General features: G+C 72.1%; 45 protein-coding genes and 1 pseudogene (1 of these 46 cut by a window edge). 22 read left to right on the plus strand and 24 right to left on the minus strand.

What is annotated here, in order from left to right:
- Window positions 1-433: the 5' portion of a TetR/AcrR family transcriptional regulator gene (locus IF17_RS0131865; RefSeq protein WP_030573561.1), read on the minus strand. It extends 224 nt beyond the left edge of the window; only the first 433 of its 657 coding nucleotides appear in the window; its start codon is at window positions 431-433; the stop codon falls past the left edge of the window.
- A gap of 145 nt (window positions 434-578) precedes the next feature.
- Here IF17_RS0131865 and IF17_RS0131870 point away from each other — a divergent pair, with 145 nt between their 5' ends.
- Complete coding sequence (locus IF17_RS0131870) at window positions 579-1,214, plus strand: SRPBCC family protein (RefSeq protein WP_030573564.1); 636 nt, start codon at window positions 579-581, stop codon at window positions 1,212-1,214.
- A 1-nt stretch (window position 1,215) separates the two neighbouring features.
- Here IF17_RS0131870 and IF17_RS0131875 read toward each other — a convergent pair whose 3' ends face one another.
- From IF17_RS0131875 to IF17_RS0131885, 3 genes are all read right to left on the minus strand, one after another.
- A complete protein-coding gene (locus tag IF17_RS0131875) occupies window positions 1,216-2,265 on the minus strand; it encodes a Zn-dependent alcohol dehydrogenase (RefSeq protein WP_030573567.1) in 1,050 nt (349 codons plus the stop codon).
- Window positions 2,262-3,389 carry an acyl-CoA dehydrogenase family protein gene (locus tag IF17_RS0131880; RefSeq protein ID WP_030573570.1) on the minus strand — a complete coding sequence of 376 codons (1,128 nt, stop codon included), beginning with the start codon at window positions 3,387-3,389 and terminating at the stop codon, window positions 2,262-2,264. The genes IF17_RS0131875 and IF17_RS0131880 overlap by 4 nt, the downstream gene beginning before the upstream one ends.
- A 153-nt stretch (window positions 3,390-3,542) precedes the next feature.
- Window positions 3,543-4,481 carry an SDR family NAD(P)-dependent oxidoreductase gene (locus IF17_RS0131885; RefSeq protein WP_030573573.1) on the minus strand — a complete coding sequence of 313 codons (939 nt, stop codon included), beginning with the start codon at window positions 4,479-4,481 and terminating at the stop codon, window positions 3,543-3,545.
- An 84-nt stretch (window positions 4,482-4,565) separates the two neighbouring features.
- Between IF17_RS0131885 and IF17_RS0131890 the strand changes: the two genes are divergently transcribed.
- Window positions 4,566-5,492 carry a cyclase family protein gene (locus IF17_RS0131890; protein ID WP_030573576.1) on the plus strand — a complete coding sequence of 309 codons (927 nt, stop codon included), beginning with the start codon at window positions 4,566-4,568 and terminating at the stop codon, window positions 5,490-5,492.
- 30 nt (window positions 5,493-5,522) lie between these two features.
- On the opposite strand, the gene IF17_RS0131895 is transcribed toward IF17_RS0131890, so the two are convergent.
- The 4 genes from IF17_RS0131895 to IF17_RS0131910 form a co-directional block, all read right to left on the minus strand.
- Window positions 5,523-6,032: an ATP-binding protein gene (locus IF17_RS0131895; protein WP_030573579.1), complete on the minus strand. Its 510-nt coding sequence runs from the start codon at window positions 6,030-6,032 to the stop codon at window positions 5,523-5,525.
- Window positions 6,033-6,470: 438 nt separating this feature from the next.
- Entirely contained in the window at window positions 6,471-7,478 is a 1,008-nt protein-coding gene (locus IF17_RS0131900) for an acyl-CoA dehydrogenase family protein (protein WP_030573582.1), read from the minus strand.
- Window positions 7,479-7,484: 6 nt separating this feature from the next.
- Window positions 7,485-8,642, minus strand: coding sequence for an acyl-CoA dehydrogenase (locus IF17_RS0131905; RefSeq protein WP_030573586.1), 1,158 nt, complete (start codon window positions 8,640-8,642; stop codon window positions 7,485-7,487).
- A 14-nt stretch (window positions 8,643-8,656) separates the two neighbouring features.
- Window positions 8,657-9,883, minus strand: a complete 1,227-nt coding sequence (locus IF17_RS0131910; RefSeq protein WP_051884179.1) for an amidohydrolase family protein — start codon at window positions 9,881-9,883, stop codon at window positions 8,657-8,659.
- A 169-nt stretch (window positions 9,884-10,052) separates the two neighbouring features.
- Here IF17_RS0131910 and IF17_RS0131915 point away from each other — a divergent pair, with 169 nt between their 5' ends.
- Complete coding sequence (locus IF17_RS0131915) at window positions 10,053-11,630, plus strand: class I adenylate-forming enzyme family protein (protein ID WP_030573595.1); 1,578 nt, start codon at window positions 10,053-10,055, stop codon at window positions 11,628-11,630.
- Between the two features lie 63 nt (window positions 11,631-11,693).
- Here the strand turns inward: IF17_RS0131915 and IF17_RS0131920 are convergent, their stop codons facing one another.
- Both IF17_RS0131920 and IF17_RS0131925 read right to left on the minus strand, forming a co-directional pair.
- Window positions 11,694-12,221 (minus strand): EF-hand domain-containing protein, encoded by a 528-nt coding sequence (locus IF17_RS0131920; RefSeq protein ID WP_030573598.1) that lies wholly within the window; start codon window positions 12,219-12,221, stop codon window positions 11,694-11,696.
- 116 nt (window positions 12,222-12,337) lie between these two features.
- Window positions 12,338-12,712, minus strand: a complete 375-nt coding sequence (locus IF17_RS0131925; RefSeq protein WP_018510768.1) for an STAS domain-containing protein — start codon at window positions 12,710-12,712, stop codon at window positions 12,338-12,340.
- A gap of 329 nt (window positions 12,713-13,041) precedes the next feature.
- On the opposite strand from IF17_RS0131925, the gene IF17_RS0131930 reads away from it, so the two are divergent.
- From IF17_RS0131930 to IF17_RS0131940, 3 genes are all read left to right on the plus strand, one after another.
- Entirely contained in the window at window positions 13,042-13,635 is a 594-nt protein-coding gene (locus IF17_RS0131930) for an RNA polymerase sigma factor (protein WP_030573600.1), read from the plus strand.
- Window positions 13,632-15,131 carry a zf-HC2 domain-containing protein gene (locus IF17_RS0131935; protein ID WP_030573602.1) on the plus strand — a complete coding sequence of 500 codons (1,500 nt, stop codon included), beginning with the start codon at window positions 13,632-13,634 and terminating at the stop codon, window positions 15,129-15,131. The genes IF17_RS0131930 and IF17_RS0131935 overlap by 4 nt, the downstream gene beginning before the upstream one ends.
- A gap of 95 nt (window positions 15,132-15,226) precedes the next feature.
- Complete coding sequence (locus IF17_RS0131940) at window positions 15,227-15,931, plus strand: GPR1/FUN34/YaaH family transporter (RefSeq protein ID WP_030573604.1); 705 nt, start codon at window positions 15,227-15,229, stop codon at window positions 15,929-15,931.
- A gap of 8 nt (window positions 15,932-15,939) precedes the next feature.
- Here the strand turns inward: IF17_RS0131940 and purU are convergent, their stop codons facing one another.
- A complete protein-coding gene (gene purU / locus IF17_RS0131945) occupies window positions 15,940-16,839 on the minus strand; it encodes a formyltetrahydrofolate deformylase (protein ID WP_030573606.1) in 900 nt (299 codons plus the stop codon).
- Between the two features lie 63 nt (window positions 16,840-16,902).
- Window positions 16,903-17,349, minus strand: a complete 447-nt coding sequence (locus IF17_RS0131950; RefSeq protein WP_030573609.1) for an SCO4402 family protein — start codon at window positions 17,347-17,349, stop codon at window positions 16,903-16,905.
- 174 nt (window positions 17,350-17,523) lie between these two features.
- Here IF17_RS0131950 and IF17_RS0131955 point away from each other — a divergent pair, with 174 nt between their 5' ends.
- Window positions 17,524-18,804: an ABC transporter substrate-binding protein gene (locus IF17_RS0131955; RefSeq protein WP_030573611.1), complete on the plus strand. Its 1,281-nt coding sequence runs from the start codon at window positions 17,524-17,526 to the stop codon at window positions 18,802-18,804.
- Window positions 18,805-18,839: 35 nt separating this feature from the next.
- On the opposite strand, the gene IF17_RS0131960 is transcribed toward IF17_RS0131955, so the two are convergent.
- Both IF17_RS0131960 and IF17_RS0131965 read right to left on the minus strand, forming a co-directional pair.
- Window positions 18,840-20,390 carry a hypothetical protein gene (locus IF17_RS0131960; protein ID WP_030573612.1) on the minus strand — a complete coding sequence of 517 codons (1,551 nt, stop codon included), beginning with the start codon at window positions 20,388-20,390 and terminating at the stop codon, window positions 18,840-18,842.
- A 151-nt stretch (window positions 20,391-20,541) separates the two neighbouring features.
- Window positions 20,542-21,924, minus strand: a complete 1,383-nt coding sequence (locus tag IF17_RS0131965) for an NsdA family TPR-like regulatory protein (protein ID WP_030573615.1) — start codon at window positions 21,922-21,924, stop codon at window positions 20,542-20,544.
- Window positions 21,925-22,196: 272 nt separating this feature from the next.
- Here IF17_RS0131965 and IF17_RS0131970 point away from each other — a divergent pair, with 272 nt between their 5' ends.
- The 3 genes from IF17_RS0131970 to IF17_RS0131980 all read left to right on the plus strand — a co-directional run bounded on the left by IF17_RS0131970 (window position 22,197) and on the right by IF17_RS0131980 (window position 25,410).
- Entirely contained in the window at window positions 22,197-22,874 is a 678-nt protein-coding gene (locus IF17_RS0131970; RefSeq protein WP_030573618.1) for a bifunctional DNA primase/polymerase, read from the plus strand.
- 71 nt (window positions 22,875-22,945) lie between these two features.
- Window positions 22,946-23,776, plus strand: coding sequence for an ABC transporter ATP-binding protein (locus tag IF17_RS0131975; RefSeq protein ID WP_030573621.1), 831 nt, complete (start codon window positions 22,946-22,948; stop codon window positions 23,774-23,776).
- Window positions 23,773-25,410, plus strand: a complete 1,638-nt coding sequence (locus tag IF17_RS0131980; RefSeq protein ID WP_030573636.1) for a hypothetical protein — start codon at window positions 23,773-23,775, stop codon at window positions 25,408-25,410. The genes IF17_RS0131975 and IF17_RS0131980 overlap by 4 nt, the downstream gene beginning before the upstream one ends.
- A gap of 18 nt (window positions 25,411-25,428) precedes the next feature.
- Here the strand turns inward: IF17_RS0131980 and IF17_RS0131985 are convergent, their stop codons facing one another.
- Window positions 25,429-26,352, minus strand: a complete 924-nt coding sequence (locus IF17_RS0131985; RefSeq protein ID WP_030573640.1) for an alpha/beta fold hydrolase — start codon at window positions 26,350-26,352, stop codon at window positions 25,429-25,431.
- Between the two features lie 610 nt (window positions 26,353-26,962).
- Window positions 26,963-27,655, minus strand: a complete 693-nt coding sequence (locus IF17_RS0131990; RefSeq protein ID WP_030573643.1) for an iron-dependent transcriptional repressor DtxR — start codon at window positions 27,653-27,655, stop codon at window positions 26,963-26,965.
- Between the two features lie 209 nt (window positions 27,656-27,864).
- Between IF17_RS0131990 and IF17_RS0131995 the strand changes: the two genes are divergently transcribed.
- Window positions 27,865-28,620 carry an SIS domain-containing protein gene (locus IF17_RS0131995; RefSeq protein ID WP_030573646.1) on the plus strand — a complete coding sequence of 252 codons (756 nt, stop codon included), beginning with the start codon at window positions 27,865-27,867 and terminating at the stop codon, window positions 28,618-28,620.
- An 8-nt stretch (window positions 28,621-28,628) separates the two neighbouring features.
- On the opposite strand, the gene IF17_RS0132000 is transcribed toward IF17_RS0131995, so the two are convergent.
- Entirely contained in the window at window positions 28,629-29,795 is a 1,167-nt protein-coding gene (locus IF17_RS0132000; RefSeq protein WP_030573650.1) for a sensor histidine kinase, read from the minus strand.
- Window positions 29,792-30,478, minus strand: a complete 687-nt coding sequence (locus tag IF17_RS0132005) for a response regulator transcription factor (RefSeq protein WP_030573652.1) — start codon at window positions 30,476-30,478, stop codon at window positions 29,792-29,794. The genes IF17_RS0132000 and IF17_RS0132005 overlap by 4 nt, the downstream gene beginning before the upstream one ends.
- A 117-nt stretch (window positions 30,479-30,595) precedes the next feature.
- On the opposite strand from IF17_RS0132005, the gene IF17_RS0132010 reads away from it, so the two are divergent.
- The 4 genes from IF17_RS0132010 to IF17_RS0132025 are packed head-to-tail and all read left to right on the plus strand — an operon-like array spanning window position 30,596 to window position 34,108.
- On the plus strand, window positions 30,596-31,096 hold the full coding sequence (locus IF17_RS0132010; RefSeq protein ID WP_030573654.1) for a hypothetical protein: 501 nt from the start codon (window positions 30,596-30,598) through the stop codon (window positions 31,094-31,096).
- The gene (locus IF17_RS0132015) at window positions 31,093-32,160 is read left to right on the plus strand and encodes an efflux RND transporter periplasmic adaptor subunit (protein ID WP_030573657.1); all 1,068 of its coding nucleotides are present in this window, start codon (window positions 31,093-31,095) and stop codon (window positions 32,158-32,160) included. Before IF17_RS0132010 ends, IF17_RS0132015 begins: the two co-directional genes overlap by 4 nt.
- Window positions 32,157-32,900, plus strand: a complete 744-nt coding sequence (locus IF17_RS0132020) for an ABC transporter ATP-binding protein (RefSeq protein ID WP_051884180.1) — start codon at window positions 32,157-32,159, stop codon at window positions 32,898-32,900. Before IF17_RS0132015 ends, IF17_RS0132020 begins: the two co-directional genes overlap by 4 nt.
- Window positions 32,897-34,108, plus strand: a complete 1,212-nt coding sequence (locus tag IF17_RS0132025) for an ABC transporter permease (protein ID WP_030573669.1) — start codon at window positions 32,897-32,899, stop codon at window positions 34,106-34,108. Before IF17_RS0132020 ends, IF17_RS0132025 begins: the two co-directional genes overlap by 4 nt.
- A 36-nt stretch (window positions 34,109-34,144) precedes the next feature.
- Here the strand turns inward: IF17_RS0132025 and IF17_RS1000000138160 are convergent.
- Window positions 34,145-35,482: pseudogene (locus IF17_RS1000000138160) on the minus strand (PAS domain-containing protein); the annotation flags it as partial.
- 405 nt (window positions 35,483-35,887) lie between these two features.
- Window positions 35,888-36,514 (minus strand): pyridoxamine 5'-phosphate oxidase, encoded by a 627-nt coding sequence (gene pdxH, locus IF17_RS0132035; protein ID WP_030573674.1) that lies wholly within the window; start codon window positions 36,512-36,514, stop codon window positions 35,888-35,890.
- 299 nt (window positions 36,515-36,813) lie between these two features.
- On the opposite strand from pdxH, the gene IF17_RS0132040 reads away from it, so the two are divergent.
- Together IF17_RS0132040 and IF17_RS0132045 are read left to right on the plus strand one after the other, a co-directional pair.
- The gene (locus IF17_RS0132040) at window positions 36,814-37,923 is read left to right on the plus strand and encodes a citrate synthase 2 (RefSeq protein WP_018510790.1); all 1,110 of its coding nucleotides are present in this window, start codon (window positions 36,814-36,816) and stop codon (window positions 37,921-37,923) included.
- 111 nt (window positions 37,924-38,034) lie between these two features.
- Window positions 38,035-38,589 (plus strand): VOC family protein, encoded by a 555-nt coding sequence (locus tag IF17_RS0132045; protein ID WP_030573677.1) that lies wholly within the window; start codon window positions 38,035-38,037, stop codon window positions 38,587-38,589.
- A 23-nt stretch (window positions 38,590-38,612) separates the two neighbouring features.
- Here IF17_RS0132045 and IF17_RS0132050 read toward each other — a convergent pair whose 3' ends face one another.
- The gene (locus IF17_RS0132050; protein WP_030573680.1) at window positions 38,613-39,296 is read right to left on the minus strand and encodes a DUF4232 domain-containing protein; all 684 of its coding nucleotides are present in this window, start codon (window positions 39,294-39,296) and stop codon (window positions 38,613-38,615) included.
- A 210-nt stretch (window positions 39,297-39,506) separates the two neighbouring features.
- Here IF17_RS0132050 and IF17_RS0132055 point away from each other — a divergent pair, with 210 nt between their 5' ends.
- The 3 genes from IF17_RS0132055 (at window position 39,507) to IF17_RS0132065 (ending at window position 41,819) form a co-directional block, all read left to right on the plus strand.
- Window positions 39,507-39,764 (plus strand): hypothetical protein, encoded by a 258-nt coding sequence (locus IF17_RS0132055; protein ID WP_030573682.1) that lies wholly within the window; start codon window positions 39,507-39,509, stop codon window positions 39,762-39,764.
- A gap of 157 nt (window positions 39,765-39,921) precedes the next feature.
- Window positions 39,922-40,266: an SCO4225 family membrane protein gene (locus IF17_RS0132060; protein ID WP_030573685.1), complete on the plus strand. Its 345-nt coding sequence runs from the start codon at window positions 39,922-39,924 to the stop codon at window positions 40,264-40,266.
- 152 nt (window positions 40,267-40,418) lie between these two features.
- A complete protein-coding gene (locus IF17_RS0132065; RefSeq protein ID WP_030573689.1) occupies window positions 40,419-41,819 on the plus strand; it encodes a cytochrome P450 in 1,401 nt (466 codons plus the stop codon).
- Window positions 41,820-42,269: 450 nt separating this feature from the next.
- Here the strand turns inward: IF17_RS0132065 and IF17_RS0132070 are convergent, their stop codons facing one another.
- The 3 genes from IF17_RS0132070 to IF17_RS0132080 form a co-directional block, all read right to left on the minus strand.
- Complete coding sequence (locus IF17_RS0132070) at window positions 42,270-43,373, minus strand: methyltransferase domain-containing protein (RefSeq protein ID WP_030573692.1); 1,104 nt, start codon at window positions 43,371-43,373, stop codon at window positions 42,270-42,272.
- The gene (locus IF17_RS1000000140170; protein ID WP_272932857.1) at window positions 43,370-43,498 is read right to left on the minus strand and encodes a hypothetical protein; all 129 of its coding nucleotides are present in this window, start codon (window positions 43,496-43,498) and stop codon (window positions 43,370-43,372) included. Before IF17_RS1000000140170 ends, IF17_RS0132070 begins: the two co-directional genes overlap by 4 nt.
- Window positions 43,499-43,715: 217 nt before the next feature.
- On the minus strand, window positions 43,716-44,015 hold the full coding sequence (locus tag IF17_RS0132080; protein WP_030573695.1) for a hypothetical protein: 300 nt from the start codon (window positions 44,013-44,015) through the stop codon (window positions 43,716-43,718).
- A gap of 414 nt (window positions 44,016-44,429) precedes the next feature.
- Here IF17_RS0132080 and IF17_RS0132090 point away from each other — a divergent pair, with 414 nt between their 5' ends.
- Together IF17_RS0132090 and IF17_RS0132095 are read left to right on the plus strand one after the other, a co-directional pair.
- Complete coding sequence (locus IF17_RS0132090; protein WP_030573698.1) at window positions 44,430-45,548, plus strand: helix-turn-helix domain-containing protein; 1,119 nt, start codon at window positions 44,430-44,432, stop codon at window positions 45,546-45,548.
- Window positions 45,549-45,560: 12 nt separating this feature from the next.
- Window positions 45,561-46,142, plus strand: coding sequence for an HD domain-containing protein (locus IF17_RS0132095; RefSeq protein ID WP_030573702.1), 582 nt, complete (start codon window positions 45,561-45,563; stop codon window positions 46,140-46,142).
- Window positions 46,143-47,189: the final 1,047 nt, after the last annotated feature.

Genomic DNA, 47,189 nt, shown 5'->3' on the forward strand with positions numbered 1-47,189 from the left:
CCTGCGTGAGCCCCGCGCAGGCGTCGAGCAGTGTCGCCATGATCTCGGAGGAGATGGCCGTGGTGTCGTCGGGCGCGTGGTAGCCGGGGACCGGGGTGCCGTAGAGGAGGAAGTACCGGTGCGGGTCCTCCAGCGCCCAGCCGCGCAGCGCGTGCGCCAGGCCTGACAGGTCGGCACCATCAGCGGCCGCCGCCCGCAGGGTGTCGGCGAGGCTGCGGTACCCGTCCCGGATGAGCTCGGTGATCAGCTCGTCCCGGCCCGCGAAGTAGCGGTAGAGCGCGGGGCCGCTCACGCCCATCCGCTTGGCGATCGCGTTGAGGGAGAGCGCGGAGGCACCGGCCGTGGCGATCTGCTCCCAGGCGTGTTCCTTGATCTCCGTACGGACCTGGGCGCGGTATCGCTCGCGCGGGGTCGCGGCGTTGGACTCCCCCATGGCGTGACACCTTCCCCCAGCAGTGAGGCTACGTGCTCAAAGTTTCGTTAGAAGCTATCACGAAACCTGTTGACCCTTCAGTTCGCGATGCGTTACAACTTCTAACGAACACACGAGATTCTAGCTCCAGTCGAAGGAGACGCCCATGTCCCGCACCCGCACGCGTACCGCCGCCCTCTTCACCGTCCCGCTCGTCGTCGCCGGGGTCCTGGCCACCACCGCTGCCGCCGCGCCCGCCGGAGCCACCACTCCGCGCCCCGGCCCGTCCCTCACCTGCAAGGGCAAGGGCGTCGACGCGAAGGCCCTGGTACGGGCCCGGGCCGCGACCGTCATCGACGCGTCGCCGGCCACCGTCTGGAAGCTCCAGACGGACGTGGAGCGCTGGCCGGACTGGCAGGCCCACGTCACAGGCGTGGACCGCCTCGACCACGGGCGCTTCCGCCCCGGTTCGGCGTTCCGGTGGACGACCCCGATCCCGCCGAACCCGGCAACTCCCGCCACCAGCCTGGACATCACGTCCACCGTCAAGCAGCTGAAGCCCAACTCCTGCATCCGTTGGACCGGTCCGGCCGTCGGCGAGGGGCTGCACATCGACGGCGTCCACGTCTGGAGCTTCACGAAGGTCCGGGGCGGGGTCCTCGTGCGGACCGAGGAGACCCACACCGGGGAGCAGGTCGACGCGAACGTCCCCTTCGCGACCGAGATCCTCCAGCAGGGGCTGGACGCGTGGCTGGCCGATCTGAAGACGGCCGCAGAGGCCCGGTCCTGCCCCCGCCGCTGACTCAGAAGACCAGGACCCCCCGCGCCACCCGCCCGTGGTGGGCGTCGTCGGCGGCCTTGGCGAAATCCTCCACCGGGTAGGTCTCGGTGACCAGTTCGTCCAGCAGCAGCCGGCCCTCCCGGTACAGGTCCGCGTACAGGGCGATGTCGCGCTGCGGCCGCGAGGAGCCGTAACGGCAGCCGAGGATCGACTTGTCCAGGTACATCGAGGAGACGGTGAACGACGCCTCGGCGCTCGCCGCCGGTACGCCGAGCAGGACCGCCTGGCCGTGCCGGTCCAGCAGGTCGATCGCCTGCCGGATCAGCTCGGTGCGGCCGACGCACTCGAAGGCGTGGTCGGCTCCGTCGGGGAGGATGTCGCGCACCCCCTCGGCGCTCGTCAGGAAGTGCGTGGCGCCGAACTGCCGGGCCACCGCCTCCTTCGCCGGGTTGCTGTCGACGGCGACGACGGTGAGCGCACCGGCCAGCCGGGCACCCTGGAGCACGTTGAGGCCGATGCCGCCGGTGCCGATGACCACGACGCTGTCGCCCCGGTCGACCTTCGCCCGGTTCAGTACGGCCCCGACGCCGGTGAGGACCCCGCAGCCGATCAGGGCGGCGGAGGTGAGGGGGAGGTCGGCGGGGATGCGTACCGCCTGCACAGCTCGTACCAACGTACGTTCCGCGAAAGCTGAGTTGGAGGCGAACTGGAACAGTTTCTCGCCCCCGCGCGAGAACGGCCGCCCGGGCCGCCCGATCGCCTTCCGGCACATGGTCGGCCTGCCCCGGTCACACTGGGCGCACGCCCCGCAGTTGGCGAGGGTCGACAGCGCGACATGATCACCCGGCCGTACGTGGCTGACGCCGGGTCCGACGGCCTCCACCACGCCCGCGCCCTCGTGGCCGAGCACGACGGGGACGGGGAAGGGGATCGTGCCGTCGATGACGGACAGGTCGCTGTGGCAGAGACCGGCGGCGGCCACCGCGACGAGCACCTCGCCGGGGCCGGGGTCGCGTATCTCCAGGTCGTCGACGACCTCGGTCCGTGTGCCGTCGAAGACGACGCCTCTCATCTCGGCTCCCTCGGTAGGCCGAGCACCCGCTCGGCGATGATGTTCCGCTGGATCTCGTCGGAGCCGCCGTAGATGGTGTCGGCCCGGGTGAAGAGGAACAGGTGTTGCGCGGGGTTGAGTTCGTACGGCTGTTCCGGCGACCAGGGCTGTGGGCCGACGGCCCCCGCCTCGCCCCTCACCTCCACCGCCAGCTCGCCGAGCCGCTGGTGCCAGCCGCCCCAGAGGAGCTTGGCCACGCTGGGGGCGCCCGGGTCGCCGGGGGTGCCGAGGGTGCGGAGGGCGTGGCGGCGCATGGTGACGAGCTCGGCCCACTGGCGTACGAGCCGGGCTCGGAGCACCGGGTCCTCGGCGGCCCCGGTCGCCCGGGCGGCGGCGATGACCTCATTCAACTCCTGCGCGAAACCGATCTGTTGGGCGAGGGTGGAGACGCCGCGCTCCAGGGCGAGCAGCCCCATGGCGACGGCCCATCCGTTGCCCTCGCCGCCGACCGCCTCGGCGGCCCGGGCCCCGTCGAAGAAGACCTCGTTGAACTCGCTGGTGCCCGTCATCTGGCGGATCGGCCGCACCTCGATCCTGCCCGGCTGGTCCATCTCCACCAGGAGGAAGGAGAGACCGTGGTGGCGGGTGGAGCCGGGTTCGGTGCGGGCGAGGACGAAGCACCAGTCGGCGTCCTGGGCGAGGGAGGTCCAGATCTTCTGGCCGGTGACGGTGTAGCCGCCGGTGCCGTCCGGGGTGGCGGTGGTCCGGATCCCGGCGAGGTCGGACCCGGCGCCGGGTTCGCTGTACCCCTGGCACCAGAGGGTCTCGCCGCGGGCGATGGGGGGCAGGTGGCGGCGCCGCTGCTCCTCGGTGCCGTAGGCGATGAGGGTGGGGGCGAGGAGGTTCTCGCCGATGTGGCCCATGCGGGGCGGGGCGGTGGAGCGGGCGTACTCCTCGGCCCAGATGACCTGGTGGGTGAGGGGGGCGGGGCGGTTGCCGTAGCCCGCGCCGCCGCCGTCCTCCGGCCAGCCGATGCCGATCCACCCCGCCCGGCCCAGCTCGCGTTCCCACGCGCGAGGGTCAGGGGTGGGGGTGTCGGCGAGGTGACTGTCCAGCCAGGCGCGTACCTCGGTACGAAAGTCCATGCGTGCCTCCTGTTCCTGGGGGCTCCGCCCCCAGACCCCCGCTCCTCAATCGCCGGAGAGGCTTGGTTGTTCGGGCACCCGCTCCTCAAACGCCGGAGGGGCTGGATCGTCGGCCCCAACGCCGGAGCGGCCGAAAGGGGGGCGGCCCCGTCCTCAATCGCCGGACGGGCTGGAGGGTGCGTTCGGGCGGGAGCCGGCCCGTGCCGCCTGCGCCATCTCCTCCACCCGCGCCAGCATCGGCATCGGGTCCGTCCCCACCGTCCCCGGGAGGAACTCCGCGATCCGTTCCGGGGTCCACGGCGCCCCCTCCGCGTACCCCGCCCGCAGCTCCCTCGGCTGGGCCCAGACCGCGATCTTGGGGCCTGCGATCGTGTACACCTGGCCGGTGATCCGCTCCTCCCGCGCCCGCTCGCTCAGCAGGTAGACCACCAGCGCCGCCACGTCCTCCGGCTCCCCGATCTCGGAGAGCTCCATCGGCACCCCGGCCGACATCCGGGTCCGGGCCACCGGGGCGACCGCGTTGGCCGTCACCCCGTAACGGTGCAGGCCCAGCGCCGCGCTGCGGACCAGCGAGATGATCCCGCCCTTCGCCGCGCTGTAGTTGGCCTGGGACACGCTCCCCTGGTGGTTGCCGCTGGTGAAGCCGATCAGCGTGCCCCCGCCCTCCTGCTTCCGCATCACCGCCGATGCCGCGCGGAAGACCGTGAACGTGCCCTTCAGGTGCGTCGCGAGGACCGGGTCCCACTCCTCCTCGGACATGTTGAACAGCATCCGCTCCCGCAGGATCCCGGCCACGCAGACCACCCCGTCGAGCCGGCCGTACTCCGCCAGGGCCGTGTCCACGATCCGCTGTCCGCCCGCCATCGTGGAGATGTCGTCGGCCACCGCGACCGCCTGCCCGCCCGCCGCCTCGATCTCCTTGACCACCGACCGGGCGATCTCGCTGGTGGGCTCGGACCCCTCCACCGAGACGCCGTAGTCGTTGACGACGACCCGCGCCCCCTCCGCCGCCGCGCCAAGCGCCACCGCCCGTCCGATGCCCCGGCCGGCCCCCGTGACGGCGACCACCTTGCCTGCCAAGAAGTTCCCCATGCCCGGCCCCTTCCCGCGGTTTCTGACGGACCGTTAGATTTTACGGGCAGTCAGATGCTCCGGCACAAGACCCAGGAGGTCCCCATGTCCCTGCCGGCCGAGTTCCACGAACGCGCCGAGCGCGTGAACAACTGGGGGCGCTGGGGCGAGGCCGACGAGCGCGGGACGCTCAACCTGATCACCGACGCCGTCGTACGGGAGGCCGTCGCCACCGTCCGGAGCGGTCGCCGGATACCGCTCGCGCTGCCGCTCCGGCACGGCGGCGTGCAGAGCGGATTCATCCCGGGACGGATCGACCCGCTGCACACGATGGTCCAGATCAACCAGGAGATCTTCGGCCCGGGGACCGTCGCCACCAGCGACGACACCGTCACCATGGGGCTCCAGGCCGCCACCCACTGGGACGCCCTGACCCACGCCTCGCACGGCGGCCGGATCTACAACGGGCGCCCTGCCGACACCATCACGGCGCACGCCGGCGCGCAGTTCTCGTCGATCGCCGCCGTGGAGCATGTCGTGTCACGGGGCGTGCTGCTCGATGTCGCGCGCGCCCGGGGCGTGGACCGGCTGGCCGGCGATCACGCCGTCACGCCGGAGGATCTGGACGCGGCGGAGGAGTTCGGGGGCGTACGCGTACGGGCCGGGGACGTCGTCCTCGTACGGACAGGGCAGGTGCAGGTCGTCCTGGCCGGGGACCGGCACGCGTACGGCTATCCGTCGCCCGGGCTGTCCGTGCGCACGCCCGAGTGGTTCCACGCCCGGGATGTGGCGGCGGTCGCCAACGACACCCTGACCTTCGAGATCTTCCCGCCGGAGATCGAGGACCTGTGGCTGCCCGTGCACGCGCTCCACCTCGTCGAGATGGGCATGCTCCAGGGCCAGAACTGGGACCTGGAGGAGCTGTCCACAGCCTGTGCGGAGGAGCGGCGGTACGCCTTCCTGCTCACCGCCGCGCCGGAGCCGTTCACCGGGGCCACCGGATCTCCGGTCGCCCCGGTCGCGGTGCTGTGATCCCGTAAAACCTGAGCCCGCAAAAAGCGCTCAGGCCAGGCCGGTCGCGTTCGTGAAGACGCAGGAGGGCGGTTCGCACACCTCGCCGCCCTGCACGACGACCTTCGGCGGCGCCTCCGGGACCGCCGCCGGAGCGCCCCGGTCCACCTCGCACCAGATCTGCTTCCCGGCGCCCTCCGACTGCCAGCCCCAGCGGTCCGCGAGGCCGTCCACCAGCTCCAGGCCCCGGCCGCCCGTGTCGTCACCCTCCGCGTGGCGCGGGCGCGGCGGGCAGTCGCTGGCGTCGGCGACCTCCACCCGGACGGTCCCGGCCTCCCCGGCACCTCCACCCCCGCCGAACAGCATCCGCAGCACGGCCGGGCAGCCCGTGTGGACGACCGCGTTGGTGACCAGCTCCGAGATGAGCAGGATGAGCGTCTCCGCGAGCGGCTCGTCATCCCCTATCCCGGAACCGACCAGACGCGACCGCGCCCACCTACGGGCCCGCCCCACCTCTGCGGGATCCGGACCGACCTCCAGCTGAACCTGAAGCACCTGCACCGCTCACACCATCCGAACCGGCGGACACATCGCCTCGCGCCTCCTCAGGGTCACGGAACGTGATTCCCTTACGCGACAGCATGGTTGACGTACAGTCACCGCAACAAGCGCTTCGGGCATATTCCAGCGCGAAGGAGTACGCGTGGTGCATACTGTGCGACGCACGCTGCGGGGAGTCGAACAGGAGCGCGCAGAGACCGCGAGAAACGCTCTTCGGGCAGGCCCGGCACATCTCCGGCAAGAGCCCTCGCCCCGGACCGGAGCCGCCGCACAGGCCGCCCCCGGATCGCCCGGTTCCAGAACCACTCGCATCCCACGGAGCGTACCCGAGCCCGGCGCCGACTCCACCCGGTGACGAATCACGCAAAGGACACAACCCGGTATCGACGCCGACCGGCTGCACTGAGTCACGCTCCACCCCCTGCTTCGTCCGGCACGTCAACCGAGTGCCGCTGAACCGCTGTACAGCGGCCGTACCGGGCCCAGATCGGCGGCCAGGAGCTCCTCCGCCTCGGCCGCCGTGAGCCACCGGGCCGCCCGGAGCCAGGCCCGTTTCAGGTGGAGGTGAACATCTGCCTCCCAGGTGAAGCCCATACCGCCGTGGATCTGGAGGCAGTCCCGCGCGTTACGGACGGCCGCCTCGTCGGCCAGCAGCTTCGCCGCCGCGATCTCCACCGGGTCGCCGGTCACCGCAGCCGCGTACACGGCGCTGCGGGCCGGTTCGGTGCGGGCGAGCATGTCGGCGCAGAGGTGTTTGACCGCCTGGAACGAACCGATGAGCGAACCGAACTGTTCGCGCGAACCGGCGTGTTGAACGGCCATCTCGGTCGTGCGCGTGGCGCTCCCGAGCTGTTCGGCAGCGCTGAGAAGCGCCCCTTCGCGGCGGAGTGCGCCGGGGTACGCCTCCGAGGCCCCCGCACCCTCCCAGCGCCCCTCCACCCGGTGCAGCGGGGTCAGGGGATCCATCGACCGTACGGGAACGGCCCCCGCCACGAACGCCTCCAGCACCTCCCCCGTGAGCACCTCCAGCCTCTCCCCCTCGACCACCCCCGCACCTCCCCCCACCAGCACCGCGTCCGCGCCCCCCAGGTCCGCCACCGGCCGGCCGCCCCCCTCCGCGGCCGTCACCACCGCCTCCCCCTCCGCGGCCCCCTTCACCAGCCCCGCCGCCAGATGCGTCGCCACCAGGGGCCCGGGCAGCAGCGCCCGGCCCGCCTCCTCGAAGAGCAGCACCGCCTCCGGCAGCCCGAGCCCCACCCCGCCCGCCTCCTCCGGCAGCCGCAGCGCGAAGAACCCGGCGGCACCCAGCTCCCGCCACAGCGAACGGTCCAGGGCCCCGCCCCGCTCCACCGCCGCCCGCATCCGGTCCCGGTCGAACACCGCGCCGAGCAGGTCGCGCATACCGGACCGCAGGGCCCGCTGGTCGTCCGAGAGCTGGAAGTCCACGGCGGGTCAGCGCCCCTTCGGGAGGCCGAGGATGCGCTCGGCGACGATGTTCCGCTGGATCTGCGAGGTGCCGGCGGCGATCGTGTACGAGAGGGAGGAGAGCCGGTCCAGGGTCCATTCCCGGTCCAGATCGAAGGCGTCGACGCCGCCGAGCACCTCCGCCGCCGCCTCGTACAGGTCTTGGCGGACCCCGGAGTACCGCAGCTTGAAGACCGAGCCGCCGATGCCCGGGACCCCGCCCGTCCGCTCGGACTCGCTCACGTTCGCCTGCGTCAGCCGCCACAGCGCCCGGAATTCGGCGTTCAGGCGGCCCAGGCGTCGGCGCAGCACCGGGTCGTCCCACCGCCCGTTGCGGCGGGCCTCGGCTGCCAGGGCCTCCAGGGTGCGGCGGCAGGCGACGACCTCGCCGACGAAGGCCGTACCGCGTTCGAAGGAGAGGGTGACCATGGTGACCCGCCAGCCGTCGTTCTCGGCGCCGACCCGGTTCCGTACCGGCACCCGGACCTCGTCCAGGAACACCTCCGCGAACTCCGTCGACCCGGCGAGCGTCCGCAGCGGCCGGACTGTGATCCCGGGGGCGTCCATGGGCATCGCCAGCCAGCTGATCCCCCGGTGCTTCGGCGCCTCCGGGTCCGTCCGCACCAGCAGCTCGCACCAGTCGGCCACCTCCGCGTGCGAGGTCCAGATCTTGCTGCCGCTCACCACGTAGTCGTCCCCGTCCCGCACCGCCCGCGTCCGCAGCGCCGCCAGGTCCGAGCCCGCGTCCGGCTCGCTGAACCCCTGGCACCAGATCTCGTCGCCGCGCAGCACCGGGGGCAGCCAGCGGGCCCGCTGCTCGGCCGTCCCCTCGGCGGCGACGGTCGGCCCGGCGTGCAGCAGCCCGACGAAGTTCGCCCCGACATAGGGGGCTCCGGCCCGCTCCGTCTCCTCCAGGAAGATCAGGTGTTGCGTCGGGGTGGCGCCCCGCCCGCCCGCGTCCTCGGGCCAGTGCAGACCCGCGTACCCGGCGTCGTACAGCATCCGCTGCCAGGTGGTGTCGTACGCCCGGCGCGCGGGCCAGTCGTCGGGCGAGGGCTTCGGGGGCAGGGAAGGGAGGACGCCGGCCAGCCACTCCCTCAGCCGGCCCCGGAACTCCTCCTCGGCCTCCGTGTACGCGAGATCCACCGTCCTGCCCCCGCCTACTTGTCCAGGTCCAGGCCGAGCATCCGGATCGCGTTGCCGCGCATCAGCTTGTACACCGTCTCGTCGTCCAGGCCCTTGACGTGGTCGAGCGCGACCTCCTTGGTGTGCGGGAAGGTCGAGTCCACATGCGGGTAGTCGGTCTCGAAGGTCGCGTTGTCGCGGCCGACGACGTCCAGCGAGGCGATGCCGTGCTTGTCGCGGAAGAAGCAGCAGAACATCTGCCGGTAGTAGTACGTGGACGGCGGCTCGGGGATCAGATCGCGCACCCCGCCCCACGCCCGGTGCTCCTCCCACACGTCGTCCGCGCGCTCCAGGGCGTACGGAATCCACCCCATCTGACCCTCGCTGTACGCCAGTTTGAGCGTCGGGAACTTCACCAGCACCCCGCTGAAGAGGAAGTCCATCATCGAGGCCATCGCGTTGTTGAAGGAGAGCGAGGCCTGCACGGCCGGGGGCGCGTCCGGGGAGGCGGCGGGCATCTGGGAGCTGGAGCCGATGTGCATGTTGACGACGGTGCCGGTCTCCTGGCAGACGGCGAAGAACGGGTCCCAGTAGCCGGTGTGGATGGACGGCAGTCCCAGGTAGGTCGGGATCTCGGAGAAGGTGACCGCGCGGACGCCCCGCGCCGCATTCCGCTTGATCTCCGCGACGGCCAGGTCGATGTCCCAGAGCGGGATGATGCAGAGCGGGACGAGGCGGCCGCCGCTGTCGCCGCACCACTCCTCGACCATCCAGTCGTTGTAGGCGCGTACGCAGGCGAGGGCGACCTCCTTGTCGTGCGCCTCGGCGAAGGTCTGGCCGCAGAAACGCGGGAAGGTCGGGAAGCAGAGCGATGCCTCGACGTGGTTGAGGTCCATGTCCTTGAGGCGTTCGGCCGGGTCCCAGCAGCCGGGCCGCATCTCGGCCCGCGTGATGCCCTCCAGGGTCATGTCGTCACGGTCGAAGCCGACGGCGGCGATGTTCCGCTTGTACGGGAACTTCAGGTCCTCGTAGATCCACCAGTCCGTCGGCGGCCCGTCCGGGTCCATCGTGATGACGTACTTCCCGCCCGTGTACGCCAGCTCCCCGATGCCCGCCGTCAACGGCTGCGGACCTCGCTCGCGGTACTTGGCGGGCAGCCAGGTGGAGAAGAGGTGCGCGGGCTCGATCACATGGTCGTCGACGCTGACGATCCGAGGCAGTTCCGTGTCCGTGATGTCCGTGTCCGTGTCCGTGTCCGTCATGGTGGGTCGTCCCCTCCGGCGCGCACCCCGACGATCTCCGGGCGCTTTTCTGATGGTCCGTCAGATGCAGTTGCGGCCATCAGGCTAGCCCCGCACCCCTGGACCGACAAGGCGCGGAGCCCTACGCTCTCGTCACTATCTGACTGGCCGTCAGTTCGGAGGGACCCCTGTGACCGCCGTGAACGACGTGACCGCGACCGCCCACGCGCTGGGCGCCTCCCGCACCTTCTGGGAGCTGATCGAAGCCCGCGCCGCCCTCACCCCCGACCGCCCGGTCCTGCTCCAGGGCGACCGGTCCCTGACCTTCGGAGAGCTGCGGGACCGGGCGGAGCGGGTGGCCGCCGGGCTGTACGGGATGGGGGTACGGGCGGGGACCGTCGTCGCCTGGCAGCTGCCGACCCGGCTGGAGACGGCCCTGCTCTCCTTCGCCCTGGCCCGGCTCGGGGCCGTACAGACGCCGGTCATCCCGTTCTACCGGGACCGTGAAGTGCGGTTCGCGCTACGGGAGTCGGGGGCCGCGTTCTTCGCCGTGCCGGGGGTGTGGCGCGGCTTCGACCACACCGCGATGGCCGAGCGCATCGCCGGTGAACTCACCGACCCGCCGCAGGTCTTCGAGGCGTACGAAGACCTCCCCGACAGTGACCCGGCCGTGCTGCCGCCACCGCCGGAACCGCCGTCCGGTGACGAGGTCCGCTGGATCTACTGGACCTCCGGCACCACCTCCGACCCCAAGGGCGTGCTGCACACCGACCGCTCCCTGATCGCCGGCGGCTCCTGCCTCGCGCACGCGCTGAAGCTGAACGCGGACGATGTGGGGTCGATGGCGTTCCCGTACGCGCATGTCGCCGGACCCGACTACACGGTGATGCTCCTGCTGTACGGGTTCCCGGCGGTGATGTTCGAGCAGTTCGCGCTGCCGGAGGCCCTGGACGAGTACCGCAGGCACGGGGTGACCGTGGCGGGCGGGTCGACGGCGTTCTACGCGATGTTCCTGGCCGAGCAGCGCAAGGACCCGGGCACCCCGCTCATCCCCTCGCTCCGGCTGCTGGCGGGCGGCGGGGCGCCGAAGCCGCCGGAGGTGTACCACGCGGTGGTGCGGGAGATGGGGGTCCAGCTCACCCACGGGTACGGGATGACCGAGGTCCCGATGATCACGATGGGGGCGCCGGACGACACGACGGAGAACCTCGCCACGACGGAGGGCCGGCCTCCGGCGGGCATGGAGATCCGGATCACCGACGAGCAGGGCAAGCCGCTCCCGTACGGCGTGGAGGGCGAGGTACGGCTGCGCGGGGAGGCGGTCTGCCGGGGCTATCTGGACGCCTCCGCCACGGAAGCGGCCTTCGACGGTGACGGGTTCCTGATCACCGGGGATCTCGGCCGGGTCCAGGAGAGCGGGCACCTCACGCTCACCGGGCGGCTGAAGGACATCATCATCCGCAAGGGCGAGAACATCTCCGCCAAGGAGATCGAGGACCTGCTCCACACCCACCCCGCCGTCGCCGACGCGGCGGTCGTCGGGCTCCCGGACGCCGAGCGCGGCGAACGCGTCTGCGCGGTGGTGGAGCGGGTGCCGGGCGCGCCCGCGCCGACCCTGCCCGAACTGGCCGCCCATCTGCGGGGCGCCGGGCTCTCGGTCCACAAGGTGCCGGAGCAACTGGAGGTGCTGGACGCCCTTCCCCGCAACGAGACGCTGCGCAAGGTGCTCAAATACCGGCTGCGGGAGCGGTTCGGCGGGGGTGCCTGAGGGGGCACAGGGGCGCCTGAGGGTTACGGGGGTGGCGCGCCACCCCCGTACGGCGTCGGGCGGTTACGTGGCGTCGGGCTCGATCACCGTGAAGTACACGGCGAGCGCGGACACGACATCGCTCTCGGCGATCAGCCCGTCCCGGTCGGTGTCCAGGCTCTGGGCCGCGATGCCCGCGATCTCGGCGCTGGCACCGAGCACCTTCAGCGCCCGCTCCACGGAGGCCACCGAGGCCCGGCCGCCGTTGTTCTCGCTGTCGGCCACCGCGATCGCCGCCCGCAGGAAGGGGCGGGCGATCTCCGCGAACCGCTCGGGATTGTCCCGCAGCCGCTTCACCGCCCCGCCGACGAACTCCTCGCGGGTGACGCGCTGGTCCCCGTCGACGTCGGCGATGCCCGCCATGCCCTGCCAGAAGGCCTCGGCCCCGGTGTAGAGGGCCTGGCCCTTGTCGCAGCGGGCCGTCGTACCGAACTCGGTGAGCAGACGGGCGGCTGCGGCGTTGAAATCGGCGCGATCGATGGTGCCGTTGCCGTCCTGGTCGAAGGCGGCGAAGCGGTGCGCGATCTTTCGCTCGTACTCTGCGCTGTCCATGCGGGGAGCGTACGTCGCCCGGAGCCTTCACGTGTCACTGAGCGACGCCTCCTGTGTGACAACCTCGCTTCAGCACCGAACGCTTTCGGCCGGTCACACACCGCTTGAAGAAGTGGTCAGGCCGTCAGCGGTTCGCACGCCTCGTCGACCGCGGACACCGTGTCCGGGTAGACGTCGAAGAGCCGGCGCACCCCCAGCGCCCCCAGCACCTTGTTGACGTGGGAGCCGTCCTCGGCGCCCCGGGCCGGGAGGATCAGCCGCAGCCGGCCGCCGCAGGACTTCATCAGGCGGCGCGAGGCGATCAGTACACCCACCCCGCTGGAATCGCAGAAGAACACCTCGGACAGGTCGAGCACCACATCGTGCTGCCCCTCCGCCACCGCCTCGTGGACGGACTGACGCACGACGGGTGAGCTCACGAGATCGAGTTCACCGCGTATCCGCAGCACGGTCCAGTCGCCCTGCTCGGTCTCGTCCACCTTCAGCGTCACGCGACTGGACCTCTCGTTCCGGGGCTCCCGGCAATCCGGAAGTTTCCGTTCCTCCTCGCGGCTGCCCAACCGCCCGTCCATGAAACACCGCTCCCACCCCCGTGGCCCAGGGGGTTTCCGGTGGAAATGATCACTTCGGCCGGTTTCCCCTGCTCAGGGAAGCCGGGGCGTCGAGAACGGCCGAAAGAGATCGGTACGGTCGGGGGCTTCCTTACATCGGACAGTTGCGGCAAAGGCAGGTGCGGGGCCCGCGCGGGCGACTACATTCGGACATCGAGGGCAGAGGCCGAAACACGGAACTGGGCACAGGGCCGGGGGCTGGGGGTTTCATGGCGAAGGACGCACCGCCCCGCTGGGACCGCAGGATGCAGCAGAGGCTGGCCCGCGGTGAGGCGGCGGCGCTCGGCGAGCTGTACGACCGGTTCGCCGCGCTCGTCCACAGCCAGGCGCACCGGATGCTCGACGACGAGGACGCCGCCGGCCTGGTGACCCGCGAGGTCTTCGCCCAGGTCTGGGAGAACCCCGAGGCGTACGACCCGAAGCAGGGCTCGATGCGCTCCTGGGTGGCCCGGCTCACCCATCGCCAGTCCGTGCAGCGGCTACGGCGGGCGGCCGCCGTCGCGTACGCGGAGGAGCACGGCGAGGGTGCCGTGCCGGACCCGGAGGAGCTGGAGCGGCGGGTGCGCAGCGCCACCGCGGCGGCCCGGGCCGACTACATCGTCTCCTCGATGCCCGCCTCCCTGCGGAAGGCGCTGGAGCTGGCGTACACCCAGCGCCGGGACTACCGGCAGACCGCGGCCGACCTCGGGGTCACCGAGGACGAGGCCCGCCGCCGGCTCCGGCTGGGGCTCCAACTGCTGTCCACGGCCAACACCCGGCCGCTCGAAGGGTCCTCACCACCCGGTTACGGACGCGTCCGGTGAGCGGCGACGGGCGCGAGGGCGGCCGGCGCGACGACGAGGTGCGGGGCGCACGCCGCATACCGGGCCCGCGCGGCGCGGTGGACGACCTCGACCTGGAGACGGCGGAGCGGCCGGTGCTGCCGCCGCCGGGAGGCTCCGCGCCGGACGAGTCGGTGCCGGAGCAGGGGGTTCCGGAGGAGGACGAGCCCGAAGGGGAAGCCGGGCCCGGGGACGCCGTGCCTGAGGTGGGTGCGGCTGAGGAGGCCCTGCCCGAACCGGGCGGACCCGAGGAGCCGGACGAGGCCGGGCCCGCCCCCGAGCCGCCCCACGCCGTGACCGCCGACGCCACCGCCTCCGCCCCGGTCCTCTCCCACCGGGTCCTCAAGGCCCTCCTCGGCGCCTGGGCGCTCTCCGCCTGCTCGGCCGAGGAGACCGCCGCCGTCGAGGACCACCTCACCGCGTGCGCGCCCTGTGCGGACGAGGCGCTGCGGCTGCGGGACGCGGTGGGGCTGCTGCACACCGACGGGTCGCTGGACCTCGATCCGGCCCTGCGGACCCGGGTGCTGGACGGCTGTCTGGGGCGCCGCCCGGCCCGCGTCCCGATTCCGGAGTGGGCCACGGCGTACGACGCCGAGACCGCCCGGCTCGACGCACTGCTCCGCGACATCGGGGACTCCGACTGGCACGCGCCGGTGCGGCTCCAGTGGTTCGAGGACGAGCGCGCGGTCACCCGCCGGACCACGGTCGCCGGGGTGATCGGCCACCTGATGGCCGTCGACGGGCTGGTCTCCGCCGCGCTGGGCCTGGACGACCCGCTCGCCGGGACCGGGGCCGCCGCCGGGACCGGGGCCCTCGGCACGGCCGAGGTGAACGCCGGCGCCGAGGTGCCGCTCTCGCCGACCCGGCGTACCGAGACGTACTGGGCGGCCACCTACCCGCCCGCCACCCGGGCCGTCCGAGAGCCCTGGCGGGCCCTCACCCACGAGCTGATCCGTACGGCGTCGCTGGCCGGGCCGAACGTGGCCGAGCGCTCCGTCTCGTACGGGGAGTTCGCCCTGCCGCTCCAGGACGCGCTGCTGGACCGGGCCTTCGAGTGCTGGGTGCACGGCACGGACATCGCGGAGGCGGTGGACTACCCGTACAAGCCGCCGTCCGCCGCCCATCTGCACCGGATGATCGACCTGGCCGCCCGGATGCTCCCGGCCGCCCTCGCGGGGCGGCGTGGCGCCGGGCTCGCCGGACCGGCCAGGGAGCTGGTGGCGCCCGGTGCGCCGGGCCGCTCGGTCCATCTGGAGGTCGAGGGGCACGGCGGCGGTGACTGGTACATCGCCCTGGACTCGCCGGCCGCCGTCGGCTCGCCCGACCGCGCGGTGGCGCAGGTGGCCCTGGACGGGGTGGAGTTCTGCCAGCTGGTCGCGGGCCACATCTCGCCGGTCGAAGCGGCGGCGGGCCAGGAGGGTGACCGCGAGGCCATCCGCGACGTCCTGTTCGCGTCGGCCTCGCTCAGCAGGCTGTAGGCCACGCGCGACCGGCCGGAGCGGCCGGAGCGGTCGGAGCGGCCGGAGCGACGGCATGCGGCCCCGCACCGGCCCCGGGCTCGTACGCTTGCGCGATGCCTCAGAATTCCGGCCCCGAGGGCCCCTCAGAACCGCTGACCACCGACGCGGTGACGCGCATCGTGCTGCGCCCGATCGCCAGCCCTCTGCCGCTGGGCTTCTTCGCCCTCGGCATGGGCAGTACGGTCCTGTCCTCCCTCCAGCTCGGCTGGGTGCCGGCCGCGCAGAGCAGCATCCTGCTGCTCCTGGTCCTCATCTTCGTCGTCCCGCTCCAGCTCATCGGCGGGCTCTTCGCCTTCCTCGCCCGGGACGCGGGCGCCGGTACGGCGCTGCTGCTGCTCGGTGCCGCCTGGGCAGGTACGAGCGTGACGTCCCTGGACTCCGCGCCCGGCGAGCCGGTGGTGGCCCAGGCCGTCTTCCTGCTGGCGCTCGTCCCGTTCGTGCTGGCGCTCGCCGGGGCGGCGGCGCAGTCGAAGCCCCTGTTCGCCGTCCTGCTCACCCTCACCGCGGTGCGCTTCGCCCTGACGGGCCTCTACGAGGCGGGGCTCGGCAACGCCCTCCAGGTCGCCGCGGGCTGGACCGGCCTCGGCATCGGGGTCTTCGCGCTCTACGGCGGCCTGGCCCTCCTGATCGAGGACGGCAAACAGCGCACCGTGCTGCCGCTCTTCCGCCGCGGCAAGGCACGCGAGTCCATCGAGGGCGACCTGCGCGAACAGCTCACCGAAGCGCAGCAGGAGGCGGGGGTCCGCCACCAGCTCTGAGCCAGGGACTAGTTGAAGATCACCGTACGGCGGCCGTTGAGCAGGATGCGCCGCTCCGCGTGCCACTTCACCGCGCGCGCCAGCGCCTGGCACTCCACGTCCCGGCCGATCGCGACGAGCTGGTCCGGGGTCACGTCGTGGCCGACGCGCTCGACCTCCTGCTCGATGATCGGGCCCTCGTCGAGGTCGGCGGTGACGTAGTGCGCGGTGGCGCCGATCAGCTTCACGCCCCGGGCGTGCGCCTGGTGGTACGGCTTGGCGCCCTTGAAGCTCGGCAGGAACGAGTGGTGGATGTTGATGATCCGGCCGCTCAGCTGCTTGCACAGATCGTCGGAGAGCACCTGCATGTAGCGGGCGAGGACGACCAGCTCCACGTCCTCCTCGCGGACCAGCTCCAACAGCTGTGCCTCGGCCTCCGGCTTGTTGTCCTTCGTCACCGGGAGATGCCGGAAGGGGATGCCGTACGAGGCGGTGAGCTCGGCGAACTCCGTGTGGTTGGAGACGACCGCGACGATCTCGACGGGCAGCGCCCCCGTACGGGAACGGAACAGCAGGTCGTTGAGGCAGTGGCCGAACTTGCTGACCATCAGCACGATCCGCATCCGCTCCGCGGCCCGGTGGATCTGCCACTCCATCCGGAAGGCCTCCCCGATGGCGGCGAAGCTGGCGCGCAGCTTGTCGACCGTCACGGTGGAGTCCGCCGAGAAGTGGACCCGCATGAAGAACAGACCCGTGTCGTGGTCCCCGAACTGCTGGCTGTCCTCGATGTTGCAGCCGGTCATGAAGAGGTAGCTGGAGACGGCGTGCACGATGCCCTGTTTGTCGGGGCAGGAGAGCGTGAGGACGTACTGCTCGGGCAGCGCGGTGTCCGAGGCGGCCTGGGGGGCGGTGGGCTGCGGTGCGGTCATCCTCGTAGGGTGCCACAGCCGCCCGAGGTCAGGCGCTCGTGCTCACCATGCGGCCCCCGGCCGTCACGCGGCCCTGGTCATGATGCGGATGACGTCCAGCGAGCGCGGCGGGGTGTCCGGGTCCTCGGCGTCGTTGGTGGCGAGCATCACATGCGCCTCGCGCGCCGCGCGGACCGCCTCCGGCCAGCCGTGGTGCTCCAGATAGGCGGAGACGGGGGCGTCCGCGCCGACCTGGTGCATGATCCGCAGGACGCGCAGCGCGGCGGTGTCGACGGCGGCCGCCTCGGCGGAGTCCCTGAATATGGTGCCGACGTACTTCTCGGCGGACCAGTTGTCGAGCCAGGTGTCCTCGACCAGGCGGTACACGGCGTCGGTGACGTCCCCGTACCCCTCCCGGCCGGCGAGCCAGCACTCGTGGTGGAAGACGGGGTCGGAGAGCATGTGCAGCGCCGAGCGCACGTTGGTGCGCCAGCGCCACCACGGCATGTCAGTGAGCGGCATGACGCCCATGGTGGAGGAGCGACGGCCGCGACGGGAAGAGTTCTCCGAACCTTGCTGCACGGTGCTCGATCGTACGTTCCTCTCCGGCGGGCCCGCGCGGGCCCCCGTAATTCACCTGGACGTCACCGAGCGTTGAACACGGCACACCGTGGCGTTACCCCGGGGGCGGGAGCGTTGCTGAACATGACCGGACGGAGACGCACCGCCTTCCCCCGCCCCTTCCAGTTCGTCATCGGCACGGCGGTGGCCGGTGCGCTGCTGCTGTCCGGCTGTGGCGTGCTCCCCGGGGGCTCGGGGGGCTCCGGGGAGCCCGTCACCGTGATGACCTGGGCACCCGACCAGGTGGACGACGCCGACGCGGTGACCATGCCGGGCGTCCCCGCGATGGCGAAGACGTACGCCCGCTGGATCAACGAGCGGGGCGGCATCGACGGGCGTGAGCTGCGGGTGATCACCTGCGACGAGCGCGACACCGCGGCGGGCGCCGAGCGGTGCGCCCGGCAGGCCGTCGACCGGGAGGTGGCCGCCGTCGTCGGCTCGTACAGCCGGCACGGGCAGAGCGCCATCCCGGTGCTGGAGTCCGGCGGCATCCCGTACATCGGCGGTTACGGCGCCTCCGACGAGGAGTTCCGCAGCTACCTCTCGTACCCGGTCAACGGCGGCCAGTCGGCGCTCCTGGCGGGCCACGGCCGGCAGCTGGCGGGCGGCTGCGAGCGGGTCTCGCTGGTGCGGCCCGACTCGCTCGGCGGCGCCCGGATGCCGCAGCTCCTCAACACCGGGCTGCTCGCCGCCCAGCGGCCCGAGTCCACCGACATCCTGGCCCCGGAGAACGCCACCTCCTACGACGAGCAGGCGGGCCGGGCCCTGAAGCGGCGGGCGGGCGGCGACTGTGTCGCGGCCGTGCTCGGAGCCCGTACGGAGACCTTCTTCGACTCCTTCCGGCGGCTGGAACCGGAAGGTGAGCGGGTCAGGATCTCCTCCGTGCTCGGCAGCGTCAGCCAGCCGCTCATCGACCGCACGGGGGGCCGCACCAGCCCGTTCGAGGGGGCCTTCGTCACCGGCTGGTACCCGGACGCGGGCGACGCCCGCTGGAACGGGATGCGCGAGGTGATCCGGGAGCACGCCTTCGGGGACAACAGCATCGACCCGGACGACACGGGCGTGCAGACCACCTGGATCGCCTACACCGTGCTGAAGGCGGTCGTCGAGGCGATCGACGACGACACCGTCACCGCCAACAAGGTCACCTCCACCCTCAACCGGGGCACCGAGGTCGACACGGGCGGCCTGACCCCGGTGCTCCGCTGGCGCTTCAAGGACCTGCTCGGCACCTCGCCCTACCCGCGCATCGTCAACGCGGACGTGACGTTCCAGGTGGTCCGCGAGGGGCGGCTCACCGCCCAGAAGAAGGGCTTCGTGGATGTCACGGAGGCCCTGTCGGACGCCCGGCGGGCGGTCGGCTGACCACAACCGCCCGTCCGGAGCTTCCTACGGTCCGGTCAGAGCTCGACCGGGGTGTGCTTGGTCAGGCCGTACTTCGCGGCGATGACGTTCCACAGCCGGGAGGCCTCCTGCTTGGCCTTGGTCGCGTCGCCGCTCTGCTTGTTGCCCCGGGCCGTCTCGTTGGTCGACCGGGCCTGGCCGCCCTTGCAGACGCTCTTGTTCTTCTTCGCCTGCCGGGCCCAGGTGGCGTAGTGCTCGTCGGCCGCGGCGGAGGCCTTCCACGCCCTGGTGAGCGAGGAGTTCAGCGCCTCGTGCTGCGGCAGCCGGTCCAGGGTGAGCCCCTCCAGCCGGGTCACCAGGTCGCGGCGCTGCTGGGCGGCGCCCTTGAGGTCGGTGTTCGCCTGGTCCAGGTCCTTGCAGGCCCTGATCTTCTCGACCGCGCTGATCACCGCCGCACGGCTGTTGTTGCTGTCGGCGAGCAGCTTGTCCAGCGCCTCGGCCTGCGGCTTCCCGGGGTCGGCCGCCGCCTCCGTGGTGGGCGTGGTGACCGGTGAACTCTGCGACGCGACCGGCTGCTTGTCGTCCTTGGCCGGTTCGTCGCCGCCGCTGAGCAGGGCGCCCGCGCCGAGCCCGATGACCGCGCAGCCGACGACGACCGCGGCGATGAGGGGGATGTGGGCGGAGCGTTTACGGGGGGCCTCGCCGCCGCCGTCGTCGTACGGGGGCGGCGACTGGCTGCCCGGGCCGGGGTACCCGTAGCCGTGCTGGGGCTGCGGCTGGGACGGGGCCTGGGGCGGCTGCTGCTGGTGTTGCTGGTTGTACTGCTGGTGCGGCATCTGCTGGGTGGCGCCCGCGGGCCCCTCCGCACGGAACAGGTTGTCGAACTCCGCAGGCGGCTGCCGGTCGTCCGGCGCACCGGGCGCGCCCTGCCTGATCCCGTACGGGGCTCCGCCGGGCACCGGCGGTATGTACTGCGTGGCGTCCGCGTCGCCGCCCGGCTGCGGTGGCAGACCGCCAGGGACGGGAGCGATGTACTGCGTGGCGTCGGCGTCACCGCCGGGGACGCCCTGACCGGCCCCGGAACCGGCTTCCGGCGGCAACGGCTGCGCGTACGGCTGGGGCTGGTGGGACTGCTGGGGCTGGTACTGCTGCGACGGGTACTGCTGGTGCTGCTGCTGGTACGGGTCGGAGTGCTGCGGCTGCTGAGACTGCTGGGGCTGCTGGTACGCCCCTGCGCCGCCCTGGCCGTACGACGGGTCGTACCCCGGTGCCTGCCCCTGGCCCTGGCCGTACGGCTGCTGCCCCTGCCCCTGCGCGGGCGGCAACGGCTCCGCCTGCTGCTGCGGGTACCCGTACGCTCCCGGCGCCTGGGCGCCCGGCTGCGCCGGGGCGTCGGTCTGCGGCCCCCAGGGCCGGCCCCACGGCTGCCCGCCCGCAGGGACGGCCTGGCCGGCCGGCTGCCCGCCCTGGTCGGCCTGGCCGCCCGTGGGTGCCCCCGGGATCCAGGGGGCACCGCCGTCGGAGGGCAGCACGACACCTTCGTGCGCGGGCCGTCCGGCGGGGAGCTGTTGCTCGCCGCCCTGTCCGCCCTGTCCGCTCTGCGTCACCGGGACTCCTACGTGTGAACCAACGGAATCGTCGGCTCACGCTATCGGGTGGTCGTCCGCCTCCGCCAAGCGCGTGGTCCCCCTCACCACCCCTTCACAGGACGGGTAACACCCAGCGCCCACGGAACGCTGTTAACGGCCACACCAGCCCTCACGCCGCCTGGAGCTCCAGCCGCTCGCCGAACTCCCGGACCGCGGGCTCCTGCCCGTACGGCGCCAACCGCTGCTGGAGGTCGTCGAGATATTCGGCGCCCCGGCTGGAGCGCACCGTCCCGAGAAGCTCCATCGCCCGCGTCCCCGTGTGGCAGGCGCGCTCCACCTCGCGCTGCTGCACCTGGGCCGAGGCGAGCAGGACGAGCCCGATGCCCCGGCGCCTGGCCCGGGTCTCCGGCAGCGCGGCCAGCGCCTCCTTGGCCCGCTTGGCGGCCTCCGGCGCCTGGCCCAGGTCCCGGTGGCAGTGGGCCAGCTCGTCCGCGAGGTACCCGTGGTCGAAGTGGGCGATCCAGTCCGGGTCGTCGCCGCCCTCCGGGTCGGCCTGCTCCAGCGCGGTGACCGCCCGCCCCATGACGACCTGGCAGGTCCGGGCGTCCCCGAGCAGCGCGTGGCCCCGGGCCTCCGCCGCGTAGAACATCGCCTGGGCGCGGGGGGTGACCTGGCCCCGGGCGCCTTCCTGGGCGGCGCGGGCGAGTTGGGCGATCTCGCGCGGGTTGCCGAGCTGGGCGGCGAGGTGGCTCATCGACGCGGCGAGCACATAGCCGCCGTACGCCCGGTCTCCGGCGGCCTGGGCGAGGCGCAGCGCCTGGATGTAGTAGCGCTGGGCGAGGCCGGGCTGACCGGTGTCGACCGCCATGTAGCCGCCGAGTTCGGTGAGGCGGGCGACGGCGGCGAACAGCTCGCGGCCGACCTGTTCGCGGTACGCCCCCGAAAGCAGGCCGGAGACCACGCTGTTGAGGTAGTGCACGAGGACCGGCCGGACATGGCCGCTGCCGAAGCGGTGGTCGAGGTCGGTGAGGGCGGTGGTCATCGCCTGGACCGCCGCCACGTCCGCCCTCCCGACCCGGGCCCCGGCGATCCGTTCGACCTGGGGGTCCTTGCCGGAGATCAGCCAGTCGCGGCTGGGCTCGACGAGGGCGGAGGCGGCGACGGCGGAGCCGGTGAGCAGATCGCGGCGGCCGACGTCGCTGCGCCAGAGCTCGCAGACCTGCTCGATCGCCCCGGCGACGGTCGGCGCGTACTGGAGGCCCACGCCGGAGGCCAGGTTCTTGCCGTTGGCCATGCCGATCTCGTCGATCGTGACCGTACGGCCGAGCTTGCGGCCGAGCGCCTCGGCGATGATGCCCGGGGCCCGGCCCCGGGGTTGCTGTCCGCGCAGCCAGCGGGCCACGGACGTCTTGTCGTAGCGCAGATCGAGGCCGCGCTCGGCCCCGACCATGTTGACGCGGCGCGCGAGGCCCGCGTTGGAACAGGCGGCTTCCTGGATGAGCGTCTGGAGCCGTTCGTTGGGCTGGCGGGCTACGAGAGGCCTTGCTGCCACATTTCCCCCTGGAACAGTCTGAACAGTCGGATACGCGGTGATCGGTGGAAGGATCACTGCCCGTCACATACACAAGAAATGCGCATATTCCATCGGCATTCGGTACGGGCACGGCGAGTTGCCCGGCCCTGCTGGGCTCTACCCGCCCTTCGTGGCACCGCCTCACGCGCGCCCCCGTCCGTGCACCGATGCGCCCCGCGTGCGGAATCGATGCACCGTGACCGGGTCGCGCGCGCCCGTAACCCCGAGTGAGGCTGGGAGTTGAGCTGGGCGTGGAAGAGCCCATCGGAGTCACGGAAGCCGCACAGGTCCCTCAGCAGCGGGGCGAGCACCTGCTCGACGCCGCGGTGCGGTACGCGGAAGAGCGCCACTGGGACGTGTTCCCCGGCACCTGGCTGGAGGCGGTGGAGGGCAGGGAGCGCTGCTCCTGCGGCGCGGCGGCCTGCCCGCTGCCCGGCGCCCACGCGGACCGGCCCGACTGGGCGGGCCAGGCGACCGGCAGCGGGGCGGCGGCCCGGCGCATGTGGTCCAAGCAGCCGCGCGCCTCGGTGCTCCTGCCGACCGGCCGCACCTTCGACGCGCTGGAGGTCCCGGAGTCGGCGGGGTTCCTGGCGCTGGCCCGGATGGAGCGGATGGACCTCACGCTCGGCCCGGTGACCTGCACCCCGGACCGCCGGATGCTCTTCTTCGTGCTGCCGGGCGGTGCGGGCAAGGCCTCCGAACTGGTGCGCGCGCTCGGCTGGAACGCGGAGGCGATCGACCTCACCGGCCGCGGCGAGGGCCACTACATCGCCGCCCCGCCCACCCGGATCGGTGGCCGCGGGGCCGTGCAGTGGGCCCGTAAGCCCACCCACGTCTACCGGTGGCTGCCCGATGTGGACGAACTGATCAGCCCGCTGGCGTACGCCTGCGGGCGCGAGGCGGCGGACGCCCGCACCCGCGCTTCCTAGGGGCGGGCAGGGCCGGGAGGGGCCTTTCGTAGGGTGGTCCCCATCTAGCGGGGATATCGAAAGGCTGTGCCATGCCGGACCAGGCAGATGTGGGTACGGGGACAGACGTGACGGCGGGCGGGGCGCGGACCGCGCCCCCCGCCGTGCGCGTACAGGGGCTGTGGAAGCGGTTCGGGGAACAGGTCGCCGTCTCGGGGATCGATCTGGAGCTGCCGGCCGGAAAGTTCATCGGTCTGGTGGGGCCCAACGGGGCGGGTAAGACGACGACGCTCTCCATGGTCACCGGCCTGCTGCGGCCCGACATGGGGAAGATCGAGGTCGCGGGCCACGACGTGTGGACGGACCCGGTCGCCGTGAAGTCCCGGATCGGGGTGCTGCCCGAGGGGCTGCGGCTGTTCGAGCGGCTGTCGGGGCACGAACTGCTCGCGTACAACGGGCGGTTGCGCGGGCTGCCGGGCGACGAGGTCGACAAGCGGGCCGCCCAGCTCCTCGACGTACTGGATCTCGCGGGCTCGCAGCACAAGCTGGTCGTCGACTACTCGACCGGCATGCGGAGGAAGATCGGGCTCGCCGCCGCCCTCCTCCACAACCCCGAAGTGCTCTTCCTGGACGAGCCGTTCGAGGGCGTCGACCCGGTGTCCGCTCAGACGATCCGGGGCGTGCTGGAGCGCTACACCCGGTCCGGGGCGACCGTGGTCTTCTCCAGCCATGTGATGGAGCTCGTCGAGTCGCTCTGCGACTGGGTGGCCGTGATGGCGGCGGGCCGCATCAAGGCGCAGGGCACGCTGGCGGAGGTACGCGGCGACGCGCCGTCGTTGCAGAACGCTTTCCTCGAACTGGTCGGCGCGGGCGGCCGGGACACCAGCGGCGACTCGCTCGACTGGCTGGGCGGCACCCGATGAGCGTGCTGGACGCCCCCGTCACCGCCACCGCCCCGGCCGCGCCGACGACGGGCCTGACCCCGATCTTCGTACGGCTCAAGCTGACGCTCCTGCGCAACGGGCTGCGGCAGTCGTCCGGGCGCAAGGCGGCGTACATCGCCTCCCTCGTCTTCACGCTGCTGCTCGCGGCGAGCCAGGTCCTCGGGCTCGTCCTGCTGCGCGGGAACGCCCAGGCCGGCACGGTCGTGGTGCTGCTGACGGCCGTCGTGGCGCTCGGCTGGGCGGTGCTGCCGCTCTTCTTCCCGAGCGGCGACGACACCCTCGACCCGACCCGGCTGGTGATGCTGCCGCTGCGGCCCGAGCCGCTGGTCCGGGCGCTGCTGGTCTCCTCGATGATCGGCATCGGGCCGCTGTTCACCCTCTGCCTGGCGGTCGGTTCGGTGCTCGCGCTGGCGCACGGGCCGGCGGGTGTGCTGTTCGCGGTGGTCGCGGTCCCGCTGACGCTGCTGCTGTGCGTGGCGCTGTCGCGGGCCGTCACCACCGCCAACGTACGGCTGCTCAACTCCCGCAAGGGCCGCGATCTGGCGGTGCTGAGCGGGCTGGTGATCGCGGTGGGCATCCAGTTCGTCAACTTCGGCGCCCAGCGGCTCGGGGAGGCCGGCGGGCTCTCCACGCTGGAGCCGGCCGGGAACGTGGCCCGCTGGCTGCCCGGCGCCTCGGCGATAGCGGCGGTGGACGCGGCGTCGCGGGGGTCGTACGGGGTGGCGGCCGCGCAACTGCTGGTCACGGCGGCGGCCCTGGTGGCGCTGGTGTGGCTGTGGCAGCGGGGGCTGGTGAAGCTGATGACCGCGCCGGACGGCTCCACGCTGGCGGCCGCGGCGCCGACCCGCAAGGAGTCCGGCCGCACGGGTCTGTCCGCGCTGCTGCCGGAGGGGCGTACGGCCACGGTCGTGCACCGCAGCCTGCTCTACATCGCCCGGGACCCGAAGACCAAGGCGGCCTGGGTGACGGCGCTGGCGATCGGCGCGATCGTGCCGCTGATCAACGCGTTGCAGGGCACCGGCTCGATCTACTTCGCCTGCTTCGCCGCCGGGATGCTCGGCATGCAGATGTACAACCAGTTCGGCCAGGACACCTCCGCCTTCTGGATGGTCGCCCTGACGATCTCCTCCACCCGTGACGCGTACGTCGAGCTGCGCGCCCGGGCCCTGGCCCTGCTGCTGATCACGCTCCCGTACACGGTGGTGGTCTGTGTGGCGACGGCGGCGCTGCTCGGCAGCTGGCGGGCGCTGCCGGGGGTGCTGGGCATCTCCTTCGCCCTGCTGGGCGCGATGCTGGCGATCGGGGCGGTGGCCTCGGCGCTGTTCCCGTACTCGATCCCGCAGGAGGGCGCGTTCAAGAACGTGGCCCCCGGGCAGGGCGGGCTGGCGTGGATCTCCATCCTCGGCGGCATGCTGGCCGCGCCGGTGCTGGCCGGTCCGGTGATCGCGCTGACGGTGTGGCTGCACATCGCGGACCGCCAGGACGCGCTGTGGCTGGTGATCCCGGCAGGTGCGGTGTTCGGGGCGCTCATCGGGTGGGCGGGGCTGCGCATCGCGGCACCGCGCACGGCGAACCGGCTGCCGGAGATCCTGACGGCGGTCAGCAAGGGCTGAGCCCTGCCCGGCGCGGTGCTACGGGGCGACCGGCTCCCGGTCGCCCCGGGCGTCCTCGGCGAGCTGTTCCAGGAACGGCTCCACGGCCGCCCGCCACCCCTCCGGCCGGTCGTAGTGGACGAGGTGTCCGGCGTCGGCCACCTCCGCGTACTGGCCACGGGGCAGGACGCGCACCATCTCCTGCGCCTCGGCCCGGCCCAGCTCCCCGTCGAGCCCGCGCAGCACCAGGGCGGGGCACCGCACCTGGGCCAGCTCCTCCCAGTGCGCGTCGTAGACCCAGGTGGCGCGGGAGCGGAGCATCTGGCTGCGGGAGAAGACCGGGCGCCAGCCGTCCTCCGTCTCCGCCATCACCTCGGCGTAGAACGCGCCGCGCATGGGGTTGGGCCGCTCCACCCAGGGGTCGTCCTCGCCGAACCACTTCCGCACGTCGGCGAGGGTGGCGAAGGGCAGCGGCCAGGACGCGAACCAGTCGCTCCACTCGCGCTGCGAGGCCGCCCCGAGGGCGGAGGCCCGCATGTCGCAGATGACGACGGCCCGGACCAGGTCGGGGCGCTTGGCGGCGAGCTGCCAGCCGGTGAGCGCTCCCATGGCGTGGCCGACGACGGTGACGGGTCCGAGGTCCAGCTGTTCGATCGCGGCCTCGGCGTCGGCGACGTACGCGTCGCGCGTGTACGGGCCGTCGGCCGGCTTCTCGCTGCGGCCGTGGCCGCGCTGGTCTAGGCCGACCGCGCGGTACCGCTCGGAGAGCCAACGGGCGGTGGGCGCCCAGTGGGAGGCCCGGCCCATCAGCCCGTGCAGCAGTAAGACCCCGGGGGCCCGGTCCGCGCCGGCGCTGTCCGCCCCCGCGCTGTCCGATCCCGCACGCTCCTTGGGCGGATCCGCGAACTCCCACGCCGCGAGGCGTACGCCGTCGGATCCGGTCACATCGATGCGCCGCACCATGGTCCTGGCACCCCCTTCTGGTCCTCGATCACCGCGTGGTGGCGTCGCCAGACTATCGAACTCTTATTCGAAAACAGGGATCCGCCGCTCAACACCCCACGTTCGAGTGACATGCGACGAGGATTGCCGTCGGCCGCCCTGGGGAGATCTTCAACGGGAGGCGGACCGCTCGGGGACAGGGGTCCGTGGGGAACGACCTTGAGAGCTCGGGGCTCCAGGTCGACCAAGGGGAGGACCGACCCCGGCGCCTTCGGGCGCCGGGGTCGACCCTTGTCCACCTTGTTCACGACAACGATGGCAGAGCACGGCGCGGCCACCGCCAGACCATCCCTGACCAGGGCATCTCGGACCATGGCAGCCACCGATCGGCGTGCATGCCGGTAAGACGGGCGCATTCCCTGCTCCCTCCCCGACCGTGCCCGACCGCATCCGGCCCGGCACCCTCAGGTCATATGCCTGGCCTCAGCCTGGCACGCGATCCGTCGGCCCGCTGCGATTCCGCCCTATCCAGCCCGTCCGGCGTTTGAGGACGGAACCCTGGCGGTGGTGACCGGCGCCCCGACGTCCACGCGCACCGCAGGGGCCACCCCGGTCAAAGACGCCAACGGCGTCAGCGCTTGGCCACGAACACGTGCGAAGCAACCTCCGAGTCCAGCTCCGCCGCCTCCCCGCTGGACCCGACCAGCACCCCGCCCGGCGACTCCGTCACGCTGACCACGGACCCGGGCTGGACCCCGGCCCGCCGCAGCGTGTACATCAGCTGGGCGTCCGTCTGGATCGGCTCCCCGATCCGCCGCACGACCACGGTCTTGCCCTCCGAGCCCGGGTCCAGCTCCGCCAGGCTCACCATCGAGGCGTCCAGGAACGGGTCGGCCTCCGCCTTCTCGCCCAGCTCCTCCAGGCCCGGGATCGGATTCCCGTACGGAGACTCCGTCGGGTGCCGCAGCAGCTCCAGCACCCGCCGCTCCACGGCCTCGCTCATCACGTGCTCCCAGCGGCAGGCCTCGGCGTGGACCTGCTCCCACTCCAGGCCGATCACGTCGACCAGCAGGCACTCGGCGAGCCGGTGCTTGCGCATGACGCGGGTGGCCAGGCGCCGGCCCTCCTCGGTCAGCTCCAGGTGGCGGTCCCCCGCGACCTGGACCAGCCCGTCGCGCTCCATGCGGGCCACCGTCTGGCTGACCGTCGGACCGCTCTGGTCCAGCCGTTCGGCGATCCGGGCGCGCATGGGGACCACGCCTTCCTCTTCGAGTTCGAGGATGGTGCGGAGATACATCTCCGTGGTGTCGATCAGTCCGGACATACGTGCCCCTCGATGCTGTGACAGAAAATCGTCGTGCGATGGCCCTGCACCAATTCTGACGCATAGCACGGACAACCGTGCCGCCCCGGCCCAAGACCGTCCGCCGGAGGCCGCCGGGCGCTATTGACAGGCCACTGGTCCAGACCGCAACGTGATCCGCGGCACAGCCATTCCCGCCCCGCAGAAACCCGTCGAAAGGGTCCTTCCCGATGAGCGACAGCAAGCTGGCCGGTCAGTTCTTCGATGCGGCGATCGGTCTGCTCCAGCGGGTACGGGACGAGGAGGCGGGCTCCATCGCGGCGGCCGGCGCGGCCATCGCCGACACCGTCGAGGCGGGCGGCCGGCTCTTCGCGTACGGCGCCGGGCACTCCTCCCTCGCCGCCCAGGACGTCGTCTACCGCGCGGGCGGACTGGCCCTGATGAACCTGCTCACGGTGCCCGGCACCACCGGCGTGGACGTCATGCCCGCCACCCTCGGCTCCGCCCTGGAGCGGGTGGACGGCCTGGCCTCGGCGGTCCTGGACTCCAGCCCGGCGACCGCGGGCGACGTGCTCGTCATCATCTCGCTCTCCGGCCGCAACGCGCTCCCGGTCGAGATGGCCCAGAACGCCCGGGCCCTCGGGCTGAAGGTCATCGGCGTCACCTCGGTCGCGTACGCGGAGAACACCCGCTCCCGGCACACCTCGGGCGGCTTCCTGCGCGACCACTGCGACATCGTCCTGGACAGCAAGATCGCGATCGGCGACGCGGAGCTGAGCGCCCCCGGCATCGAGGCCCCCTTCGCCCCCGCCTCCACCGTCGTCACCAGCGCGATCATGCAGTCGATGATGGCGGCGGCGGCCGAGCAGCTGGTGGCCCGGGGCATCGAGCCGCCGCTCCTGCGCTCGGGGAACGTCGACGGCGGCCACGACTGGAACGGCCGGGTCATGACGGAGTACCGCGAGCGGATCTTCTACCGCCACTGAGTTCCGTACTACGCGCAGGTCGGCAGGGTCACCCGGGCCGTCAGCCCGCCGCCCGGGTTCGCCGTGGCGCCGACGTCCCCGCCGTGCGCCCGGGCGACCGACGCCACGATGGAGAGCCCGAGCCCCGCGCCCTCGCCCGGCGCGTGGCGGCGGGCCTGCGCCCGGCGGAAGGGCTCGAACAGCAGCGGTACGGCCGCCGCGTCCACCACGGGCCCGGTATTGGCGACCTCCAGGCCGCCCGGGCCGACCCGGACCCGTACCGTCCCGCCCGGGTGATTGTGGCGCAGCGCGTTGGCGATCAGGTTGTGCACCAGGTGGTCCAGGAGGACCGGGTCGCCCTGGACGCTCACCGGCCGGGCCTCCACGTCGACGGTGACGGCCCGCTCCTGAGCCTCCGCCGCCAGCGCCTCGGTGACCGTGGCGGTGGTGGCGTCCAGGCCGACCCGCTCGCGCCGCCGCAGACCCTCGTCGGAGACCGCGAGGAGCAGCAGCCCCTCGATGAGCTGCTCGCTGTTGTCGGCGGTGTCGATGAGCTTGTCCCGGATCCAGGCGACCTTCTCGGGCGGCGGATCGTCGGCGAGCCCGATCTCGGCGGCGGCCCGCTGCACGGCGAGCGGGGTGCGCAGTTCGTGGGCGGCGTTGGCGGCGAACCGCTGCCGGGCGGCGACCAGTTGCTCGATCCGGTCGAGCATCCCGTCGAAGGTGTCGGCCAGCTCCTTGAGCTCGCCGGGCGGGGCCTGGAGCGCGATCCGCTCGTGGAGGTTGGAGCCGGAGAGCCGGCGGGCCCGGGCGGTGATGACCCCGACGGGCCGCAGCACCCGGCCCGCCATCCACCAAGCAAGGGCGACGGAGAGCGCCGAGTAGACGGCGAGGGAGAGCGCGGAGACGGTGAGGAGCTGGTGGAGCACGGCGTCACCGGCGGCCGTGGAGACCTTCCGGGCGACGGCGTACTGGCCGGGCTGGATGACGGTGGTCTGCGCCCAGTCGGAGGTGGGCAGCGCGGGGGCGGCGGACTCGCCCAGTTCGGCGGCGGGGACCGTGGGGACCACCGCGCTCATGACGCTGCTGTAGAGCCCGTCGCTGACCAGCACGTAGACGAGCCCCATGAGCAGGACTCCGGCCAGCACCAGCAGGCCGCCGTAGAGCGCGGTGAGCCGCGCGCGCTCGCTGTTCACCGGGCGTCGCCGCCCGCCATGGGTTGGTCGCCGATGCGGTACCCGGCGCCCGGCACGGTCTCGATCACGGGTGGCGCCCCCAGTTTCGTACGGAGCTTGGAGAGGGTGACCCGGACCGCGTTGGTGCGGTAGCTGGTGTCCTCCTCCCACACCTCCTCGATCAGGTCGTCGCCGCTGACGACCGCGCCCTCGGCCCGCAGGAGGGTTTCCAGCACGGCGAACTCCTTGCGGGAGAGAGAAAGGAAGCGGCCGTCGCGGCAGACCTGGCGGCGGGCGGTGTCGAGCGTCAGCCCGGCCCGTTCGAGGACCGGCGGGAGGGCGGGGCGGGAGCGGCGGCCGAGCGCGAGGACCCGGGCGAGGAGTTCGTCGTACGCGAACGGCTTGGTCAGGTAGTCGTCGGCACCGAGCCCGAGGCCGGCCACCCGGTCCCGTACGGTCCCCGAGGCGGTGAGCATCAGGATCCGGGTCAGCAGGCGGGCGCCGACGACCCGGCGGCACACCTCGTCGCCGTGCAGCCCGGGCAGGTCGCGGTCGAGGATCATCACGTCGTACGCGCCGAACCGGAGCTTCTCCAGCGCGGTCGGCCCGTCGGGGGCGATGTCCACCGCGACGGCGTCACGGCGCAGCCCCTCGGCGATCATCCCCGCCAGGAATTCCTCGTCCTCCACCACCAGCACGCGCATGGGTTCTGTGTACCCGAAAGCGATGTTTCGTCGGTGTAAGCACCGGCGCTGAGAGAAACGAAACCGGCTCCTCGCCCACGCTCGGGCCGTCCCCACCGACGTCCCGAGGAGCCCTCCATGACCGTTCTCACTGCCCGGCGGCGCAGTCTCGCCGCCGCCTGCCTGCTCGCCACGACCGTCGTCCTGTCCGCCACGGCCTGTTCGGGCGGCGGCGGGACCAAGGACGGCGGATCGGCCTCCACCACGAAGAAGACGAAGGAGGACCAGGCCCTGGAGCACCGCAAGTGCCTCCGGGAGCAGGGCCTGGACATCCCCGAGCCGAAGCCGGGCGAGAACGGCATGGGCGTCACCATCGACGGCGGCTCCAAGGGCAGGAAGGAGATGGAGAAGGCGTTCAAGGCCTGCCAGGACAAGGCGGTCGGCGGCGGACCCAAGGAGCTGACCCAGGCGGAGAAGGACAAGATGGTCGCCTTCGCCCGGTGCATGCGGAAGAACGGTTTCGACATGCCCGACCCGAAGTTCGAGGGCGGGATGGCCCAGGCGATGCCGGCGATGAAGCCGCAGGAGATGAAGAAGTTCGAGAAGGCCAACAAGGCGTGCGAGAGCGTGGGCCGATGAGGCGCGGACGGGCCGTCGCGGCGGTGGCGGCGGTGCTCGCCGTGACGGCGGGAACCATCGCCGTGACCCAGTTCGGCGGCGGCAGCGGTGGTACGGAGTCGGCGGGCGCGAAGAACACCGGGCTGCCGCCGGCCACCGCCCCGGTCGAGCGCGGCGACCTGCACGACAGCGCCCAGGCGGACGGAACGCTCGGCTACGACAGACAGCGCAAGATCAACGCGGCTGCGGCGGGCACCCTGACCTGGACCCCGCGCACCGGCGCGGCGATCGAACGGAACGAGCGGCTGTACGAGGTCGACGGCCGGGCGGTCCGGCTGATGTACGGGGCCGGGCCCATGTACCGCACCTTGAAGGCGGGCGAGACGGGCCGGGACGTCGAGCAGCTGGAACGTAACCTCGCCGCCCTCGGCTACACCGGCTTCACCCCGGACACCGAGTACACCGAGCTGACCGCGGCGGCCGTCAAACGCTGGCAGAAGGCGCACGGCAGCAAGCAGACGGGCACGGTCGGCCCGCAGGACATCGCGTTCGCCCCCGGGAAGGTCCGGATCAAGGGCGTGGCGGCGGCCGTCGGCGATCTGGCCCAGCCGGGCGCCCCGCTCCTCACGACGACCGGCAGCGAGCGCATCGTCACCTTCGAACTGGACGTGGCGGAGAGTCAGTTGGCCAAGGCTGGCACCAAGGTCGACGTCGACCTGCCGGACGGCACGAGCGCGCCCGGCACGGTCTCCTCGGTCGGCCGGACGGCGAAGCCCGGAAAGGACCCGCAGGACACCAGCCCGAAGGTGACGCTGACCGTCTCCTTCGACGAGCCGGACGAGGTCGGCGGCTTCGACCAGTCGCCGGTCACGGTGAACCTCACCGGCGAGACCCGCAAGGACGTCCTGACCGTCCCGGTGAACGCGCTCCTGGCCCTGCCGGGCGGCGGCTTCGGCGTGGAGGTCGTACGGAACGGCACCGCCCGCGAGGTGAAGGTGGAGCTCGGGATGTTCGCGGAGGGCCGGGTCGAGGTGTCGGGCGGCGGGCTGAGCGAGGGCATGAAGGTCGGGGTGCCGAAGGTATGAGCGGCGCCGCAGATACGGATACGGATACGGGTACGGTCGTCGGCCTCCGGGGCGTCACCAAGGAGTACGCGGGCGGGGTCACCGCCCTGCGCGGGGTGGACCTCACCGTGCGGGAGGGCGAGCTCCTCGCCATCGTCGGCCCGTCCGGCTCCGGCAAGTCCACGCTGCTGCACATCGTCGGCACCCTGGACCGCCCCACCGCCGGCACCGTCCACATCGCGGGCCACGACGTGGCGGCCCTGACCGACCGCCGCCTCTCCGCCCTGCGCGCCCAGCACGTGGGCTTCGTCTTCCAGGCGTTCCACCTGGTCCCGGGCGTCTCCGCCCGCGACAACGTGGCCGAGGGCCTGCTCTACTCCGGCCTCCCCCGCTCCGTACGCCGCCGCAAGGCCGCCGAGGCGCTGGACCGGGTCGGCCTCGCGGACCGCCTGCACCACAAGCCGGACCAGCTCTCGGGCGGCCAGAAGCAGCGGGTCGCCATCGCCCGGGCGGTCGTGGGCGAACCCGCGCTTCTGCTGGCCGACGAACCGACGGGGGCGCTCGACTCGGCGTCGGGGGCGGCGGTGATGGAGCTGCTGCGGGACCTGAACCGGGAGGGGGCGACGATCGCGGTGATCACGCACGACACGGAGATCGCGGGGAGCCTGCCGCGCGAGGTGCGGATCAGGGACGGCGAGGTGGTGGCGGACATACGGAATCCGCCTGTACGCCGGCCCATGACGACGGGGGCGGAGCTGTGAGCCGGAGCGCGGCCCGCAGCCGCCTCAAGGCAGCCCGCCTGGGCCCCCGGGACGTCCTCCACGTCGGCTCGTCGGGCCTCCGCAGCCGCCCCATGCGCGTCGTGCTCTCCGCCCTGGGCATCGCCATCGGCATCGCGACGATGATCGCGGTGGTCGGCATCTCCGCCTCCAGCCAGGCCCAACTTCTCCGGGAACTGGACAAGTTGGGCACCAACCTCCTGGTGGCCTCGCCCGGCGACTCGATGTTCGCCGGTGAGGAGGTACATCTCCCGGAGGGCTCGGTGGGGATGGTCGGCCGGATCAAGGGCGTCCAGGAGGTGGGGGCCACCGCCGACCTGGACGCGACCGTACGCCGCACCGAGAAGATCGACGAGGACGATACGGGCGGGATCGGGGTCAAGGCGACGACGGCCGGCCTGCTCCGCGTACTGCGCGGCGAGGTCACCCGGGGCAGCTGGCTCAACGCGGCGACCGGCCGCTACCCCTCGGTCGTGCTCGGCCATGTCTCGGCCGACCGCCTCGGCATCACCAAGCCAGGGCAGCAGGTATGGATAGGCGACCGCTACTTCACGGTCGCCGGCATCCTCGCCCCGCTCCCCCTGGCCCCGGAGATCGAACGCTCCGCCCTGGTCGGCTGGGAGGGCGCGAAGCGCCTGCTGGGCTTCGCGGGCCACCCGACGTCGATCTACGAGCGGTCGGACGACGCGGCGGTGCAGGACGTACGGAAGGTCATGGCGGCGACGGTCGACCCGCAGAACCCGCAGAACGTGAAGGTCACCGACCCGTCCTCGGCACTCCGCGCGAAGGCGGCGACCGAGGGGGCGTTCAGCAGTCTGCTGCTGGGCCTGGGCGGTATCGCGCTGCTGGTGGGGGGCGTAGGAGTGGCCAACACCATGATCATCTCGGTCCTGGAACGCCGGTACGAGATCGGCCTGCGCCGCTCGCTGGGCGCGACCCGGGGCCAGATCAGGATCCAGTTCGTCACGGAGTCCCTGATGCTGTCGGGCCTGGGCGGCCTGGCCGGGGTGACGCTGGGCGCGGCGGCGACGGGGGCGTACGCGCACACGGGCGGCCTGCCGTGGGTGGTCCCGCTCTGGGCGGTCGCCGGGGGCTTCTGCGCGACGCTGGTGATCGGCACGGTGGCGGGCCTCTACCCTGCGGTCCGGGCGTCCCGGCTGTCTCCGACGCTGGCGCTGCACGCGGCGTGAGGGGGAGCCCCGGGGGCGGGGCGGTGGGGGCCGGCTACTCCCCCGCCCCCACCGCCCCCACCAGGCGGCCCAGGCGGCGGCCGCGTCTGCGGCCTCCCCGGCGCCCGCACTCGTACGGACCGAGCCCGTCCGCTCGACGGCCTGGAGGGCCGGGTGCCCGGGCCCGTAACGGACCGGGATCGCCCCGCCCGCGACCAGCAGGCACGGCCCCGGCGCGTCCGAGGGGGTGGCGGCCGTCCGCACCAGGCGCTCGCCCTCCATCACCTCGCCCGCCGTCGGGCCCTCCGCCGTCAGGTCGAGGAGGACGTGGTCGGCGAACCCGGCCTGCGCGAAGTCGAGCAGGGAGGTCACCGCCTCCATGGGGTCCTCGCACTCGGAGGCCGTACGCACCGCCCGGTGCAGCTGGCTCGTCCGGAACCGCAGCCGGTCGGCTTCCTGCTGGGCGAGCTTGGCGGCGGTGACGTCCCGGAAGAGCCACCCCACCCCGAGCGGAACCGGCTCCTCCGCCAGCGGCGAGGCGAGCCGCAGGAACCCGCTGCGCCAGCACCGCCGCCGCTCACCCTCCGCCGTACGCAGCGTCACCCACAGCTCGGCCGGGGCGCCGGGCGCGCCTTCGGCGAGCACGTGTTGCAGGGCCGCCTCCAGCTCCTCGACACCCTGGACCACCAGCTCACCGAGCGGCCGGCCGAGGAGGGTGGTGCGGCCACCGCCGAGCGCACGGGAGGCGTACGCGTTGACCACGGTCGGGCGGAGGTCGACGTCGACGAGCACCACGCCCCACGACGCGTCCTCAAGGAGCGCCTCGCTCAGCGCGATGGCCCGCTCCAGGTCGATCTGGGCGTGCACCTCGCTGAACGCGCAGTACACCCCGGCCGGCTTGCCGTCGGCGCCCAGCACCCGGGCGGACTGGGTCCGCACGAGCACCCGGCTGCCGTCCTTGCGCAGCAGGGCGAACTCGTGGACCTGGCGCCCGGGCGCGTCCATGGCGGCCATCAGCCGCCCCTGCACCTCGTGCGCGTCGGCCCGGCGCACCGCCCACCCGGCGAAGCCCGTACGCCCCACGGCCTCCTGCGCGGACCAGCCGAGGATGCGCTCGGCCTCGCGGTTCCAGTGGGTGACCACACCGCCCGCGTCGAAGGCGCAGAGCGCGGCGTCCATGCCGTCGAGGAGGGCGGCGAGCAGCTCGGCCCCGGAGTCGGCGGCGGGAGCCCCTCCCTCGCCGCTGCCGCAGTCGCCGCCGTGGCCACTTCCGCCGCTGTCACCGCTGTCACCGCCGGAGGCCGGCGGCTCGGGGCACACGGGCTCCCCCGTGCCCCCGGCGCCCTCGTCGGGTCCGAGCGCGTCGGTGGTACCGCTGCTCCTGGAAGCACTCACTCCGTACCCCCCGCAGAACGTGTCGGCTGTTTCCCCGCGCGTCACCGCGCGTATTGCTGCACGTCAGACCATTCAACTCGAACGTGACCCAGCGCACATCCCCCTTCGCCAAATAAATGGGTTGAACGGCCGTCGGGACCGCTCGTAGGCTTCTCAGCACACAGGAAAGGAGGTGTTCCGGAAGTGATTTCTCTTCGGACTCGTGAGGTGGCTGCGGGCTGACGCCCGTTGTCACGCACTTTTCGCAGTGCATGGCCGGACGCCGGCCAATACCCAGCAGTCACCGACCCGCAGGCTCGCCGGTAAGTCCGGCCGGCTCCTCTGTGCACGGAGGAACCAGAGCCTGCGGGTTTCTGCGTTTTCCGTCTCCCGTCTTCCGGGTTTCTCGCAGGTGACGCGGGCGCCCTACGGGCAGAGCCGCTCCACCCTCCAGGCCCCGTCCTCCCTGACGTACCGCAGCCGGTCGTGCAGCCGGTTCCCGTGCCCCTGCCAGAACTCGATGGTCTCCGGGACGACACGGAAGCCGCCCCAGTCCGGCGGCGCGGGCACCTTCTCGCCCTCCGGATAGCGCGCGGCCAGCTCCTCGTACCGCTCGATGAGCTCCTCGCGGGAGCCGATCACCGTGGACTGGTCACTGGCCCAGGCGCCGAGCTGGGAGCCGTGCGGCCGGGTACGGAAGTATCCGACGGTCTCCTCGCGGGAGACCCGGGAGGCGGTGCCGGTGACGATCACCTGGCGGGCCATCGGGTGCCAGGGGAAGAGCAGCGAGACGTGAGGGTTGGCGGCCAGCTCGCGGCCCTTGCGGGAGCCGTAGTTCGTGAAGAAGACGAAGCCCCGGTCGTCGTACTGCTTCAGCAGGACCGTACGCGAGGAGGGGCGGCCGTCCGGGGTGGCGGTGGAGACGACCATGGCGTTGGGCTCGTGGAGGACCCCGCCCACGGCGACCTGGCGGAACCAGCGGGCGAACTGGCCCATCGGGTCGGGGCTGAGGTCGGACTCGGTGAAATCCTCGGAGCGGTACTGCTCGCGCATGGCCGCGGGATCGGTGGTGGAATCGGGGGTGGGATCGTCCGGGAGAGGTCCCGAAGAACGTTCTGGTGTGGGCACGGGCCCATCCTGCCGCAGCGGCGCAGTGTGCCCGGCGGGGAGGGCAGGTAACCACGCACCGCCGAAATGGGGGCCTGTGCCGGATGTCACGCTTCCCCGCTCCGTGGGAACCCGCCAATATCTTGGGGCGGGCCTTGTAGGAGGCCCCCGGGGCGCCGAAGCACGGGGGCGCCGGGGCCGCAGGGGCCGTCGCCCACCCGCCGCCGAACTGAGGGAGCCGCCTGATGTCCGACTTCGTACCCGGTCTTGAGGGAGTCGTCGCGTTCGAAACGGAGATCGCCGAACCGGACAAGGAAGGTGGTTCGCTCCGCTACCGCGGGGTCGACATCGAGGATCTGGTCGGTCACGTCTCCTTCGGCAATGTCTGGGGCCTGCTGGTGGACGGGGCGTTCAACCCCGGGCTGCCGCCGGCCGAGCCGTTCCCGATCCCGGTGCACTCGGGTGACATCCGGGTCGACGTGCAGTCCGCGCTGGCGATGCTGGCCCCCGTCTGGGGGCTGAAGCCGCTGCTGGACATCGACGAGGCGACGGCCCGGGACGACCTGGCGCGGGCGGCGGTGATGGCGCTGTCGTACGTGGCCCAGTCGGCCCGCGGCCAGGGCCTGCCGATGGTGCCGCAGAGCGAGATCGACAAGGCGCACTCGGTGGTCGAGCGGTTCATGATCCGCTGGCGGGGCGAGCCGGACCCGAAGCACGTCAAGGCGGTGGACGCGTACTGGACGTCGGCGGCCGAGCACGGCATGAACGCCTCCACGTTCACCGCCCGGGTCATCGCCTCGACGGGCGCGGATGTCGCGGCCGCGCTGTCCGGCGCGGTGGGCGCGATGTCGGGCCCGCTGCACGGCGGCGCCCCGTCGCGGGTCCTCGGCATGATCGAGGAGATCGAGCGTACGGGCGACGCGACGGCGTATGTGAAGGGCGCCCTGGACCGGGGCGAGCGCCTGATGGGCTTCGGCCACCGCGTCTACCGCGCGGAGGACCCGCGCGCCCGCGTCCTGCGCCGCACGGCCCGTGAGCTGGCGGCGCCGCGCTTCGAGGTGGCGGAGGCGCTGGAGAAGGCCGCGCTGGAGGAGCTGCACGCGCGGCGTCCCGACCGGGTCCTGGCGACGAACGTCGAATTCTGGGCGGCCATCGTGCTGGACTTCGCGGAGGTCCCGGCGCACATGTTCACGTCGATGTTCACGTGTGCCCGTACGGCGGGCTGGTCGGCGCACATCCTGGAGCAGAAGCGCACGGGCCGCCTGGTCCGCCCGTCGGCGACGTACGTCGGCCCCGGCACGCGGAACCCGCGCGAGATCGAGGGATACGCGGACATCGCGGATCTGGCGGGGTGAGGTCCCCGGGGGGCGCGGGGGCGCGAGGCTGGTGAATGTGCCGGTACGGGGTACTCGTACCGGCACATCTGAGGCGCACCTCTTGCGCGTCCCCGACCGAGGAGGCCCACGGTGACCACTCCCCGACCGACCCTGACGCTGTCCAGCACGGTGATCGAAGCCCCGGACGCGGCGGAGCTGGCGGACTTCTACCGCCGCCTGCTGGGGTGGGAGACGGTGCAGGAGGAGCCGGACTGGGTGAAGCTCTTGCCCCCGGGCGGCGGTTCCGGCCTGGGCTTCCAGACCTCGAAGCCGTACGTGCCCCCGGTCTGGCCCGCCTCCCTCACCTCGGAGGGCGACCAGCTGATGATGCTGCACCTGGACTTCGAGGTGACGGACCTGGAGGCGGGGGTGGCCCACGCGGTGGCGGAGGGCGCGACACCGGCGGAGTTCCAGCCGCAGCACGACGTACGGGTGCTGTTCGACCCGGTGGGCCACCCGTTCTGCCTGTTCGTCCGCGACCAGGTCCTCGGCGAGACCCCCGCGATCAGCCCCGAGTGGGTCGCGGAGCAGGCCCGGGACATCAGGACGCAGGACCCGCGGGCGTCGGAGGCGGTGACACCGGACCGCCGGGAGGCGGCGGGTGCGGGGGAGGAGCCGGGGTCCGGGGACGCGGTTCCGGCCTAGTTGACCTAGTTGACCTAGTTGACCTAGTTGAAGGGAACGGCGTCCTTCGGCGCGGTGTGCCAGTTGGTGACGACGGGCTTGTCGACAGTGATGGTGCCGACCTTGAGGGTGACGGGGTTGGGGTCCTCGTTGCCGACGGCGACGATGATGCTGTCGAGCTCCTTGCCCCCGTCGGTGTTGGTGGTCTTGGGGTTGACCCCCGCGTAGGCGACGGTGCCCTTGCTGAGCGTGATCTGCTTGCCGACGGCCTGCTCGACGGGCCCGGCCTCGGTGCCGTCGGACCCGAAGGCGACGGTGGGCAGCGCGGCCGGCAGAACGCAGGTGATCCCGGACTTGGCCTTCGCCATGACGAGGATGTAGCCACCGGCCTGACTCTCGGAACGGGTGCTCCAGGAGAGGTCGTTGGCGCCGCAGACCTGCCCGACCCTGGAACCGTTGCTGTCGCTGCCGTTGCCGGCGGACGGGGAGGCGGTGGGCTCGTCGGAGGCGCCGCTGGTCGGGGCGTCCGTGGGGGCGTCCGAGGCGGCATCCTCGGATGCGGAGGCGGAGGGACTGCCCGCGTCGGCCGAGGGAGAACTGCTCTGCGCGGCCCCGCTGTCCACGCTCCCGTCGGTGTCCTGGCACGCGGTCATCAGCAGGGCTCCGCCCACGAGGGCGGCGGAGGCGAGGAGGGCCGAGCGACGGTTGCGGTTGCGGTGGCCGAACATGGAGATCCCCTAGGTATTGGTCGACGATCCGAGGCAGAAGCGCTGTCCGGCTCCCCGCTCGGGCTCCGGAACACCCACTAGGAGGGCGCGTTGATCCCCGGGGATCCCGGCGTCTCCGTTCCCGGACACCACTATCACAGGCCGGTTACATGATCACGGAGCGCCCCGGATCCGGCGCCACGGGCGCCACCCCACGGAAGGATTGACCGCATGCCCCTGGCGACACACCAGGAGACAGCCGCCACGATCACGGCCGTGAGGCCCTACGGCTCCGAGGCCGACGCGAACGGCACGCCCGCCTTCATCGACCTGGCCAAGCACCCTTCTTGGTGGTCCCCGGACGTAGCGGCCCCTCAGGTGGGTGATCGCCTGCACACCGTGGTCCTGGACGGGTCACGAACCCCGCCCAGGCTGAGCGCGCTGCGAAAAGACATCGAGATCGCACGAGCTCTACGGTCGGGCGGGTGAGGGGCGGACCAATGCCTTTGCAAGTCCGGCACGTTGGCGTACGGATACGAACGTAAGTATGACAACTCATGTGGCGAGCACCGGCGAACGGCAGCCTTCAGGTCGTCAGCAGAACCATCACCACACCGGGCACACCACCGTTCCAGGGAGATCCGACATGGCCAAGACCTCTCGTTCGCTGCCGCAGACCTTCCGTCACTACCTGGCGAACCCTCTGGCCTTGGGCTACCTGGGCGTCGTGCTCGCGGTGTGCCTGTGGGTCGCTGTGGACACCTTCTCCGCCACCTCCTCCGGGGACGCCAGCTTCGCCGGCGTGTGGGCCATCCTGGCCACCGCCCCGACCTCGCTTCTGTTCACCTCCCTGTTCACCTTCGCAGGTCCCGTAGGCCTGATAGGCATCCCGATCGGCGCCGTCGTCCAGGCCTTCGCGCTCGGTGCCCTGTACCGCCACGTCACCGAGCGACGCACCCACGGCACCGCGAACGGTGTCAGCAGCGCCTGACCCCGGAAGCCAGATCCCCGGGCCAACGCCAGTACGACGGGGAGGGACCGAGCACCGAGCACACGTAACGCCGCCCTCGTCCGGCTCGTTGTCGCGAGAGGCGAGAGACACGGGTGGCCGACGCCCGTGAAGGCCCAGGAGGCTCGGGAGACATGATCGAAGAGGGCGGCGCCCCCGGGGGATGCCCGGCGTCGCGGGAGGAGCCTCGGGAGGAGCCGCCCGTCGCGCACTCCCGTACGCTGCGATTCTGGCTCGATCCGGCGAATATCGCGGTGCGCCTCGGTCAGGCGGGTCCCGTCACCAGGACGAAGGCAGGACCAGCGGTCGCCTTCCAGGTCAACGACCCGTCGCTGATCCGTAAGGTCGGCTGCGGGGAGGACATCTTCCAGGCGTGGAGCGCGGACCCGTGCCTTCGGGACTTCACCGGGAACGGTTTCGCCGGATCCGAGGGCCAGCCCCACCGGGACCGGCGCGCGCTGATGAAACCGGCGCTCGCGGCACCCCGTCTGACGGCTCTGGGACCAGCCGTACGGGACAGCACCGAGGGCCTGCTCGCCGGGCTTCCCACCGACCGCCCCGTCGACATCCCCGTCGAGATGAGCCGCATCGTGGCGGGACTCGTCATCGAGACCGTGCTGAAGAGCAGCATCTCCCCGGACACACTGGCCGCTCTCGCACGAGCACGTTCCGTGCTGTCCGCAGGGGTGTTCTGGACGTACGCGCTGTCGCCGTGGCCCTGGGTGCCCACGCCGAGGGGCCGCGCCTTCCGCCGTGCCTTGGGGACGCTGAACGAGGCCACCCGGGAGGTGTACGAACGCCACCGGCCGGACGCGGACGGGAACGACGTCGTCTCCCTGCTCAAACGCTCGTCCGACAACCCGCCGGACGCGGCGCTGCACGACCTGCGGGCGCTGCTGTTCGCCGGCATCGAGGCCACGGCCTCGACACTCGCCTGGGCCTGCTACGAGTTGGGCCGCCACCCCGACCACCAGACGGCCGTCCGGACCGAGGCCGACGCCGTCCTGGGCACCGACGCCCCGGCCGATGCGGTCCGGCCCGACCTGATGCCCCGTACCGCCGGCTTCATCAGGGAGGTCACGCGACTGCACGGCATCCCGTTCCTGGTACGCCGACCCCGTCACGCGACGAACGTGGGCGAGCATCCGGTACCCGCCGGCGCCCTGGTGACCCTGCCCCTGGGCGCACTGCGTCGTGACCCTGCCCGGTACGCGCGGCCTGAGGAGTTCGACCCGCTGCGCTGGTCGCCCGAGGCCCATCCCCAGCTCTCCCCCGCCGCCCTGCTCCCCTACGGGCTCGGCCCACGCTATTGCCCCGGCGCCGCAGCCTCGGAGATCCTGACGCCCGTCGCGCTGGCGAGCCTGGTCCGCTCGCGGACACTCCGTACGACGGCGCCCGGCAGGACCGTCCGCGTCAGCCTGGAACTCACCCCGATGCCCAAGGGCCTGACCATGCTGGCCACACCCCGCGAGCCACACCCGCCTGCTCCTGGCCCGGCCCACGGCGAGCAAGCCGACCCGGCCCGCCGGCCCTGAGCACGGGCCGGCTTCTGGCGACCAGCACGCTCCCCCGTACCTCGCTCACCCCACCACGCACCGCCCACCCCTCGGACGGCTCACGGCGGACTCCCTAGCTCCAGCAGCACGTGGACCGCATCGCCCACGACGCTCGGCCCCGGCCCGTACCCTTGGTGCCCCGCGCGTGCGGGGGTGTTCCCGCGAGGTCCGTGACCATCCCGCACATCCACAAGTGGGCCCCGCGCGTGCGGGGTTGGACCTGCGGGCGAGACGCTGTGCCCTGCGTAGCTGGGTAGCCCCTGCGTGGGCAGGGCTGAAAACCGTCTGTCTGGAGGGGCAACAGACTTGGCCATGCCACCCTCTCTCGACTCCTCGATGGCACATCGCGAGCACGACCGGTCTCCTGCTTGCCGAGCTGGTGCACAAACAGGGTCCTGGCCGTGCGCACGGCCAGGACCCGTGAACCGCTTACACCCTGGCGGGCCGGATGACCTCGCGCGGATCGCGCAGCCATACCTGCTGCCCCCGGTCGGTCACGGTCAGCCCGAACTGTCCGGCGTCGGGCCGCCCGACGGTCTCGTACTCCCACCAGGCATGCTCGATCTCCTCCCACAGGAACCCGGGCCCGTACTGCCACACCTCCTCCCCCGTCACAGCCGTAGCGGCACCCCCGTCCTCGCGGGTCGCCCACACCTGAACACCGTCCGGGGTGTCCTGGTGGATGAGCCGCACGCCGGGCAGCCGCGCCCCGGCGTACAGGGCGAACCCGAGATCGAGGAGCAGGGCGGGGTCCAGGCCGGCGGCCCGGGCCCGCCCTCTGCCGTGGACCTCGTGGAGGTCGGGGGCACGGTGGGACCGCATCGGCATGTACGTCGCCCCACCACAGAACGGCCCGGTCGCGGTGCCATCACCCTGGACGTGGAGCTGGACCAGGGCCCCGGACCAGAACGCCCGGGCCAGCGGAGCGACAAGGACCCCGCCGGGCCGCACCTGCCGCAGCAGCGCGTACGGGACGTGGCGGAGGGCGCAGGTGGCGATCAGCCGGTCGACCGGGCCGAGGCCGGGCCAGGGCTGCTCACCGTCCCCGACCCGCAGATACGGCCGGTACCCGGCCTCCGCCAAAGCCTCCGCCGCCTGCCGGGCCACGACAGCATCCACTTCGACGCTGTGGACGAGGTCGTCGCCGAGCCGCTCGCAGAGCAGCGCGGCCACATACCCCGTACCGGTCCCGATCTCCAGCACCCGCTGCCCATCCTCCACAGCGAGGAGCCCGAGCATCCGGGCCACCATCGACGGCATCGAGTTCGACGACGTCGCCACACCCGGACCGCCCTCTATCCCGTCATCGAGCTGCGTGACGACGGGTTCGTCGCTGTTGACCAGGGCGAGCCACTGTTCCGTGTCCACAACCGGCTCGCACCGGTCGGCCAACTGCCGCCACACCCTGGCCGGGACGAACCTGCTACGCGGCACAGCCTCGAACACCCGCCGCCACCGGGCATCCAGCAACCCATGATCAGCAAGGCTCTGCACCAGCGCCGGGTAAGTAGGGGTGGGTTGCGCGGTACTCACAGCTGCGGGGCGTACTTGGGGCGGCTGCCGTCCGGAGACGGCTTCGGCTCCGACGGCGGCGTCCACGGCTTGTCCGACGGCGGCCCACCATGCTTACCGTCGTCCATCAGTGCGGTGCTGCTCATCATGCATCTCCTTTATGGAGTGGATTGGTTCAGCTGCCCGGGTGGCGCAGCCGGTAGATCCCGAACGGCGGAAAGAGGTCGACACGTCGCGGACAGCTGCCCTCGGCGCACCCCCGGCACAACAGATCCCGGCCCTTCGTGGTGCGCCGGACAGCCGTGACCGGGGCACGCCAACACGCCTCGCAAATACGGACATCCGTAGGCGACAAGCTGACACTCACCCGGCTTCCTGGAGGACGGTGGCGGTCATGTGACACGGACAGCCACAGTCCGCCTGCCGGCAGACCGCGTGGGCGGCGGCCAGGTCCGAGACCGAGGCACCACGGCAGACGACGCTGTACGGGCCGTCCGCCCCGGCCGTCAGCTCGCCCCGAGATGTGTCCGCCTCCTCGGCCAGATCGGCCCCGGTGATCGGCTCGCCACGCCGGAGCAGCGTCACCCCATGCTCGGGGCAGTAGGCCCCGGTGTCGTCCTCGATCGGGAAGTCGTGGGCGTCGCCCTCCGCGTAACACCTCACCTGCGGGCCTCCCGCCAGACCCGGCCAAGCTTGACCGCCGTCGGACACGAGAGCCCGGCAAGACAGGTGGGGCAGTGCTGGGTGTGCCCGAGCCAGGTCTTGTAGGCGGTGTCTCCGGGAGCGGCGATCTTCACGAGGCGCCCTCGGAGCAGGTGGGGCATTCGCAAGCGGGGTATGCGGGCGCGTACTCCGGTCTGTCCAGTGGCGCCACTTCGGCTTCCGGACGGATCACCCGGGTACCGCCCTCGCGGTCCACCTCGTACACCTTGATCGTCATCGTCACGACACATGCCCTTCCACTACGTTCAGTCGCCCCGTCGTCACTGTGGCTACGACGGTAGGGAGCGGGAGCCACCGCTTGAACTGACCGCGAGTACGGGTGTCCGGCTGCGGTCGACAGGCAAGGGGGACACCATGGACAGCGGCGCACGCACTTCCCTGACCAGTGGTCAGGGAAGGCCGCAGAGGAGCCGTGGCGGGACCGTGTCCGGGTACGTGTTCCGCCTGATTCGCGAGCAGTTGGGTCACACCCAGGATTCCCTCGCGGAGCAGCTGCGACTTTCGCCCGACACCGTCGCAGGCTGGGAGTCGGGGCGTCGCCCCCTGATCGCTGTGCCGGTCGGGCAGATGCTCGTCTACCGCCATCAGCTCCTACGGCTGGGTAGTGCGCCGGCCTTGCTCATGACTCTGGAACGGGCCATGGAGGCCGACGTACTGCTGGGAGCGGCTCTCGACGAGGACGTACCCGCGCGTGACAGCCCACTCGGTGCGTGGGTCATGCAGCGCGAGCTGGTCGAGGTGCTGTCCTGGCCGCTCAACGGCGTGACTCCGACACCGTTGCGCACGCTGCCCGACCCGCCGCGACCACGCCGGGGCCCCGTACCGCGAGGACCGGAGCTCCCTGCTGCCGACCGCAGGCGCTTCTTTTCCCGCATGCGCCAGGCAGCAGAGCAGGCGCATGGCAGGGACCGCTTTCTGCTACGCCGCCAAGCCCTTTACCTGGCCGGGTACGACGCCGCATCCGACACTTCCGAGTGGCTGGCCCAACAGCAGCGGGCCGAGCGCCCGGACGGCTGGCTGACCAACTGGCTCAACGCCCGTTCGGTCGCGGCCGTCGCCGCCAGACAAGGCGATCGGGACCGAATGGAGCACTTCATCACCACGGCCCTCTCCGATGACGACGCGGGCGAGGCAGCGAACCTCAACTACTGGGCGTACTGGATCGGAGAGGCACCGCATATCCAGCTGTCCGACGACTTCATCGCCGACACGAACCCAGGCCCGTGGTCAGGCGACAAGCTGATGCGTCACCTCGTGCGGGGCTTGACTCCGGACCACGGATTCTTCGATCTGAACGTCCACACTCTGTGGGCATTGGTCGCCGCCCGCCCGAACCTGCTGCGTCCCGGAACCCTGATCGGCAACGAACTACGCGCATCCCTGCCCGTGATGTTGGATGGTCGGGAGCTGTCGGCGCGATCACGCCGAGAGCTGGAGGGCATCCGGTACGCGATTCGCCTCGCTGAGGCGTGAGAGGAGGAGGTCGTGGCTGACGACCTGTCCGCGGTGGGCCGCTTCCTGTACGAGGCGGGCACACTCAAGCAGACGCGGCGCACCGGCTGGTGGATGGCCGGGGTACGTGACCCCGAGAGCGTCGCCGAGCACTCCTGGCGCACGGCGCTGATCGCCACGATCATCGCGAAACTGGAGGGCGCCGACCCCGCCCAAGCCGCCTACCTCGCCGTGTGGCACGACACACAGGAGAGCCGGACCGGGGACGTGAACCACCTCGGGAAGAAATACGCGCCCGCCGGCAACCCGCAGGAAGTCACCACCGACCAGACGGCAGGCATGCCCGAGCTACTGGCCTCTGCGGTCCGCGAACTGGTCGCGGAGTACGAAGCGAAGGAGTCGCCCGAGGCCGTCTGCGCCCGCGACGCGGACAAGCTGGAATGCCTCCTCCAGGGCATCGAGTACAAGGCCCAGGGCTACGAGAACGCCCAGCGCTGGATCGACAACAGCCGCAGCCGCCTCATCACCGCAACGGCGAACCGACTGGCCGACGAACTCCTGGCCCAAGGATCTCTCGACTGGCTGCGCACAGCTCTCGGGGAGGGCAAGAAGTAGCCCCCTGGGGTGCGGGCGGAATGTGAAGTCCGGCCGCACCGGAGGGCTGTGCCTCGTCGCTGTGGGCGAGGGCCTGCGCGGACAGATGGCATGGCTGTGCATCGAGATAATGAGAGTTGCGCGACTCCGTAACGGGGCCCGAGGGGAGATATGTCCGTTTCTCGAGAAGTAAGTAAAAACGACCCTCCGGCCACCTAAACCCGCAGGTCACGAACTGTCGTCCCCGCACGTGCGGGGGTGTTCCCGGCCTCCACAGCTACATGGCGGGCCACGAGGAGTCGTCCCTGCGCGTGCGGGGGTGTTCCCGTCGACGTCGACCCAGCCGGGTTCGAGCTCGAGTCGTCCCCGCGCGTGCGGGGGTGTTCCCGCCCCCCGGCTCCAAAGCCGTTGACATCCGGAGTCGTCCCCGCGCGTGCGGGGGTGTTCCCGCGGGGATGCGCTTCGGTGCCGCTCTGGCCCTGTCGTCCCCGTGCGTGCGGGGATGTTGCGCTCTGAGTTGGTCTTCCTCAGTGGCCCTTTCTGCCCTCGGCAGAGACGGGGAGACGGGCGTCCCCGGGGCTTGGAGCTCAGGCTTCGGGCGCCGAGCTTCGGGGGCGGTCGGTTCGCTCTTCGGGGGTACTTGGGCGGGGTCGGGCCCGAAGCTTGGGTTTCGGGGTTCGGGCTTCGGGATGCGGGCTTCGGGATTCGAGCGCCTTCTTTAACTGGCGCGTGCGATTGGGGGGTTAGGGGAAACCTCCCCAACCTCCCTGACCCGTAACGGCGAGCAAGTATGACTAATGGTGACGGCTTGCGGCGGAGCGTCACGAGTGCTTACGGTTCGAGAACTGAACGACCCCGACACGGTGTAGCAAGCACCAGGCCGGGGTCTCACCGCAAGATCGATCCCGTGGAAGGCGATCCCGTGGCTATCCAGCACACTAGCTCTGCCCTGCCTGACCCCGCACGCTCCGCCGCGTACCCGATGGCCATGCGGTGGGTGTTCCGCACGTTCTGGTCCCGCACCGCCCACGACAACGAGTGGTGGACCACCTACCTCACCACCGAGAA

The organism is Streptomyces cyaneofuscatus, from assembly GCF_000718135.1.
Lineage (GTDB): Bacteria > Actinomycetota > Actinomycetes > Streptomycetales > Streptomycetaceae > Streptomyces > Streptomyces cyaneofuscatus.

Coding starts and splice junctions, on each gene's coding strand:
- IF17_RS0131875 (WP_030573567.1), bottom strand. CDS start 2,265: ATGAGAGGCGTCGTCTTCGACGGCACACGGACCGAGGTCGTCGACGAC.
- IF17_RS0132015 (WP_030573657.1), top strand. CDS start 31,093: ATGAGGCGCGGACGGGCCGTCGCGGCGGTGGCGGCGGTGCTCGCCGTG.
- IF17_RS0131990 (WP_030573643.1), bottom strand. CDS start 27,655: ATGTCCGGACTGATCGACACCACGGAGATGTATCTCCGCACCATCCTC.
- purU (WP_030573606.1), bottom strand. CDS start 16,839: ATGACCGCACCGCAGCCCACCGCCCCCCAGGCCGCCTCGGACACCGCG.
- IF17_RS0132040 (WP_018510790.1), top strand. CDS start 36,814: ATGTCCGACTTCGTACCCGGTCTTGAGGGAGTCGTCGCGTTCGAAACG.
- IF17_RS0131985 (WP_030573640.1), bottom strand. CDS start 26,352: ATGGTGCGGCGCATCGATGTGACCGGATCCGACGGCGTACGCCTCGCG.
- IF17_RS0132010 (WP_030573654.1), top strand. CDS start 30,596: ATGACCGTTCTCACTGCCCGGCGGCGCAGTCTCGCCGCCGCCTGCCTG.
- IF17_RS0132020 (WP_051884180.1), top strand. CDS start 32,157: ATGAGCGGCGCCGCAGATACGGATACGGATACGGGTACGGTCGTCGGC.
- IF17_RS1000000140170 (WP_272932857.1), bottom strand. CDS start 43,498: ATGAGCAGCACCGCACTGATGGACGACGGTAAGCATGGTGGGCCGCCG.
- IF17_RS0132055 (WP_030573682.1), top strand. CDS start 39,507: ATGCCCCTGGCGACACACCAGGAGACAGCCGCCACGATCACGGCCGTG.
- IF17_RS0132090 (WP_030573698.1), top strand. CDS start 44,430: ATGGACAGCGGCGCACGCACTTCCCTGACCAGTGGTCAGGGAAGGCCG.
- IF17_RS0131930 (WP_030573600.1), top strand. CDS start 13,042: ATGGCGAAGGACGCACCGCCCCGCTGGGACCGCAGGATGCAGCAGAGG.
- IF17_RS0131920 (WP_030573598.1), bottom strand. CDS start 12,221: ATGGACAGCGCAGAGTACGAGCGAAAGATCGCGCACCGCTTCGCCGCC.
- IF17_RS0131890 (WP_030573576.1), top strand. CDS start 4,566: ATGTCCCTGCCGGCCGAGTTCCACGAACGCGCCGAGCGCGTGAACAAC.
- IF17_RS0131980 (WP_030573636.1), top strand. CDS start 23,773: ATGAGCGTGCTGGACGCCCCCGTCACCGCCACCGCCCCGGCCGCGCCG.
- IF17_RS0131950 (WP_030573609.1), bottom strand. CDS start 17,349: ATGGGCGTCATGCCGCTCACTGACATGCCGTGGTGGCGCTGGCGCACC.
- pdxH (WP_030573674.1), bottom strand. CDS start 36,514: ATGCGCGAGCAGTACCGCTCCGAGGATTTCACCGAGTCCGACCTCAGC.
- IF17_RS0131870 (WP_030573564.1), top strand. CDS start 579: ATGTCCCGCACCCGCACGCGTACCGCCGCCCTCTTCACCGTCCCGCTC.
- IF17_RS0131940 (WP_030573604.1), top strand. CDS start 15,227: ATGCCTCAGAATTCCGGCCCCGAGGGCCCCTCAGAACCGCTGACCACC.
- IF17_RS0132060 (WP_030573685.1), top strand. CDS start 39,922: ATGGCCAAGACCTCTCGTTCGCTGCCGCAGACCTTCCGTCACTACCTG.
- IF17_RS0132050 (WP_030573680.1), bottom strand. CDS start 39,296: ATGTTCGGCCACCGCAACCGCAACCGTCGCTCGGCCCTCCTCGCCTCC.
- IF17_RS0131885 (WP_030573573.1), bottom strand. CDS start 4,481: ATGGGGAACTTCTTGGCAGGCAAGGTGGTCGCCGTCACGGGGGCCGGC.
- IF17_RS0131975 (WP_030573621.1), top strand. CDS start 22,946: ATGCCGGACCAGGCAGATGTGGGTACGGGGACAGACGTGACGGCGGGC.
- IF17_RS0132005 (WP_030573652.1), bottom strand. CDS start 30,478: ATGCGCGTGCTGGTGGTGGAGGACGAGGAATTCCTGGCGGGGATGATC.
- IF17_RS0131910 (WP_051884179.1), bottom strand. CDS start 9,883: ATGACGGACACGGACACGGACACGGACATCACGGACACGGAACTGCCT.
- IF17_RS0131880 (WP_030573570.1), bottom strand. CDS start 3,389: ATGGACTTTCGTACCGAGGTACGCGCCTGGCTGGACAGTCACCTCGCC.
- IF17_RS0131995 (WP_030573646.1), top strand. CDS start 27,865: ATGAGCGACAGCAAGCTGGCCGGTCAGTTCTTCGATGCGGCGATCGGT.
- IF17_RS0131955 (WP_030573611.1), top strand. CDS start 17,524: ATGACCGGACGGAGACGCACCGCCTTCCCCCGCCCCTTCCAGTTCGTC.
- IF17_RS0132065 (WP_030573689.1), top strand. CDS start 40,419: ATGATCGAAGAGGGCGGCGCCCCCGGGGGATGCCCGGCGTCGCGGGAG.